The 57,671-nt window shown below is 39.6% G+C and carries 57 protein-coding genes, 1 tRNA gene, 1 pseudogene and 2 other annotated features (1 of these 61 running past the window's edge); of the genes and pseudogenes, 17 read left to right on the forward strand and 42 right to left on the reverse strand.

What is annotated here, in order from left to right:
• Nucleotides 1-118: 118 nt before the first annotated feature.
• The 4 genes from V7654_RS10955 to V7654_RS10970 form a co-directional block, all read right to left on the reverse strand.
• The gene (locus V7654_RS10955; protein WP_335430368.1) at nt 119-775 is read right to left on the reverse strand and encodes a DUF4352 domain-containing protein; all 657 of its coding nucleotides are present in this window, start codon (nt 773-775) and stop codon (nt 119-121) included.
• A gap of 63 nt (nt 776-838) precedes the next feature.
• The gene (locus V7654_RS10960) at nt 839-2,209 is read right to left on the reverse strand and encodes an alkaline phosphatase (protein WP_335430369.1); all 1,371 of its coding nucleotides are present in this window, start codon (nt 2,207-2,209) and stop codon (nt 839-841) included.
• Between the two features lie 176 nt (nt 2,210-2,385).
• Nucleotides 2,386-3,552 carry a D-alanyl-D-alanine carboxypeptidase family protein gene (locus tag V7654_RS10965; protein WP_335430370.1) on the reverse strand — a complete coding sequence of 389 codons (1,167 nt, stop codon included), beginning with the start codon at nt 3,550-3,552 and terminating at the stop codon, nt 2,386-2,388.
• A gap of 321 nt (nt 3,553-3,873) precedes the next feature.
• Complete coding sequence (locus tag V7654_RS10970; protein ID WP_335430371.1) at nt 3,874-5,073, reverse strand: DHH family phosphoesterase; 1,200 nt, start codon at nt 5,071-5,073, stop codon at nt 3,874-3,876.
• Nucleotides 5,074-5,215: 142 nt separating this feature from the next.
• On the opposite strand from V7654_RS10970, the gene V7654_RS10975 reads away from it, so the two are divergent.
• The 4 genes from V7654_RS10975 (at nt 5,216) to V7654_RS10990 (ending at nt 9,899) form a co-directional block, all read left to right on the forward strand.
• A complete protein-coding gene (locus V7654_RS10975) occupies nt 5,216-5,665 on the forward strand; it encodes a cupredoxin domain-containing protein (protein WP_335430372.1) in 450 nt (149 codons plus the stop codon).
• 340 nt (nt 5,666-6,005) lie between these two features.
• Nucleotides 6,006-8,231: a formate C-acetyltransferase gene (gene pflB / locus V7654_RS10980; RefSeq protein ID WP_335430373.1), complete on the forward strand. Its 2,226-nt coding sequence runs from the start codon at nt 6,006-6,008 to the stop codon at nt 8,229-8,231.
• An 82-nt stretch (nt 8,232-8,313) separates the two neighbouring features.
• The gene (gene pflA / locus V7654_RS10985) at nt 8,314-9,057 is read left to right on the forward strand and encodes a pyruvate formate-lyase-activating protein (RefSeq protein WP_335430480.1); all 744 of its coding nucleotides are present in this window, start codon (nt 8,314-8,316) and stop codon (nt 9,055-9,057) included.
• A gap of 110 nt (nt 9,058-9,167) precedes the next feature.
• Complete coding sequence (locus V7654_RS10990; RefSeq protein WP_335430374.1) at nt 9,168-9,899, forward strand: urease accessory protein UreH domain-containing protein; 732 nt, start codon at nt 9,168-9,170, stop codon at nt 9,897-9,899.
• Nucleotides 9,900-9,922: 23 nt separating this feature from the next.
• On the opposite strand, the gene V7654_RS10995 is transcribed toward V7654_RS10990, so the two are convergent.
• Nucleotides 9,923-11,455, reverse strand: a complete 1,533-nt coding sequence (locus tag V7654_RS10995) for a cation:proton antiporter (protein WP_438825287.1) — start codon at nt 11,453-11,455, stop codon at nt 9,923-9,925.
• 202 nt (nt 11,456-11,657) lie between these two features.
• On the opposite strand from V7654_RS10995, the gene V7654_RS11000 reads away from it, so the two are divergent.
• Nucleotides 11,658-12,233 carry a biotin transporter BioY gene (locus V7654_RS11000; protein WP_335430376.1) on the forward strand — a complete coding sequence of 192 codons (576 nt, stop codon included), beginning with the start codon at nt 11,658-11,660 and terminating at the stop codon, nt 12,231-12,233.
• Between the two features lie 36 nt (nt 12,234-12,269).
• Here V7654_RS11000 and V7654_RS11005 read toward each other — a convergent pair whose 3' ends face one another.
• Nucleotides 12,270-12,587: a hypothetical protein gene (locus V7654_RS11005; protein ID WP_335430377.1), complete on the reverse strand. Its 318-nt coding sequence runs from the start codon at nt 12,585-12,587 to the stop codon at nt 12,270-12,272.
• A 185-nt stretch (nt 12,588-12,772) separates the two neighbouring features.
• Between V7654_RS11005 and V7654_RS11010 the strand changes: the two genes are divergently transcribed.
• From V7654_RS11010 to abc-f, 3 genes are all read left to right on the forward strand, one after another.
• Nucleotides 12,773-13,084 carry a hypothetical protein gene (locus V7654_RS11010; RefSeq protein ID WP_335430378.1) on the forward strand — a complete coding sequence of 104 codons (312 nt, stop codon included), beginning with the start codon at nt 12,773-12,775 and terminating at the stop codon, nt 13,082-13,084.
• Nucleotides 13,085-13,110: 26 nt separating this feature from the next.
• Nucleotides 13,111-13,881: a membrane protein insertase YidC gene (gene yidC, locus V7654_RS11015; RefSeq protein WP_335430379.1), complete on the forward strand. Its 771-nt coding sequence runs from the start codon at nt 13,111-13,113 to the stop codon at nt 13,879-13,881.
• A gap of 560 nt (nt 13,882-14,441) precedes the next feature.
• The gene (abc-f, locus tag V7654_RS11020) at nt 14,442-16,172 is read left to right on the forward strand and encodes a ribosomal protection-like ABC-F family protein (RefSeq protein WP_335430380.1); all 1,731 of its coding nucleotides are present in this window, start codon (nt 14,442-14,444) and stop codon (nt 16,170-16,172) included.
• A 187-nt stretch (nt 16,173-16,359) separates the two neighbouring features.
• On the opposite strand, the gene V7654_RS11025 is transcribed toward abc-f, so the two are convergent.
• From V7654_RS11025 to V7654_RS11055, 7 genes are all read right to left on the reverse strand, one after another.
• Nucleotides 16,360-16,944, reverse strand: coding sequence for a GNAT family N-acetyltransferase (locus V7654_RS11025; RefSeq protein WP_335430381.1), 585 nt, complete (start codon nt 16,942-16,944; stop codon nt 16,360-16,362).
• 373 nt (nt 16,945-17,317) lie between these two features.
• Nucleotides 17,318-17,524, reverse strand: a complete 207-nt coding sequence (locus tag V7654_RS11030) for a DUF6501 family protein (protein WP_335430382.1) — start codon at nt 17,522-17,524, stop codon at nt 17,318-17,320.
• A gap of 69 nt (nt 17,525-17,593) precedes the next feature.
• The gene (locus V7654_RS11035) at nt 17,594-17,797 is read right to left on the reverse strand and encodes a hypothetical protein (RefSeq protein ID WP_335430383.1); all 204 of its coding nucleotides are present in this window, start codon (nt 17,795-17,797) and stop codon (nt 17,594-17,596) included.
• 107 nt (nt 17,798-17,904) lie between these two features.
• Entirely contained in the window at nt 17,905-18,600 is a 696-nt protein-coding gene (locus tag V7654_RS11040) for an SOS response-associated peptidase (RefSeq protein ID WP_335430384.1), read from the reverse strand.
• A 180-nt stretch (nt 18,601-18,780) separates the two neighbouring features.
• Nucleotides 18,781-19,050 carry a hypothetical protein gene (locus tag V7654_RS11045; protein ID WP_335430385.1) on the reverse strand — a complete coding sequence of 90 codons (270 nt, stop codon included), beginning with the start codon at nt 19,048-19,050 and terminating at the stop codon, nt 18,781-18,783.
• 207 nt (nt 19,051-19,257) lie between these two features.
• Nucleotides 19,258-20,898: an AMP-binding protein gene (locus V7654_RS11050; RefSeq protein ID WP_335430481.1), complete on the reverse strand. Its 1,641-nt coding sequence runs from the start codon at nt 20,896-20,898 to the stop codon at nt 19,258-19,260.
• Nucleotides 20,899-21,387: 489 nt separating this feature from the next.
• On the reverse strand, nt 21,388-22,521 hold the full coding sequence (locus V7654_RS11055; protein WP_335430386.1) for an MBL fold metallo-hydrolase: 1,134 nt from the start codon (nt 22,519-22,521) through the stop codon (nt 21,388-21,390).
• A gap of 637 nt (nt 22,522-23,158) precedes the next feature.
• Between V7654_RS11055 and sda the strand changes: the two genes are divergently transcribed.
• The gene (gene sda / locus V7654_RS11060) at nt 23,159-23,293 is read left to right on the forward strand and encodes a sporulation histidine kinase inhibitor Sda (RefSeq protein WP_207499553.1); all 135 of its coding nucleotides are present in this window, start codon (nt 23,159-23,161) and stop codon (nt 23,291-23,293) included.
• A 60-nt stretch (nt 23,294-23,353) separates the two neighbouring features.
• On the opposite strand, the gene odhB is transcribed toward sda, so the two are convergent.
• The 5 genes from odhB to V7654_RS11085 form a co-directional block, all read right to left on the reverse strand.
• Nucleotides 23,354-24,664: a 2-oxoglutarate dehydrogenase complex dihydrolipoyllysine-residue succinyltransferase gene (odhB, locus tag V7654_RS11065; protein WP_335430387.1), complete on the reverse strand. Its 1,311-nt coding sequence runs from the start codon at nt 24,662-24,664 to the stop codon at nt 23,354-23,356.
• Entirely contained in the window at nt 24,651-27,506 is a 2,856-nt protein-coding gene (sucA, locus tag V7654_RS11070; RefSeq protein ID WP_335430388.1) for a 2-oxoglutarate dehydrogenase E1 component, read from the reverse strand. Before sucA ends, odhB begins: the two co-directional genes overlap by 14 nt.
• 294 nt (nt 27,507-27,800) lie before the next feature.
• Nucleotides 27,801-28,037 carry a hypothetical protein gene (locus V7654_RS11075; protein ID WP_335430389.1) on the reverse strand — a complete coding sequence of 79 codons (237 nt, stop codon included), beginning with the start codon at nt 28,035-28,037 and terminating at the stop codon, nt 27,801-27,803.
• Between the two features lie 135 nt (nt 28,038-28,172).
• Entirely contained in the window at nt 28,173-29,234 is a 1,062-nt protein-coding gene (gene mnmH, locus V7654_RS11080) for a tRNA 2-selenouridine(34) synthase MnmH (protein ID WP_335430390.1), read from the reverse strand.
• Between the two features lie 145 nt (nt 29,235-29,379).
• Entirely contained in the window at nt 29,380-29,970 is a 591-nt protein-coding gene (locus V7654_RS11085) for a hypothetical protein (RefSeq protein ID WP_335430391.1), read from the reverse strand.
• A gap of 966 nt (nt 29,971-30,936) precedes the next feature.
• Between V7654_RS11085 and V7654_RS11090 the strand changes: the two genes are divergently transcribed.
• A complete protein-coding gene (locus V7654_RS11090; protein ID WP_335430392.1) occupies nt 30,937-31,536 on the forward strand; it encodes a methyltransferase domain-containing protein in 600 nt (199 codons plus the stop codon).
• A 29-nt stretch (nt 31,537-31,565) separates the two neighbouring features.
• Here the strand turns inward: V7654_RS11090 and trpA are convergent, their stop codons facing one another.
• The 9 genes from trpA to V7654_RS11135 all read right to left on the reverse strand — a co-directional run bounded on the left by trpA (nt 31,566) and on the right by V7654_RS11135 (nt 39,439).
• Nucleotides 31,566-32,336, reverse strand: coding sequence for a tryptophan synthase subunit alpha (trpA, locus tag V7654_RS11095; protein ID WP_335430393.1), 771 nt, complete (start codon nt 32,334-32,336; stop codon nt 31,566-31,568).
• Nucleotides 32,329-33,540: a tryptophan synthase subunit beta gene (trpB, locus tag V7654_RS11100; protein WP_335430394.1), complete on the reverse strand. Its 1,212-nt coding sequence runs from the start codon at nt 33,538-33,540 to the stop codon at nt 32,329-32,331. Before trpB ends, trpA begins: the two co-directional genes overlap by 8 nt.
• 3 nt (nt 33,541-33,543) lie before the next feature.
• Nucleotides 33,544-34,158: a phosphoribosylanthranilate isomerase gene (locus V7654_RS11105; protein ID WP_335430395.1), complete on the reverse strand. Its 615-nt coding sequence runs from the start codon at nt 34,156-34,158 to the stop codon at nt 33,544-33,546.
• 1 nt (nt 34,159) lies between these two features.
• A complete protein-coding gene (gene trpC, locus V7654_RS11110) occupies nt 34,160-34,945 on the reverse strand; it encodes an indole-3-glycerol phosphate synthase TrpC (RefSeq protein ID WP_335430396.1) in 786 nt (261 codons plus the stop codon).
• On the reverse strand, nt 34,945-35,970 hold the full coding sequence (trpD, locus tag V7654_RS11115; RefSeq protein WP_335430397.1) for an anthranilate phosphoribosyltransferase: 1,026 nt from the start codon (nt 35,968-35,970) through the stop codon (nt 34,945-34,947). The genes trpC and trpD overlap by 1 nt, the downstream gene beginning before the upstream one ends.
• Nucleotides 35,954-36,556 carry an anthranilate synthase component II gene (locus V7654_RS11120; protein WP_335430398.1) on the reverse strand — a complete coding sequence of 201 codons (603 nt, stop codon included), beginning with the start codon at nt 36,554-36,556 and terminating at the stop codon, nt 35,954-35,956. The genes trpD and V7654_RS11120 overlap by 17 nt, the downstream gene beginning before the upstream one ends.
• Complete coding sequence (gene trpE, locus V7654_RS11125; protein ID WP_335430399.1) at nt 36,540-37,934, reverse strand: anthranilate synthase component I; 1,395 nt, start codon at nt 37,932-37,934, stop codon at nt 36,540-36,542. Before trpE ends, V7654_RS11120 begins: the two co-directional genes overlap by 17 nt.
• A gap of 58 nt (nt 37,935-37,992) precedes the next feature.
• Nucleotides 37,993-38,248, reverse strand: a binding site (T-box leader).
• A 4-nt stretch (nt 38,249-38,252) separates the two neighbouring features.
• Nucleotides 38,253-38,435: a hypothetical protein gene (locus tag V7654_RS11130; protein WP_335430400.1), complete on the reverse strand. Its 183-nt coding sequence runs from the start codon at nt 38,433-38,435 to the stop codon at nt 38,253-38,255.
• 50 nt (nt 38,436-38,485) lie between these two features.
• Nucleotides 38,486-38,736 (reverse strand) — a binding site (T-box leader).
• A 61-nt stretch (nt 38,737-38,797) separates the two neighbouring features.
• Complete coding sequence (locus V7654_RS11135; protein ID WP_335430401.1) at nt 38,798-39,439, reverse strand: MOSC domain-containing protein; 642 nt, start codon at nt 39,437-39,439, stop codon at nt 38,798-38,800.
• A 145-nt stretch (nt 39,440-39,584) separates the two neighbouring features.
• On the opposite strand from V7654_RS11135, the gene V7654_RS11140 reads away from it, so the two are divergent.
• Entirely contained in the window at nt 39,585-40,859 is a 1,275-nt protein-coding gene (locus V7654_RS11140; protein ID WP_335430402.1) for an MFS transporter, read from the forward strand.
• Nucleotides 40,860-41,002: 143 nt separating this feature from the next.
• Here the strand turns inward: V7654_RS11140 and V7654_RS11145 are convergent, their stop codons facing one another.
• The 7 genes from V7654_RS11145 to V7654_RS11170 form a co-directional block, all read right to left on the reverse strand.
• Nucleotides 41,003-41,839 (reverse strand): alpha/beta fold hydrolase, encoded by an 837-nt coding sequence (locus V7654_RS11145; protein WP_335430403.1) that lies wholly within the window; start codon nt 41,837-41,839, stop codon nt 41,003-41,005.
• A gap of 250 nt (nt 41,840-42,089) precedes the next feature.
• Nucleotides 42,090-42,182, reverse strand: coding sequence for a putative holin-like toxin (locus V7654_RS23925; RefSeq protein ID WP_438825285.1), 93 nt, complete (start codon nt 42,180-42,182; stop codon nt 42,090-42,092).
• 167 nt (nt 42,183-42,349) lie between these two features.
• Entirely contained in the window at nt 42,350-43,141 is a 792-nt protein-coding gene (locus V7654_RS11150; RefSeq protein ID WP_335430404.1) for a DUF2935 domain-containing protein, read from the reverse strand.
• Nucleotides 43,142-43,259: 118 nt separating this feature from the next.
• Entirely contained in the window at nt 43,260-45,119 is a 1,860-nt protein-coding gene (locus V7654_RS11155; protein WP_335430405.1) for a PTS fructose transporter subunit IIABC, read from the reverse strand.
• Between the two features lie 15 nt (nt 45,120-45,134).
• Nucleotides 45,135-46,046 (reverse strand): 1-phosphofructokinase, encoded by a 912-nt coding sequence (gene pfkB, locus V7654_RS11160; protein WP_335430406.1) that lies wholly within the window; start codon nt 46,044-46,046, stop codon nt 45,135-45,137.
• Complete coding sequence (locus tag V7654_RS11165; RefSeq protein WP_335430407.1) at nt 46,043-46,795, reverse strand: DeoR/GlpR family DNA-binding transcription regulator; 753 nt, start codon at nt 46,793-46,795, stop codon at nt 46,043-46,045. The genes pfkB and V7654_RS11165 overlap by 4 nt, the downstream gene beginning before the upstream one ends.
• Before the next feature lie 316 nt (nt 46,796-47,111).
• Nucleotides 47,112-47,744 (reverse strand): LysE family transporter, encoded by a 633-nt coding sequence (locus tag V7654_RS11170; RefSeq protein ID WP_335430408.1) that lies wholly within the window; start codon nt 47,742-47,744, stop codon nt 47,112-47,114.
• Between the two features lie 202 nt (nt 47,745-47,946).
• On the opposite strand from V7654_RS11170, the gene V7654_RS11175 reads away from it, so the two are divergent.
• Nucleotides 47,947-48,030: transfer RNA gene (locus tag V7654_RS11175), tRNA-Leu, on the forward strand.
• 94 nt (nt 48,031-48,124) lie between these two features.
• Here the strand turns inward: V7654_RS11175 and V7654_RS11180 are convergent.
• Nucleotides 48,125-48,331: a cold-shock protein gene (locus tag V7654_RS11180; RefSeq protein WP_207499575.1), complete on the reverse strand. Its 207-nt coding sequence runs from the start codon at nt 48,329-48,331 to the stop codon at nt 48,125-48,127.
• A gap of 315 nt (nt 48,332-48,646) precedes the next feature.
• Between V7654_RS11180 and V7654_RS11185 the strand changes: the two genes are divergently transcribed.
• Nucleotides 48,647-49,267: a LysE family transporter gene (locus V7654_RS11185; protein WP_335430409.1), complete on the forward strand. Its 621-nt coding sequence runs from the start codon at nt 48,647-48,649 to the stop codon at nt 49,265-49,267.
• Between the two features lie 124 nt (nt 49,268-49,391).
• Nucleotides 49,392-49,697, forward strand: a complete 306-nt coding sequence (locus tag V7654_RS11190) for a DUF6509 family protein (protein WP_335430410.1) — start codon at nt 49,392-49,394, stop codon at nt 49,695-49,697.
• 34 nt (nt 49,698-49,731) lie between these two features.
• Here the strand turns inward: V7654_RS11190 and V7654_RS11195 are convergent, their stop codons facing one another.
• The 5 genes from V7654_RS11195 to V7654_RS11215 form a co-directional block, all read right to left on the reverse strand.
• Entirely contained in the window at nt 49,732-50,121 is a 390-nt protein-coding gene (locus V7654_RS11195; protein WP_207499578.1) for a hypothetical protein, read from the reverse strand.
• A gap of 135 nt (nt 50,122-50,256) precedes the next feature.
• Nucleotides 50,257-50,784: a metallophosphoesterase family protein gene (locus V7654_RS11200; RefSeq protein WP_335430411.1), complete on the reverse strand. Its 528-nt coding sequence runs from the start codon at nt 50,782-50,784 to the stop codon at nt 50,257-50,259.
• A 30-nt stretch (nt 50,785-50,814) separates the two neighbouring features.
• The gene (locus tag V7654_RS11205) at nt 50,815-51,348 is read right to left on the reverse strand and encodes a hypothetical protein (protein ID WP_335430412.1); all 534 of its coding nucleotides are present in this window, start codon (nt 51,346-51,348) and stop codon (nt 50,815-50,817) included.
• Between the two features lie 186 nt (nt 51,349-51,534).
• A complete protein-coding gene (locus V7654_RS11210; protein ID WP_335430413.1) occupies nt 51,535-52,431 on the reverse strand; it encodes an NAD-dependent epimerase/dehydratase family protein in 897 nt (298 codons plus the stop codon).
• A 108-nt stretch (nt 52,432-52,539) separates the two neighbouring features.
• The gene (locus V7654_RS11215) at nt 52,540-53,385 is read right to left on the reverse strand and encodes a Ku protein (RefSeq protein WP_335430414.1); all 846 of its coding nucleotides are present in this window, start codon (nt 53,383-53,385) and stop codon (nt 52,540-52,542) included.
• Between the two features lie 135 nt (nt 53,386-53,520).
• On the opposite strand from V7654_RS11215, the gene V7654_RS11220 reads away from it, so the two are divergent.
• Nucleotides 53,521-55,353, forward strand: coding sequence for a DNA ligase D (locus V7654_RS11220; RefSeq protein ID WP_335430415.1), 1,833 nt, complete (start codon nt 53,521-53,523; stop codon nt 55,351-55,353).
• Between the two features lie 228 nt (nt 55,354-55,581).
• Here the strand turns inward: V7654_RS11220 and V7654_RS11225 are convergent.
• A pseudogene (locus V7654_RS11225) lies at nt 55,582-55,731 on the reverse strand (YitT family protein); the annotation flags it as partial.
• Between the two features lie 139 nt (nt 55,732-55,870).
• Here V7654_RS11225 and V7654_RS11230 point away from each other — a divergent pair.
• Both V7654_RS11230 and V7654_RS11235 read left to right on the forward strand, forming a co-directional pair.
• Entirely contained in the window at nt 55,871-56,323 is a 453-nt protein-coding gene (locus tag V7654_RS11230) for a MarR family winged helix-turn-helix transcriptional regulator (protein WP_335430416.1), read from the forward strand.
• 25 nt (nt 56,324-56,348) lie between these two features.
• Nucleotides 56,349-56,867 (forward strand): GNAT family N-acetyltransferase, encoded by a 519-nt coding sequence (locus V7654_RS11235; protein ID WP_335430417.1) that lies wholly within the window; start codon nt 56,349-56,351, stop codon nt 56,865-56,867.
• Between the two features lie 119 nt (nt 56,868-56,986).
• Here the strand turns inward: V7654_RS11235 and dapF are convergent, their stop codons facing one another.
• Nucleotides 56,987-57,671, reverse strand: partial view of a diaminopimelate epimerase gene (dapF, locus tag V7654_RS11240; RefSeq protein WP_335430418.1) — the 3' portion only. Its footprint extends 296 nt past the window's final position; only the last 685 of its 981 coding nucleotides appear in the window; its start codon lies off the right edge, out of view; the stop codon is at nt 56,987-56,989.

Raw genomic sequence — 57,671 nt, forward strand, 5'->3', positions numbered from 1 at the left:
GCTAGGCGCTGGAGCTGGATTAAGATAAATACATATACTTATCCACAAGTTTATTATTTTATAAATAATTTCTTAAACAAAAATAAGAGCCATGGGATAACCCATGGCTTTGTTTTACTCAGTTAATAGGAATTGCCAGTCTTACTGGACTTGCTTTTTTCTTTTTGTCATCACCCACTAGGTCACCAGATATAATTTCAACTTCGCTTAGTCCATCCAGTTCATCAACAATAAACCCGACATTCCCTTTTTTCATTTGACCTGCAGCGATTTCCCCATTCAATTCCTCTAGGTAAAAATCATCTTCCCATGTTTTGTGAATGGATCCATTGACTTTCATTAACGCTACGGGAGCGAAATGATAGTTTTCTTTTGAAGTATTTTCAATTTCGATTCCCATCTTTACGAAATCGAATTCTTCTTCATGCGTGTATGGATGAAAAAAATCAATCATGCTGTAGTCAGGAACAAAATGCAGCAACTTAATGTCCTTTATCGTATATTGGATACCGCCTAAAGTTAAATGCTTGTTTACTTCCTTGACTGCTTTTAAAGTAAGTTCACCTTTTCGATCAGTAACTGTGTCCCCTGCCTTTTTTAAAGTACTATCATCTGTTACTTGAGGATTGGGCACATAGATATTATGGGTTTTCGGCTCGTCAACTGCTTTAACAGCCCCAGCAGCTTTAGTTTCTTTAGTGGAGTCCTCATGAGCTGCTGCGGAACAGCCAGATAAAATTGAAAAAGCTAAAAGTAACGTGAGATATTTTTTCATTGAGAAACCCCTTCTCTAAGAAACTTCCCGCCGTGGCCTTGGCCCCGGCGGGAGATTTAATGTTTATTTTCTTTTGCCATTTTCAAGGATATCAAAAATATGCTTAGCATTGTCCGTGTTGTCAATCTGTCCGTAGAAGCGTTCTTTTCCAGGTCCAAAAGCGTATACCGGAACATCTTCACCAGTATGTCCGCCAGTCGTCCATCCTGTGTGGGAACGGCCATCAAAAATCTTTTCAATAGCGTTATCAATTGTTGATACCTTCTTTGTAGCTGCCGCATCTTTTACTGACTGGATTTCTTCAGCAGTCAATTCAAGATCGATATATTTCTTCAAAGTTTCTTCAACCTCAGCACCATTAGCTATTTCATTAGCCATGAAGTCAGGTGTCCGTTTTGCAGCCTTTACCGGCTCACTAAACCAGTTATATTCACCGTCTGCTCCGATTGAATATCCGCCTGTAGAGTGGTCAGCAGTTGCAACAACCAGAGTATGCTTGTCCTTCTTCGCAAATTCGATTGCAGCCTTATAAGCCTTTTCAAAGTCCTCCATCTCGCTCATAGCGCCAACAATATCGTTGTCATGGCCTGCCCAGTCAACCTGGCTGCCTTCCACCATCAGGAAGAACCCGTCTTTGTCCTGGTTTAAACGCTCGATCGCAGAGGTAGTCATATCCGCTAAGGATGGAGTTTTTTCTTCGCGGTCTATCATTTTAGGCATCCCGCCATCAGCAAATAATCCAAGGACTTTTCCATTTTTGTCATTAAGCATTTGCGTTTTGTCTGTAACATAGCTGTAGCCAGCTTTTTTGAATTCACCAGTAAGGTCTCTGTCCTGGCGTACAAAATTGCTTAATCCGCCACCAAGCATTACATCCACTTTATGTTCGCCGTTAATCATTTCATCATAGTAATCATCCGCAATCGAATTCATGTTTTTCCTTGAAATATCATGCGCACCAAAGGAAGCAGGGGTTGCGTGAGTGATTTCAGATGTAGCAACAAGTCCAGTTGCCTTGCCATTTTCCTTTGCTGCTTCTAGAACGGTTTTTACTGGTTTTTGATCATTATCAACAGCGATCGCTGCGTTGTATGTTTTAATCCCAGCAGACATCGCGGTTGCTGCTGCAGCAGAATCAGTTACATTCTGTTCAGGATCTTCAGGATATGTCATCTGGTTTCCAACAAGATACTTATCAAATTCGGTCTTTTCCATTTCAGGTGTTTCAGGGTTGTCCTTTAAATAACGATAAGCTGATGTATATGAATTACCCATGCCGTCACCTATTAAGAAAATCACGTTCTTAATTTCTGCACGATTATCACTTACATCATTTTCCGCCTTTGCATTAAATGTCCCTGCTAAGCTGCCGAACGCTACAGTGGAAAGTACAGCGAACGGGAGAATCTTCTTTTTAAAGTTTTTTTTAATCATTCCAAGACCTCCAGATAAGTTATTTAAGCCACTTCCCTACTATAAAGACAGTCTATTAATCTCTCATTAAATGAATGTAAAAGAAGGTTAATTAATTGTTACATCGCCCTTTACAATCTTGTTTATGGAATATAAGGGAAATAATTTCTGATGAAAATAAAAAAAGCAGGCTATGATTACCTGCTTCGATACCTTCTATTTCTTTTTTGTTTCCGGTTCAATACCAAAACACCGGCAGCAAGCAAAAGCAATATACCACCTACAATAGAATTAAGTGACAATACCCCGCTCTGTTCTGCCTTCTGTGTAGTATTCTTTACTTCTAGTTTTTTCTTTATTATCGGCTTCAGTTCAACGGTTTGGATAACCTTACCTTCTCCTTTTTCGATAGACAATACTCCATCTGAGTCAACAGTTCTCTTGCCCTCGGCAATTGGTTCAGTCAAGAAAGTATCCGCTTTAGAGATGAATCGCAGCTTCCCGCTTGTGAATTCTTCACCCTTTTTGACCTGAGAGGATTTAAAATTAGCGAATCCATAGTCAAACAGGTTAATTGTGTCATCGTATATTTTCCTTTTATATTCTGATTTTAACAGGATTGCAGTTAATTTAAGCTGGCCATTTTCAGCCGTAGTCGCTAATGTTTGCTTGGACTGGTCAACAAATCCCGTCTTTCCTCCGCTAACTCCTGGATAGGCGATTTCTCCTTTTAGCATCCGATGGTGAGACAAAATAGTTGTGTCCCAGGATTCTCCATCCCATTTCATTTGTTTTGTTCCAAAGATTTCACGAAAATCCTTGTTTTTCATCGCATAATTCAAGATCATGCCTAAATCCTTAGCCGTTGTATAATGATTCTCATCGAATAAACCGTGCGGATTAACAAAATGTGTTGCTTTTACACCTACCTCGGATTCAAGAAACTCATTAACATGTTGAGAATACTTTTCCATCGTCCCGTCCAGATGGATTGCGATTGCTAGTGCAGCGTCATTTCCAGAATTGATCAACATACCCTGGATAAGCTTTCTTAAAGTCACTTGCTCACCTGGATTTAAATATACCCTTGTTCCATCTATATTTAATACTTTTTCACTTACTATTACTTGATCATTCAAATTCCCTTTTTCAATTGCATAGATTGCTGTAGCAATCTTAGTGAGGCTTGCAGGATACATTTTCACCTCTTCATTTTTACCGAAGAGTATCGCACCCGACTGTGTGTCCATTAATACAGCAGCCTCCGACGTTAGTTCAGCGAAATCATCTTCAGCCTGTACAGGTTCATTTAAGGTATTAAATCCAAACATGATCAATATAGAAAGTATTATTAATTTCTTCATTCAAACACATCCATTATCCTAGTCTCCGAGTATAATTTTAGCAAATATATAACTAGATTTCTGCAAAGTTATTGAATTTTAATAATAATGGAATATTAAAGCATTATAGTTAAAATTCAGCGGAAAACCAGTGAACTTTGGGGCGAAATTAGTTAAAAAAGGAGTTTTTGAGTTGGTGAATTGCTTTGGCAAAGAAAATGCTGCCGGGCATTTTAAACATTGCGAAAAGGCAATCAATGCCTTAGAGATTCTCTTCTATATCTTCAGACAAGGCCGTTAATGGATCACAAAATATAAGCCCATCAAGAAAATCTTGATGGGCTATTTAGTAATGACGTGTTTAAATACTATTGATTCAAGATAAGGCACATATATCTCATCTCTGGCTAGAGCTGCCCCATAATCTCTTTTCAAATGACGCTCTGCATCGGAAAAACTCTCATACGGCCCTAATTTATCATTGTTACTTAGCGACACAAAATATTCCTTTCCCTCAGCATAAATCAAAAATAAATTCCTTTCTCTATTCTCATAAAGACAGCCATTCTTTGATTCCTTGAGGTTATAAACATTTCTTGCTGCATCCTGTCTGATAGGATCGAGAGGAAAGGCTTCATCTATGTAGCGAGTATATGCTTCACCGCTCATTGAACATCCAGCCGCCTTTGCGTGACCACCACCACCATACTCTCCTGCAACAGCTGAAACATCTACATTGTCATGTATGGTCCTGAAACTGATTTTTTTGCCTCCCAAATTGATAATGGCTATATAATCCAGATGAAGGAATTCTTTCCCTAGTTCATTACCCAATTCAGAATGGTAGGATTCAGCGTGGACAATCCCCCCATATAGTCCATTTGAGTTTATCTGTACAATTTCACGCTTCTTCCTTCTAATATATCGATCAATTTTATCTTCTTCCATTTCCAGCAGTTTTTGCTCAAATTCATCAAATTCAAAATGCTCTCCTGTCTGGAGACGAGGAACAATCCGTTCTTCAAAATCTTCTATCGATATCATAAAAAATAAATCATTTAAGTTTTTCGCCTTGTAATTTTTGAGAATATCCCAGTCCCATGTATCATACTGCCTGACGAGTTCTACAAATTCATCTATTGACTCATTTTTTTGCAAATGCTTCTCATTAACTAGATATTCATATACCAGCGAAGCAGCACTTGTTAGCGTCCCGTTTTGGTCTTCTACTTTAACATCGCCCCAAGTGTAATCATTGAAATGCAAAGCTGTTTTATGGTGGTCAATCAGCTTTGCTTTTCCTCCAGCTAAAACAAATTCATTTATTTTTTCAGCCATCTCACTATTGACTGACAGATCAGTAATAAACAATAAATCCTCTTTCTTCATTCTGTCATTCATTCTTTCAAAATATCGCTCCACCTGAAAGTTTAGACCAGAAACCGAATTATATCGAACCTCCACTCTTTCTCCAAAGGCAAGCCTAAATAGAATCCCGCAGGCAACTCCATCCAGATCGTTATGTGTGAATAAACGGTACATAGCTTCCTCCTTACATTTTCTCTAATTTATGGTTTGTTTACTGGTTTCAAACTATTCCTCTAAAAAAACACATAGAAACCTGAAAAATTTAGACAAGTTCTTTATATGGACGAGCATAAATATTTAAAAAGGAGGTGAAAATATGCATTTCATCGTTGTGAAAAAAAGAGCATTATACTTAGTGGGCGTACTTGCTCTTCTTGCTATAATTGGATCATTTTGGATGAACTTCAAGTCGGATGCCACTCCAGCTATTAGCCAGCAAAAAGAGACAATCCGTGAGATTCACCTGGTAACCGGTGAATTTAAATCATCAACAGAAGATGGAAAAGAAATTGAGGCCTATCGTTGGGACCCAGGAACCATCTTTGTTGAAAAAGGAGAAAAAGTCCGATTAAAAATTTTAGGGGTTAATGGAAAAGAACACCCATTCATTATTGAAGGTACAGATATTAAAGGTATTGTTAAAAAGGGGGAAGAAACAGTCGTTCCTCTGCAATTTGACAAAGAAGGAACCTATAGACTTATTTGCATGATACACACTAAAGCAGAAAACAGCGGTCCGATGATCGCTTACATTGTGGTTGATTAATATATTCCTTTCTAAGAACAGGATTCCATATCCTGTTTTTTCTTTTTCTTTATCTCCCCTTCTCCTCTATTTGACACAAAACATACAAAACAATACATCCATAGTGGCAACGTTTCCTGATAGTATTATTTATCATACATATTCTTATATAACAGAACCCATAAAGTCATAGATAATTATAATACAGTTTACTTGGACAATATTCAAAAAACACATTTTCAATTGATATTCACACATTGTTCATCATTTCACAATATTGTCACACCCAAACTGTTATAGTCATAGTATGATGAAAGTGTGATAACTGTTATATAAATAATTACTTCTGAGGTGACTTAAAATGGAACAGTGGAAAGGTTTTAAAAACGGTACTTGGCTGGAAGAAATCAATGTTCGAGATTTTATCTTAAATAACTACACTGAATATACAGGTAATTCAAGCTTCCTGGTAGGAGCCACTGAGGAAACAAACCTTCTGTGGCAGCAGGTCCTGGAATTAACAAAACAGGAGCGCGAGAATGGCGGAGTTTTGGATATGGACACAGAAGTCGTGTCAACCATCACATCTCATGGCCCAGGATATCTGGACAAAGCAAAAGAAAAGGTTGTTGGCTTCCAGACCGATCAGCCATTTAAACGCTCAATGCAGCCATTCGGAGGCATTCGCATGGCTAAGGCTGCATGTGAAGCATTTGGTTATGAACTGAATAAGGAAGTTGAAAAAATCTTCACAGATTTCCGCAAGACACATAACCAGGGTGTGTTCGATGTTTATACAAAGGAAATGCTCCAGGCACGTAAAGCTGGTATCATCACTGGGCTTCCTGATGCTTATGGACGCGGACGCATCATTGGGGACTACCGCCGTGTTGCGCTGTATGGTGTTGACTTCCTTATGGAGCAAAAGAAGAAAGACCACGGTTTGACAAGCAGCGTCATGACAGAAGACACTATGCGCCTTAGAGAGGAAATTTCAGAACAATACCGTGCATTAAATGAATTGAAAAAGCTTGCTGAAAGCTATGGCTATGATATTTCTAAGCCGGCTTCTAACGCAACAGAAGCTTTCCAATGGGTTTACTTTGCTTATCTAGCTGCAATAAAAGAGCAAAACGGTGCGGCAATGAGCCTAGGACGTGTGGCTACCTTCCTGGATATATTCATCGAGCGCGACCTGCAAAACGGCACATTGACTGAACAAGAAGCACAGGAACTGGTCGACCACTTCGTCATGAAGCTCCGACTTGTAAAATTCGCAAGAACACCTGATTATAATGAATTGTTCAGCGGTGACCCAACCTGGGTAACGGAATCAATCGGCGGCATGGCGCATTGCGGCAAGTCACTTGTTACGAAAAACTCTTTCAGATTCCTTCATACACTAGATAATCTGGGACCTGCTCCTGAACCTAACCTGACTGTTTTATGGTCTCCTGGCCTTCCAGAGAACTTTAAGAAGTATTGTGCGGAAATGTCGATTAAAACCAGCTCAATACAATATGAAAACGATGACCTGATGCGCCCTGAATATGGCGATGACTATGGAATTGCCTGCTGTGTATCAGCAATGGAAATCGGAAAACAGATGCAGTTCTTCGGTGCACGTGCAAACCTAGCAAAAGCACTGCTTTATGCCATCAATGGCGGTGTTGATGAGAAGCTTAAAATCCAAGTGGCACCAGGTTTCAGCCCGATCACAAGCGAAGTTCTCGACTATAATGAAGTCATGTCAAAATTCGATAACGTCATGGAATGGCTCGCAGGCCTCTATATCAACACTTTGAACATCATTCATTACATGCATGACAAATACAGCTATGAAAGAATCGAAATGGCGCTTCATGATACTGAAGTCCTTCGCACAATGGCAACAGGAATTGCCGGTTTAAGCGTCGTAGCCGATTCCTTAAGCGCGATAAAATACGGGAAGGTTAAAGTAATCCGCGATGAAAATGGCATTGCAGTTGACTTCGAAACTGAAGGTGATTTCCCTAAATACGGAAATAATGATGACCGCGTTGACAGTATCGCAGTTGAAATCGTAAAAACCTTTATGAAAAAGCTGCGTAAGCACCCAACTTACCGCAATTCATTGCATACAATGTCAATCCTTACCATTACTTCAAACGTTGTATATGGTAAGAAAACCGGAAATACACCAGACGGAAGACGAGCTGGCGAGCCATTCGCTCCTGGAGCAAATCCAATGCATGGCCGGGATACAAAAGGAACTCTTGCTTCCCTGTCTTCTGTCGCAAAACTACCATACAGCTATGCTATGGATGGAATCTCAAACACCTTCTCCATCGTTCCAAAAGCGCTTGGAAAAGAGGAAGAAAGCCGCACAAGCAATCTCGTATCCATCCTCGATGGCTACGCAATGAAAGATGGCCATCATTTAAATGTTAACGTGTTTAATAGAGAAACTCTAATGAATGCCATGGCACACCCAGAAGAATATCCACAGCTGACCATCCGTGTATCTGGCTATGCAGTAAACTTCATCAAGCTGACACGCGAGCAGCAAATGGATGTAATCAACCGTACTTTCCATGAATCTATGTAATGAATAGCCGTATGAAAGCGGCGGAGAACAAGGAGTTCCCTCCTACTCTGAGGAACTCCTGTTTTACCAGAAAGGAGCAATCATCATGAACGGAAACATTCATTCTATCGAAACATTTGGCACTGTCGACGGACCAGGAATCCGCTACGTTATCTTTACACAGGGGTGCCTGCTGCGCTGCCAATTTTGCCATAACGCAGACACCTGGGAGATCGGCACTGGCAAACAGGTGGCTGTTTCCGAAATCATCGATGATTTAACTACCTATTTACCATTCATTCAATCATCAGGCGGGGGCATAACTGTCAGTGGTGGTGAGCCATTGCTGCAGATTCCGTTTATTACAGAGCTTTTCAAGGAGTGTAAAAAGCTAGGCATCCATACTGCTATTGATTCATCAGGTGGCTGCTTTTCAAGTGCGCCCCTCTTTCAGGAGCAACTGGAGGAGTTAATGAAATATACTGACCTAGTCTTATTGGATTTGAAGCAAATCAACAGGAAAAAGCACATTAAACTTACAGGCATGGCTAATGACCATATTCTTGAATTTGCCCGCTACCTATCAGACCATCATATTCCCATTTGGGTACGGCATGTCCTTGTACCAGGAGTGACAAACGATATCGAAGACCTCACTCAATTGGGAGAGTTTATTGGAACCCTTGAAAATGTTAAAAAGGTAGAAGTTTTGCCGTACCACAAGCTTGGTGTTTACAAGTGGGAGGCTCTAGGGCTGGAATATCCTTTAAAGGACGTTGAACCTCCTGCCGATGCTGAAGTTGAAAATGCATATGAATTATTGACAGCCAAGGTTCGAATAGTTTAATAGGTTATGAAAAACAGCAGACAAAGTTGTCTTGCTGTTTTTTTCTGCACACCTTTTTGATATTTATCAAGTATGATTAAGATATCAGCTGCAGGTGGAGGAGTTTCTCTATGTATCAGTTTTTCAATGATATCAGCCGGTTCTTAAGCCGTCCATTTTTTACACTGGTTAACCAAACAGAACAAATTCCTATTTTGGCGAGTTTCTTGCTGGGACTGGTCGGTGCCCTAGCACCCTGCCAGCTGACAGGAAACCTTGGAGCCATCACATATTATGGGAATCGCAGCCTGCAAACAAGAAGTCAATGGGTTGATATAGGCTACTTCATCCTAGGAAAAATCACCGTTTTCTCTTTGCTTGGAATGGCTTTTTGGTTAATCGGCCAAAGCTTCCAGGAGATTTTGCCTGGTTTTTTTTCATTGTTCAGGAAGCTTATGGGGCCATTATTCGTTCTGATTGGATTTACTCTTATCGGCGTATTGACACTTAATTGGCTAACTAGGTTAACAACGCTCTTGCCAAAATGGAAAGGAAATGGACGAACTGGTTCTTACTTAATGGGAGCAAGCTTCTCAATTGCGTTTTGTCCCACCATGTTTTCGTTATTCTATTTCACCCTTATGCCCATTGTACTTAGCTCGTCATACGGGGCTGCTTTGCCGTCAATTTTTGCGATTGGCACCTCAATTCCTGTCATCATTTTTGCAGGGATCATTTCATTTATAGGTCTTGATGGCTCCTTAATGAAGAAAAGCCGCAAATTTGGCATCCTTATCCAGAAGATTGCAGGGTATTTTTTAATCATTCTCGGAATTTTAGATACTATTACCTATTGGGCATAGCAGAAAAAGGCTGACACCGTGTGTCAGTCTTTTAGTTTATGGGTTAATTTTACTAAAGCCTCAGTGATTTCCTTCCGTTCAGAATCTGCAATTACGGATGAAATTATCTCTTCTTTAGAAAGTTTGTCAATTGCTTCGTGTTCAGCATAATAGGCAAATTTCATTAAGATTTCCATTTGCTTTTCTTTTAATTTAGGGTTTATTTTGAACAGTTCTTCAAGTTCTCCAATCGCTATTTCCATCTTCAATTGGTAATTAGCCAAGAATTCATCTGTCATTGTTTTTGTTAAATAATATTTACCCTTAGCTTTTTTTATCTCATCAATAGCTTTTTCATACCTGTACAGCTTTGTAAGGATTTTTTCATACTCTGAATGATTCTCGTCTTTCATATTGACTCCCAAATATGAAATAAGCGGCTTTATGGAAAGTCCCTGCACGAGAAGGGAAAAAAGGACAACGCTGAAAGCAAGGATTAACAAATTCTCTCTTCCTTGAAAATCTCTAGGAAGACTTAATACTAGTGCTATGGACAATGAACCTTTAAGGCCTCCCCAATTTAGGATGTGTTTCCAATTGGTGCTGAAGCTTTTTACAGAAATCATACTTAGATATACCGCTGCACTTCTGGATATCAGGACGATAATAATTGCTCCTATAATCATTCCCCATTTATCATTTATATCAATCCTTGTAATTTCCAGTCCAATCATTAAAAAGACAATAGAATTGGCTAAAAGTGCTGTAACTTCCCAAAAATTATTAATATTAAGTTTCGTAGTTGGACTCATCCCTATCCTTGCTCCGAAATTGCCAAAAATCAAAGCCCCTACAACTACTGCTATTACACCAGAAGCATGAACACTTTCAGCAATTAAAAAAGATCCATAAAACAAAATGATACTAAAGATGATCTCTAGTGGATAATCATCATAATATTTTGTCAATACTGAGAATCCATATCCCATAGCTCCGCCGATAATCAATCCTAAAGAAATTACCCTGATAAAATCCCAAACGCCTAATCCAAGTCCAGACCAGCCAGCGTCTAAATATGTAATCAGAGAAAAGGCTGAGATTTTAAATAGGACGACAGCTAGGCCGTCATTGAATAGACTTTCCCCTTCGATTACTACTTCGAGCCTCTTCTTTACACCAACACTTTTAAAAATAGACAATACACTAACCGGGTCAGTCGCACTCATTAGCGCTCCAAAAACGAAGGCAGCTGATAATGATAATCCAAGTAAATAGTAAGCAGAAAAACCGATAATGAGAAAGGACAACAAGGTTCCTGCAAAAGCTAAAGCAAGAATAGGCTCCTTATTATCTTTCAAATGAGAAAATGGCAGCTTCAGGGCTGCTTCCCCCAGTAGTGCAGGAAGAAATAAAGTGACTATGACAAAATTAAAAATCTCACCTTCAGTGATAAACAGCTTTAAGGGTTCCAGCATGCTCACGTTCAATAACCCGATTATTGCCCCAACAATTACTAATGCAATTGGATAGGGTTGCTTCACCTTTTTGGCAATGGCCGTTGTACCCGCTGCAATCATAACCAAAAACAGACCAGTTTTAAATATTTCATGCAGATTTAAATCTACCAAATAATACACCCCCTTTTTTTATTATTCTTGTATAGATTCTCCCCTAACCAAAAGATAATAATTAATTTCTATTGACAAAAAAATCTGTGAATATTAAAGTCAATATGTAAACTAAAATACATAAAGGTTAACAAAAGGGGAGAACAAACGAATGAACAAACAACAGCTGAAACTAAGAATGATGATCATTACCGCTTTATTCGCCGCCATTATCGGTGTTTTGGCTCAAATGACGATTCCGCTTCCGCTTGTGCCGATCACTGGTCAAACATTGGCAATCGGTCTAGCCGCTACTATACTAGGATCTCGTTATGGCACTATCTCAGTTCTGCTTTATCTATTTATCGGTGCAGTCGGTGTACCCGTTTTTGCCGAATTCTCTGGCGGTTTTTCAAAGCTTGTAGGACCAACCGGGGGATATTTAGTTGGTTTTGTCCCAGCGGCCTTCATCATTGGCTGGGTGCTTGAAAAGACTTCTTTTACTTTTATGAATGCCATGATCGGAAATACAATCGGTATGCTGATCACTCTTATTTTTGGAACAGTCTGGTTGAAGATCGCACTGGAAATGTCATGGACTGCGGCATTCACAAGCGGCTTTGCACCTTTTATCATTGTGGGAGTTATTAAAGCAGCATTGGCTTCCTGGATTGGAATCATTGTCCGCAACAGGCTTGAAACAGCAAAACTTCTTGTTCCACATTCAAATCTCTCAAAATCAGCTTAAGGAAAAGCCATGGATCATATCCATGGCTGTTCTTTTTTAGGCAATATTCATATTTTCCTTATATCCAGGCTCGCAATAAATACATACAGGTTCATCATAATCAGTTGAATTAACGTCTTCCCCATTATATTCTATTCCACATAACGAGCATTCAACCATCTCATCGCCGGCATTCTCTGCCGCTTCAGTAATGGAATCATTCACCTTCAATTCCCCGATCCATATCCCGCTGATATTTGACATTTCAGTTTCTATATATAATTTAGCTGCTTCCTCTGTTTCCCATACTCCATGATCCCACAGCATCTCCTCAGCACTTCCTGAATTGATCATTAATCCATATACGGTTTTCATTTTTTTGCTACCCCTTTCAATAGGCGCATTATTTGAAGGATTGTCCTATATAATTAGCCCATTTTCCAGTATTTGAAACCACACTCCCTTTAACAATCTTTGGAAATGAAACCTTTTAGATCATTATTACGTATAGGATAAAAGTTCAAATTGATTACTGCATTGGAATGAAATATACTTATACAATGAGCTGGGAAATCGGAGGTGAAGGCATGCTGCTTGAGGTGTACACCCAGTCCATAGATGCGACTGGATTATATAGTGTTTATTTGGCCCTGCTGTTGAGCATGTCAATTTCCGCCTTCTGGATTGTTAGTGATACCTATTTCAGTGAATCCTATGTAGTCAATATTAAATTCAAACCATCAGTTTCTGAAACAGCTTTTAAAAATCAAGCTGAACTAGGATTGAGAATCCAGCTGCTGAGACTTAAACGAATAAAAATAAAAATAGATCCTGGTGATGAAGATCATTCATTTTTCTCTCTTATTTACTGACAAAGATCAATATCAGGAGGAGAAAAATGAAAAAACTTTACACAATGATTTTATTACTATTTACCCCAATGTTTTTAGCAGGATGCCAGTCAATGACCAATGATGGCTCTTTCTTTCAGTCAACATTTGTCAACCCATTCGGATGGCTGATTCACGTTTTTGCCGGCCTTACTGGTGGGAGTTTTGGATTGGCGATTATTTTCATTACCTTAATGATAAGGTTAATCTTAATGCCACTTATGCTGAAGCAATATAAAAACCAGCAGAATATGAAAGAAAAAATGGAAGTCCTTAAACCAGAGATGGATCAGATTCAGAAAAAGATAAAAAGTACAAAGGATTCCGCTGAGCAAAAGAAATTACAGCAGGAAATGATGGGGTTGTACCAGAAGCATGGTGTTAATCCTCTATCTGTTGGCTGCCTGCCAATGCTGATACAAATGCCTATATTAATGGGACTTTACTATGCAATAAAAAGTTCTTCTGAAATTGCAAGCCATTCATTCCTATGGTTCAACCTTGGACATTCAGATATATGGATTACTGTTGCAGCGGGATTGATATACTATTTGCAATTCAAAGTCTCTCAATCGAATATGACAATGGAGCAGCAAAAGCAAATGAAGTTCATGGGGCTGATTTCACCAATTATGATCGTCATGTTCTCTTTGAACGCCCCATCTGCCCTTCCACTTTATTGGACAGTTGGCGGGATATTACTCATTGCACAAAATTTGCTGGCAAGGAAGATGTACGGCGGACAAAAAAGCCTAATCAAAGTTGAACAACAAATATAATCGTATCTACAAAAGCCAGGGACATGGTTTCCCTGGCTTTTTCATTTTGCTGGCAAGTTTTAACCTAACTTTTGATTTCCCAAATCACCAATATTTTTCTTCACTTACACTCATGCAAAGGCTTCGCACCCTGAAATAAGACATTAAGCGGTATATCCGAGCTGTTTACCTTGAACTATTGGAGACTCATATTTTCAAGGTAGCCTTCCAGAAGAATTTTATAGTTGACATTTATTTTTACAGGAAGCTATACTTTGAGATAATGATATTGAAAGGAATGGTAAAGAGCCGATGAAGTACTAATCTTATTTTCTGCCCGATTTTTCGAATATGAAAAACGTGTTGCCCGGAAATAGGATTAGTCTGCCCATTTTACCATTCCATATCGGTTTATATGCCAGCTTAAGCATGCTGTTATATACAGTATCATGCTTTATTTTGTGTATAGTAAATCTTATGCGAATGTTTTGCAGACCTCCAGGGTAACTATAGGGAGGTTTTTTTGATGGATAAAATACTCACCTTTAATTAACAAGGCAAAAAAGAAAGGTGGAGTTTTTATGACATTGTTGAAAATAAGAGGTATTCAGAAGAGCTTTAATGACAGAACGATCATCAAAAACGCAGAATTTGAAATCAAGGAAGGCAGCCGGATTGGACTTGTCGGAAACAATGGCTCTGGCAAAACAACGTTAGCTCATATTATTAATGGAAATTACTTGCCAGATGCCGGGTTTATTGAAACCTTCGGCAGAACGATAAACATTGGATATCTTAAACAATCAACAGAATATACAGTCAATGAGTTTGATGAAGCCCTCTCAAATTCAGAGTCTAACCTATTTATGCACTCGAGCCATCTGGGACTTAACAAACTCTTGGAATGGGATGAAACTCAGCTGGCGAATTTGAGTGGGGGTGAAAAATTAAAGCTCTCACTCGCACGAGTATGGGCGGATAGACCAGAATTGCTTATACTTGATGAACCAACAAACCACTTGGATCTGCATGGCACTGAATGGCTAATTAAGGAATTGGCTGCGTTTAAAGGATCAGTCATCATTATATCTCACGATCGGTATTTCCTTGACCGGACAATTAATGAGGTCATTGAAATTGAAGATGGAGTAACCAAATGGTTTAATGGTAACTATTCTGCTTACCACGCGGAAAAACAAAGGCTTTATGAGGTTCAGCTTCACCAATACGTAACACAGCAAAAATATAAAGAGCAAATTCAACAGCAGATTGCCAATTTGAAAAATTGGTCAGAAAAAGCCCATAAGGATTCTACCAAGCAAGGCAGCAGTTCAGAAAGAAGACAAATCGGCTTTAAGGAGTACCATCGTGTTAAAGCAAAAAAAATGGATATTCAGATTAAATCCAAGATGAAACGATTGAATCAAGAGCTTGCAAAAAACGAAGTTCAACAGCCAAAACAAGCAGCTAGGGTTAACTTTCAATTCCAAGAAAGCAAGAAACGCGGAAAAAGGATATTAGAAGCATCAGGACTGGAGAAATGGTTTGGAAATCGTTGCTTATTTAAAGAGAGTCATTTTTATATGAACTATAGGGAAAGAATGGCGATTATCGGTGTAAACGGAAGCGGAAAAACTACACTTATAAAAATGCTCCTTGGTGAAGCGGAAGCAACCTCGGGTAATATTTGGTTAAGCGAATCGGTAGGGATTGGATACCTGACCCAGGATGTTTCGGACCTCCCTTCTGCAAAAACAGTGTTAGAATACACCGGATTAACTGACCGCAATGAACTTAGCAAGGCCAGGACCATTTTTGCTAACATTGGCTTGACCGAGGAAAAGCTTACTGTCCCAATCGGCAGTTTAAGCCTCGGAGAACGAACTCGAATAAAACTGGTCTTGATGCTCATGAATGATATTGATCTACTGATCCTTGATGAACCGACAAATCATCTTGATTTAGCCAGCAGGGAAAGTTTGGAGAAGACTTTGATGGAATTTCCGGGCTCGATGCTAATTGTTTCGCACGATGTTTATTTCCTAAATAAAATCAGCGAAAAGCTCCTCATAATCGATGGTGAGAAGATTATCAGAAAAGAAACAGGCTTAAAGGAATACAACCAGCCTGCCCCTTCTTTTTCCAGTGATATAGAAAGAGAAGAACAGCTGATGGTCCTTCAAAACGATATTACAGCAATTATTGGCAGGCTTTCTTTTATGAGTAAGGATGATCCTGAGTATAAAGAGCTAGACCAAAAACTCTCCTTATTGATGATGAAGAGAAAAACGTATACACAGAAAGAAGGGTAACCCAATATACAACGCCCTTTACACAAGAGCTCTTCTGCAGCATAAAGTTTTAGCTTAACGAAATATAGGGATATGAATGATAACAAGAGTGCTTTATTTTTCAAGAGTGCAGCAAGGATCAATTTTTTTCGGCACATCGGCAATTTACCGATGTGCCTTTTGGTGCTTATTCCGTTCTTTATCCTGGCTAAATTCTCTTCATCATATCCTGTAATAAAGATTTCACCATTGGCCACTCCTCTTTAATGATACTAAAAACAACAGTGTCTCTTACATAACCACCAGAAATTATCCGATGTTTACGAAGCACGCCTTCCTTTTTCGCGCCAAGACGGGCAATTGCAGTTTGGGAACGAAAATTCCTTGAATCCGTGTTAAATTGGACACGATTCCTATCCATCTCCTCGAAAGCGTATTGAAGCATCAGGAATTTTGTTTCCGTATTCACCCTAGTCCTCCAATAATCTGGATGATACCAGGTCCAACCGATTTCCAGGCTTTTATGAGATTCTGACAGATCTAGATAACGCGAGCTTCCAATGATCTTGCCGCTTTCATTATCTAAAACCACGAAAGGGATCTGCGTACCTTTTTCTCTTTCCCCAGTTGCTGCTTCGATTGTAAGCTTCATATCTTCCCTGCTCTTAATTTTCGAAGATGTATATTCCCATATTTCCTGAGCATTAGCAGCATTCCATAAATCATCCAACTGCTCCATTTCCATTGGCACCAATGTAACTGTTGGACCCTCAAGGCTGATATGCTTTTTCATTTTCCTTCACTCCTCAAATAAATCTATATTACTTAATCATATCACTGACGGATTATGACGGGAACTTTATTCTATAAATGTGGTGTTTCCGCATGATTATTGATTTTCGTAAAAAGGCTTCTTCACGCAACTTAATTATTTTCGGCTCTTTTAAAAGTCAGAAGTTGGACTTTTTCATAATTTTTCCGGTAGAAAGCGAGCATCCTTTTGTTCCAGTGAACAATACTCTAAAAGCAACAATTGTTACGAAAACAGCCTAATTTTTTTGAAGACTAGCTTTACGAAAAATTCATTATAAGGGATGCAAGAGCAACAATGTTTTACGAAAAAACTAAAAAAGGACTGCCGCATTAATATTGCAGCAGTCCTCCTATTATTTGATTTCTTCAAAATACTCTTTGTAGTAACCGCCGACTTTACCAGAGTTATCTACAATGAAATAAAATTCTTCTGTTTCATTTTTAACATCATACACTTTACCAGTTGTGAGCTTGTTATTAACAATGTATTTTTTTGCATCTGTATGAACGCATTTTAGTTTTTTGTTCGTTTCGCGTTCGTGCCAGTTCTGGTGAATCATTTGCTGCCACTTCCTTTACTTTGTCTAATACCCTCTAGTATAAAGAATAGGCAATCTATTTAGCAATAGTTAGCTTGCATTAGCTTCTTCACCCGCGAGTTGGAACCCGCGTATTTCTGATCGATCAAATGTAAGAGTTTCACCCGTGATCACATTTTTCAAAGTTATATAACAAACATCACAAATGATATCTTTGCGAATATACTGTAAAAATGAAAAGCGCTCGTTTTTATAAATCAGCTCATAAAATCCTTTTGTGGTAAATCCATTCATGTTAATCTCCTCTTTCCAGGATGTTTTCATCTTGGTGTTGGCTGTGTCTTTATATACCACCAATAATACTCGTATTAAACATCCCGGTAAAAAAAGGATTAAAAATATTAGAGGCTGTTGGTCGGCAATATCAAATCTTCACCTTCATTTTTTGCTGAATTTATCGCCGCTGATACTTCATAACAATCCATCAATTCTGCCTGATAAGGGACAAGCAATTTCTTTAGTTCATCCGTCTTGTCCATGGAGCGGTCAAGCCACATTTCCATCTTGTCTTCAGGAAGGATCACTGGCATTCTGTCATGTACGCTTCTCGTTACATCATTTGGTGTAGTAGTGATGATCGTGCAGGAAGTAATCTTTTTTCCGTTTTTACTCCAGTTTTCCCAAAGCCCAGCCAAGGCAAATGCCTTTTTGTCTTTCATCCCAAACCGGAAAGGCTGTTTCTGGTTTCCTTCTTTTTTCCACTCGTAAAAACCATCGGTTAGAATTAGACAGCGCCTTTTTTTTAGGGCATTTTTGAAGCTTGCCTTTTCATCAACTGTTTCAGCGCGAGCGTTAATCATCTTATAGCCGATTTTTTCATCATCAGCCCAAAACGGAATAAAGCCCCATCTCATTTTCACTCCTTCCCTGCGTTCTCCATTATGGAAAACGGTCAAAATATCCTGTCCGGGGGCAATGTTATATCGAGGGTCGAGATCCCCATAATATTCAAAGTTAAACTGTTCTTGCAACGAATCAATGGATTCAAACAATGAAAACCTTCCACACATAATCGTTCCCTCCATCATTACCTTCATTTTTTTATTATAATTCCCTTCCATATGAGGAAGTAACATCCCTTCTAATTCGAAAAAAAAACTCTAACTTTTTTGTATGAGTACAGAATCATGCGTATGAATTTATATTCCCAAGCAATATCCGACTGTTAAATAGAGCAAAAAAATAAGCCAGTGATCCTTGTAGAACCACCGGCTTAATTATATATTTGTCGTATCCATTTTCTTTTTCGGCTTCATTCTCAAGGCTAAATTTATTGCAACCAGTATAGGAATAAGCGAAGCAATCGTGAAGCCAAGTGCATAGGCTGGGATGCTTTCAATTAGGACCCTCTCGCTGATGCTCATACCAATGAAGCTTATCCCGATACCGTCACCATCTACGTGATTGATGACAGTCCAAAGTTCAATCCCTTTTTCCAAGAATAATATACTTAAGATTGACAGTAAGAACACTATCAGCCATTTCATTCGAGCATACCCCCCTAGTCGTGCATCGTACTTTAAAATGCCAGTGTATACACTATATTATAGGGAGTAATATTGATAAATAATATATCAGCAGTACAGTTGTAACAAAACGTTCAAATTGATATATTTTATTTCGTAATTTCATAAGAAAAATTTCCAAATCAAATAGACAGCATTTCTGCTGCCTGTATCAATACTTAAAGAATTTTATACCTTCTTAAGCTCCTCGACCACTTCCATAGCCTGCTCCCTAAGCTTGAACTTTTGTATTTTCCCAGAAGCTGTCATCGGATAGCTTTGGGTGAACTCTAAATATCTTGGAATCTTATGCTTTGAAATTTTTCCTGTGCAGTATTCTTTAATTTCAGAGGCGCTTGCCGATTCGCCTTCTTTTAAAATAATCCAGGCCATGACTTCCTCACCATATACGCTATCCGGAATGCCTACAACCTGCACATCCAGGACCTTAGGGTGTGTGTAAAGGAATTCTTCAATTTCTCGAGGATAAATATTTTCTCCTCCCCTAATGATCATGTCCTTCAATCTTCCCGTGATCCTACAGTAGCCGTTTTCATCCATGACAGCTAAATCTCCGGTATGAAGCCATCCTTCTTCATCGATCGCCTCTCTAGTAGCATCAGGATTCTTATAATATCCCTCCATAACAAGATATCCGCGTGTGCAAAGCTCTCCCTGGACTCCCCGTGGCACTTCTTCAGTTGTGCCTGGCTTAACAATCTTTGCTTCAACATGTGGCAAAGCCTTGCCGACTGTCTCCACTCTCAATTCGAGAGGATCGTTTGTTCTTGTCTGGGTTATGACTGGAGACGATTCGGTTTGTCCATAAGCAATTGTTATTTCTGTTGCTCCCATTTTTTCATTAACTGCTTTCATTACTTCTATAGGGCAATTAGATCCTGCCATTATACCTGTTCTTAACGATGACAGATTGTATTTATTAAAGTCATTGTCATTTAATTCTGCGATGAACATGGTCGGTACGCCATGCAATGCTGTACATTTTTCTTTTTCTACTGTTTCAAGAACGACTTTTGGATTGAATTCCTGAACTGGTACCATTGTTGCTCCTACTGTGGCACAGGCAAGTGTTCCCATCACACAGCCAAAGCAATGGAAAAATGGCACTGGAATGCAGAGTCGGTCTTGATCTGTCAGTTTCATAGCTAATGCTACATTATAAGCGTTATTGACAATATTACGGTGAGTCAGCATTACACCTTTAGGAAAACCAGTTGTCCCGGAAGTGTATTGCATATTAATTACGTCGCTTTGTTTAAGCGTTCCCATCCTTCTGTCGAGCTCATCTTCTGAAACGCCATCCGCCATGTCCAGGATATCCTGCCAGCTGAAAGTTCCTGGAAAACGTTTATCTCCCATCACAATAACATTTTTCAGGAATGGAAGTCTGCTGCTATCAAGCATGCCTGGCTCACTTGTTCTAAGCTCTGGAACAATTTCATACAACATATCAATATATGAAGCATCTTTAAATTGTTCCATTAAAATGATTGTAGTAGAATCGGATTGCTTTAAAAGGTACTCAAGCTCAGCAGTCCGATAATTGGTGTTTACAGTTACAAGAACTGCGCCCATTTTCCCAGTGGCAAACTGGGTTACTACCCATTCTGGTGTATTAGAGGACCAAACTGATACATTTTCTCCCTTTTGCACACCTAACTTCATCAGTCCTCTTGCCGCTTTCCTGCATAGACTGTTGAATTCTTCATAACTCATCCTAAGGTTTCGGTCAGCATAAACAACAGCTTCATGATCAGGATAGGTTTTGGCCTGAACCTCTAATAATTCACCCACAGTGTATGGCAGCAAACTTTCCATCGTTCAACCTCCTAATTAAGTTAATTATGTAAACGTTTACCATAAACTATAACATACATGTTTGAATATTCGATATTTTTAAAATATATTCCTTCCACTTTCCTAAAATCCATAAAAAAAAGCAGGGATTTTTCCTGCTTCGAATCAATTATCATGCCTTTGACCCCTAAAAAATAGTCGGATCGTTGTTGGGCGCTGAGGACTTTTTGAACTTCATTAAAATAATTTTGAAATCAAGTAAATGACTCCTGCCAGGAGCCATACGTACGTAGCTGGTCATATTGGAGGAAAGCCGGAAAACTTGCCTGGTTCCTCTTCACCTGTACGCTTTGGTCCGATGCCTCAGGACCCGCCTGCACATTGTTTATTTTTAGACTCTTCTTCCATCACTTTCACCTCACTAATTTTTAAGGTCTACACCACCATTTATGAAGATAGATTTAAAAAGAGGAAAGCATTGCTCTCCTCTTATCTTAACTCTTAGTGTGTGTGGTGAACTGCGCAGCGATTTGGCCCGATTTCCAGTTCCATCGCTTCATCTGCAGTAACTTCTTTAACCCCGCGGTTGATTGCGACAATATCTTCAAAGTTTGGAGGTGTATCACTCGATGCCGATTGTGCAACATGGTCGACAAATTCTTCAATTGTTTTGCCTTCCATCATTTCATTTTGATTTCGTATCAACCCTAATTGACTTCCAATAAAACAATCAGCATTGACTTCACCATCGAAGTCAGCGTAATGTCCCGGCAATACGATCACATCATCAGCAATTTGAGAAACCTTGCTATATACAGTTTCGTATAGGTCTTCTGCCCATTCTGCTGCCTTACCGCCTAAATCAGGGCGGCCGAGACCGTTTACGAAAATAGTATCTCCTGAGAAAAGAAGCTTATTATTTACAAAAAACGAAACACTACCAGGGGTATGTCCAGGAGTCTTTAATGCCAATACTTCAAGAGAGATGTGATCAAATTCAATTTTATCATGTTGCTCTAAAGCTTCAAAGTCAAATACTGCGCCTTCACTCTTCATAAGGTAATATTTTGCCCCTGTCAATTCAGCTAGCTGCTTTCCGCCAGATAAGTGATCGGCGTGCAAATGTGAATCAACAATGTGTGTAATTTTTACGTTTTCTCTTTCAGCAACTGCAGTATAACGTTCTGTGAATCTTGAAGGATCAACAACGAGTGCTTCATTTTCGGATAAAACCATATATGATAAGCAGCCCTTGCCAACACGGATGAATTGCAATACCTTGATTTGTTCATCCTTAAAAACTTCGACAGGATATAAATATTCACTCCATGATTTCATTCCACCTGAAAGATAGGAAACGTCGAATGCTGCTTCAGAAAGCATTTCAGCCACCATTACGGATGAGCCTTCCTTTGCGCAAATGACAACTATATCCTTATCCTTTGGAAGCTGGTTAACGACTTCTTCCACACCATCAATCAATTCGAAATATGGAATATTTAAATACTGAATGTTTTCTCCTTCAACCTTCCAGTCTTCAAAATCCTTTTCATTTCGCACATCAAATATAAAGAATTCTTTCTGGTTAACAACCCACTCATTTAATTTTCCAGCTGTAATTGCTTGCATACCCATTGATATTCCTCCCAGAATAGCTTTTATTTTATTTTTTGCAACAGGTATTCATCCCCCGATAAAATACCATTATGGGTATATAATAAATCGTTGATAGTTAAAATGCAAGCTTTTTTTATTAATAATGTGGCTATGATGGATTATATATTTAGGATTTTTTTATAGGCTATGTTAAAGGTATATGTTGATTTTTAGCACCTGTGATTGAAGCGGAGGGCACTCGATTCCTCTGAAAATGCTAACGTATTTCCATCGTGCGTGGGCAGATTCGAGGAAGCTTTTCATAGTCCTGCGGAATCAGCGGCCAAGGTGAGACCAAGGTGAAATGATCCAGTGGATCATTTGCACCCCGCAGGAGCAAAGCGACGAGGAGGCTCACCTGACGCCCAAAGAAGAATTCGGTCTTTGAAAAAGCCGGCAGTAGGGCTTTTTCATAATTCTTCCCACGGAAAGCGAGTGCCTGGAGCGGAAATTAACAGTCTAATTTTATAGAGCCTTTTTTACAAAAATTCACATGAAAAATTTACTAAAAAAAATCTTAATAATGGGTTTTCAAATCCTTAATAAACCTTTACAATAAATGAAACTATATATATAGTTTGAAAATTCAATCCATTCTCACCGAGGAGGAATGCAAATGAAAATTATGAGCAATGAACAATTGGTGGTCTCGTATCGTGATGCATTAAAGTCGGAAAGTGATAAAGAATGGGCAAAGATTTTAAAAGTAGAAATTTCCAAAAGAGGTCTGAAACCGTTTAAGAACCGTTGATTGAAACTTGAAGCCAATAGAAAAAAATCACTGCCGTGTGTCCACGGCAGTGATTTTTTATTATCCTTGCAAAAGCAATGATTCTGGATCTTCCATCAAATCTTTTATTCGTTTTAAAAATGTTACCGCTTCTTTACCGTCAACGATTCTGTGGTCATATGACAATGCAATATACATCATTGGCCTGTTTTCCATTCTTTCTTTATCAATCGCTACAGGGCGCAGCTGGATCGTATGCATGCCAAGGATTCCAACCTGAGGTCCATTAATGATTGGTGTTGAAAGCAGAGAACCGAAAACGCCTCCATTCGTGATTGTAAATGTTCCTCCCTGGAGATCTTTTAAAGAGAGTTTGTTTGTCCGCGCTTTTTCAGCTAATTCGTTTATATCTCTCTCGATTTCAGCAAAATTCTTTCTGTCAGCGTCCCTGATTACTGGAACAACTAAACCTTCATCCGCAGCGACAGCAACACCGATATCATAAAACTTTTTCAGGACAATTTCGTCTCCCTGAATCTCAGCATTTAAATATGGTGTTTTCTTGAGGGCAGCCACGACTGCCTTTGTGAAGAATGACATAAAACCTAAGCGCACATCATTTTCTTCATAAAAACGGTCCTTCCATTTCTTCCGTAATTCCATGACAGCAGTCATGTCCACCTCATTGAAAGTAGTCAGCATCGCAGCAGTTTGCTGAACCTCAACCAGTCTATTTGCAATTGTCTGGCGCCTTCTTGACATTTTAATTCTTTGCACAGATTTACCATCTTCGGAATTCCCTGTTACTGATGGTTTTACATTTTCCGCCTTCTTTATTTCGGGTTTCTGTTCAACAGTTTGTCCTGCTTTATAGGAATCCACATCCTGTTTCCTGACTCTTCCAAGTGGATCTTTAGGATGAACCTGACTTAAATCAATTCCTTTTTCCCTTGCTAGCTTTCTTGCAGCCGGTGAAGCAATGATTCTTTCACTAACTCCGTCAGCTGCTTCTCTTTCATGGCTATCTGCAGCTTTGTCACTTTGTGCACCTTCAGATGTACCTTCGCTTCTGACAGCAGATTCATCCGGAGATTCTGCTTGCTTTCCTGTTTCAGCCTTTTCGCTATCATTCAGCTGCTGCTCACTAGCCATGCTGCCTGGTTCACTCACAACTGCGATTGTCTCCCCAACCTTAACCGTGTCCCCTTCTTCAGCCAGGAGATCAGTCAAAACGCCATCATAATCTGAGATGATTTCTACATTAACCTTATCTGTTTCTAATTCAACAACATATTCACCTTTTTGGACTTGATCACCCTTCTTTTTCAGCCACTGGGCAATCGTTCCCTCGGAAATTGATTCTGCTAATTCAGGAACTTTAATGTCTGCCATTTTCAATTCCTCCTCCATTCGTCCTTGTCAATGCATCGTTCACAATTCTTGCCTGCTCTAGCTTATGAATATTTGGATCCCCTTCAGCAGGACTGGAACGTCTTCTGCGCCCTAAATAAGAAACATCTATTCCCTTTGGAGCTGCCTCGTTAATCCTTGGTTCAACAAATGTCCAAGCTCCCATATTTTTTGGTTCTTCTTGGACCCAGATAATCTCTTCAAGATTTGGGTAGAGTTTAAGTTTTTCTCTTAGCGAATCCAGTGGGAAAGGATATATTTCTTCTATTCTTAATACATGCAGCCAATTATGATTTGCTGAATCAATTTTCTCAGCAATATCAATGCTTACTTTGCCAGTGCACAATACGACTCTCGTGATCTGGTTAGGATTTCCTCCAAGCCCCGGCTGTTCATAAATGGACATAAAGCTGCCTTCACTTAATTGCTCTGGAGAAGCTGCAACTAATGGGTTTCTGAGCAAACTCTTTGGAGTCATCAAGACAAGCGGACGAACTGCTTCTTGCCTTAAAATAGCAGCCTGCCTCCTCAGAATATGAAAATACTGTGCTGCAGAAGAAAGGTTTGCAACAGTCCAGTTATTCTCCGCTGCAAGCGTTAAAAAGCGTTCTACTCTGCCGCTTGAGTGTTCAGGACCCTGCCCTTCATATCCATGTGGCAGCAGCATAACAAGCCCTGACTTTTGTCCCCATTTGGCCCTGCCAGCTGCTACAAATTGATCAAATAGTACCTGAGCCGCATTCGCAAAATCACCATATTGTGCTTCCCATAGGACAAGCGTTTCAGGAGCAAAGACATTATAGCCATACTCAAAACCGACAACCGCTGCTTCTGATAAAGGACTATTGTGAATCGAAAAGGATGCCTTTGCTTCAGGTAGATTATGGAGCGGTGAAAATTGCTCTCCGGTTTCACTATCATGTAAAACTAGATTTCTATGGGCGAACGTTCCTCGTTCAGAATCCTGGCCTGTCAGCCTTACCGGTGTTCCATCTTCTAAAATAGAAGCATATGCTAAAGTTTCTGCAAGGCCCCAATCAATTTTTCCTTTTTCAGAAAAAGCATCTTTTCGACGCTGTAAAATTTTCTCCAGCTTGTTAAAGACATTAAATCCTTGCGGCCATTTCAGCAGTTCATCATTTATTTTTCTTAACGAATCCAATGGCACGCTTGTATCAATCTGCGGAATTCCCATTTCAATCACTTCAGGAATATCAGGCTCAGCATGGACTTCCTTCTCTTTTTTCGGAACTTTTTCATATGCTTCAGACAGCTTAGCTGAGATACTTTTCTCAATATCTGAGTATCTCTGTTCTGTCAAAACACCTTCCTGTAAAAGTTTATTACCATAAAGTGTTTTAACTGTGTGGTGATTGTTAACAAGCTTATACATAGCAGGGTTTGTCGTCATCGGCTCATCCATTTCGTTGTGTCCGAAACGGCGATAACCAATCAAATCGATTAAAAAGTCCTTACCGAACGTTGCTCGATATTCAAAGGCTAGGCGTGCTGCCATTAAACATGCTTCTGGATCGTCAGCGTTTACATGGATGATTGGAATTTCGTATCCTTTTGCAAGATCACTAGCATAACGTGTAGATCGGGAGTCCATAGATTCTGTTGTAAAACCAATCGTATTATTGGCAATTACATGTATGGTTCCTCCTGTTTTGTAACCATTCAAGCGGCTTAAATTTAACGTTTCGGCGACAATTCCTTGTCCTGGAAACGCTGCATCACCATGGATAAGGATTGCAAGTGCTTTTACAGGATCATATTTTGCATAACCTCGTAGTCTCCGGTCATCTTGGGCAGCTCTCGTAAATCCTTCAACTACTGCACCTGCAAATTCAAGGTGGCTTGGATTATTAGCCAGAGTCAGCCTTGCATTTGCAATACTTTCTGATTTTATTTTACGGTCAAGTCCGAGATGGTATTTAACATCACCAGTCCAGCCAAAATTGATTCCAATCGAACCCTCTGATGGGACTAGCTCCTTATTCGGGGCATGCTGAAACTCTGCAAAGATCATCTCATATGGCTTTCCTAATACATGAGCAAGAACATTAAGCCTGCCACGGTGTGCCATTCCGATGTTGATGGTTTCCACCCCATTGTTAACTGCATCAGCTACTACTTCGTCAAGCAATGGCACCATTGCATCCAAGCCTTCAATCGAAAATCTCTTCTGTCCTACAAATGTACGGTGCAGGTACTTTTCAAAGTTCTCCACTTCTGTTAAACGCTCAAACAGGCCGATTTTTCTGTTGTTTTCAAGCTTTGGTATTAATTGTCCCGATTCAACCTTCTGCCTTAACCAATCTTTTTCAGCCATTTCATTAACATGATTGAATTCATAGGCGATTGTGTTTGAATATACTTTTCTTAAGTGATTGAATGCTTCTTTTCCATCTTTAATAGCTGAGGGTGCATTTGGACTTATAAGACCTACAGGAATTTTCAGCAAATCAGATTCTGTTATACCCCATTTTTCCAGATCATTTAGCTTTGTATCGCCAGTATTAAAATGCAAAGGATAAATCTTTGCATATAAATGTCCGTATGATCGGATATAATCAGCATATCTTAGGGCACTTGCAATTTTCTCGGGTGAAATCGCTTCATTACCTGACGTGATAGATATAGATGATTTTGATGAATGAGCGGACGCTCGGTTAACATGCTGCTCAAAGTATTCTCTTATTTCCGATTCTACCGATGTGGGATCTTCCAGGAACATTTCATATAGTTCCTCAACATATCCCTGGTTAGGACCATAAAATCCTGGCCATTCTGATCCATTGCCGGCAATTGGCTTCGTCAAAATAAAACCCCCTTACCAAATCTAAAGTCTTTTTTTATGCGCTTTCCATACGAAAACAGCGTTTAATTATCTGTTACCCTGAGAAATCAAAAAATAACGGTAAATTCCAAGAATCATATTATTATTCAGATTATAAAACGGTTACATTGTTATTTTAACATGATACTTTTATTTAACCAAAGGTTTTGACTATAATAATAGTGGAAACTTCCCCTTTAATTTTTATTATAGTAAAAAAGTTTCATGAGGGGTATTTTGACAAATAAAAAAACCGGTTAAACCGGTTTTAGTATTTTAAAGGCTCATTAAAGTCACATACATGTTTTTAGGGGCAAATAAATTGTTTCGTTTTTCAATTTGGTTTGCTTCAATCATATCGCTTGAATCCACAGGCAATTCCGTATGACCGCACGTAATGCACTTTTGAAATCTTGTTCCAGCATTGAAAATATTAACACCGTCATTTATAGTGAATCCAACATTCTCTTCATGAAGTGAAAAACGGTGATAGCAATTCTTTGATTCGCTCATACTTCATCCTCCTGTTTCGTTATTCTCTCCCTTAAATATATATTTAATATTCCGAATTTTAAGTGATGAAAGACATTAATAAAGGGAAAGCATCATTAAATGCTCTCCCTTTTACATAACCTTTTTTTGACGATTCTAAACCGCTCTCGAATCAGAAAATCTTATTTGCAAGGTCTTTTCCAGATCTGCTATTGCAGCTGGATCGTCCCCATCAAGTTCTATAAATGGACCATTGTACTCCTGCAGCGCATGTTCATATCTCGGGTCATAATAGTGTACAAGGAGAATTTCGATTAATTCCCTATATTCCCGATTATTTAACGCATATTCAAGTGAGGCAGCAATATCCTGTTTCTTAATTCTTTTAAGAAGCTTTGATACTTTTTCATTTACTTCGTTCTCAAACCATTCCATTTCCTTGAATGGCAACACGTACTCATTAAAAATTCGTTCAACTCTTTTTTGGATTGAACTCTTGATTAGGAAGTGGATTCCATTTACCTTTTTTTCCACAAGTTCATCAGGCTGGGCGGCACGGCCGATTCTTTTGCTTTCTGCCTCAATTATGAAATATCCTGAGCCTTTTATATCATTTAGCCGATCGAACAGAAGCGCATCGAAGGTCTTTTGATTATGGCCCTCTCCCATGCCAATCATCCCAAAAATTGAACCACGGTGATTAGCCATTTTTTCCAAATCAACTACTGGAAAGCCTTTTTTCTGTAGAGCGTGTAAAATTTCCGTTTTTCCCGTTCCAGTCATGCCATGCAATACAACTGCTTTTTCCGGGAGCAGTTTAGGGGTTTGTTCTAAAATATATTCCCTGTAGGCTTTGTATCCGCCCTCAAGACGGACTGAGGGAATCCCTGCGTATTCCAAGAATGAGGCAACAGACCGGCTTCTCATTCCGCCTCTCCAGCAATGAATCACTGGTTCAGCGCCTGTTTTCTTTAGATCCTTTATATCACTTAGCAATTGGGGCAATTTCGGTGAAACGATTTCCATTGCTCGCCACTTTGCAGCTTCTTCACCTGATTGCTTATAGATCGTTCCTATTTCTTTTCTTTCTTCATTAGAAAACAATGGAATATTGACCGACCCAGGAATGGCTGATTCATGGTGTTCAATCGGCGCCCTGACATCTACTGGGATATATTGATTCGAGTTTATTAATTCTTGTACTGATATGTCCTTCATTTTTCCGCTTGACCTCCATGGTCGAAAAGTGAAAACCGCCATCTTATTATTTTATCTAAAAAAGGCCAGATTTTCACTCTTAATAACTTGTATTCTCTTTATCCTACCATATTTGATGCAGAATTAAAAAAAAGACCACATAGCATCAAGCATGCGGTCCACACGGGAACTCCTTGCCAATCAAAGTGCTGATGGCACGGCAGAAGTCTTTCCATTCCTTTGGGAAAGAATCAACTCCGCCACTTTCATACTTATTTCCCCTAGTTTCAAGTTTTACAGACCAGGTTGTTCCGTCAACAATAATCCCCTCTGCCTGGTAATCGTCCTGCCATTCCCAGCAATTAAATGAGTATAGCTGCTTCTTGAAGTACTCCACACTTCCTGGCTGGGGAGCATTAAAAGAACCTTGGGACAGAAAATCCAAATGCCATTCAAAATAGGTGAAACTATTCCTTTTAAAATCGACTTTTATTCTCCGCTCGGGACCCGGATATCCATGCAGCAAGACAGTCAGCATTACAGGCTCTCGTTCAGGCCTTATTGATACGATGCCATCCTTCAGCGAAAATATCTCTTTATTTTTACTTATCAGCGATTTTATATATGCCTGCTCAACAACTTGCTCGTCTTTGCGCAAGTAACTTGTTGCCTGTTCACTCATTTCCTTACAAATAACTGGAATTGTTGCAGTCCCTTTCTTTACTAAAATATCGAGAATCGCTTCATATATTTTCATCACGTTCATCTTCCTTTTTGAACAAAGTACTAAGAACTAAATATTTTGTCATTTCATCTCTCAAATATGCCTCTTTTTTATTTCCGATTTCCTTTAAATAAAGTATATACAGCAATCACACTTTTTTACTGTAACAAATCTTACTGTTCAATAAAATATTCCTTCCTGCTTTAACAAAAAAACCAGCTGTTATTCTCTTGAGCTTCATCAGAACAACTCAATACAGGTTTTCCCTCTTGAATTGTTCTCATAAGCTTCACCATAACGCACTGCGCGTAGGATAGTTTATAAGACCACTTCTCGAAAACCGAACTTCATAGTGGGAATAAAACAGACAACCTTAACAGAGTTTTTGACAAAAAAAGACCAAGGTTTGCGGAAAACGACAGCACTTGTTTTATCTTGTCTTATCCTGCGCTTTCCCGAGAAATAATTTTTAAAAATAACTGAATATTACTACAAAAAAATTTTTTTTAGATTCATTACAAGGAAGAAAGTGTATCGGCAACAAAAGGTTTTAAAATTAGTAAAAAAGGAATAAATGTTAAAGGCTATTTTTCAGATTAAGCCCTTCCTTCATATTCTGCAACAGCTTGCTATGTTAACCATTACTTTGGATTTCCCCTCCAGGCACTGTAGAACCGTTTTTTTAAAATTTGGCTGTGTTAACATCATTGTTGATTTTTTAAGCTCTGTTGATTGTAGTGGAAGGCGCGTAGACTCCTCCGAAAATGCTAACGCATTTCCATCGTGCGTGGGTCCATTCGAGGAAGCTATTCAGTGTCCTGCGGGCTCAGCTGGACAGGTGAGACCCCGCAGGAGCTTGCGACGAGGAGGCTCACCGCCAGCCCCGCGGAAAGCGAAGCGCCTGGAACGGAAATCAACAGCTAAGTTTAACACAGCCTTAAATTTAAACTAACCTAGCACGGAAAAAGGCATGATACTAAACATACAGGAGTGTACACAATGATCGATTCAATGGCGAAGCAATTTGAAAAACCTAAAGGCTTACTTGGCAAGCTTGCTGGAACAATCATGTACTTTGAGAACCGTAAAATAAATAGATGGAGTATTCAGAAGCTGCAGATTCAAAAAAGAGACCGTATTCTTGAGATAGGTTACGGTCCAGGATACGGAATCAAAACAATGCTAAAAGAATTCCCTTTAATTGAGGTAGATGGCATTGACCTATCAGAAAAAATGCTAGAGGAAGCATCAAAAAGAAACCAGAAATGGATCCAAACTGGAAAGTTAAAACTTGCAACGGGTGATGTAGTCAATTTCCAGCCGGGACATCATTACACCAAAGTACTCTCTGTTAATAACTATCCATTATGGGATCAGCCTCTTCAATCTTTAAAGCACATTCATACATTAATTGACAGAGGGGGAAAAATCGTCCTCACGGTCCAACCTAGAGAAGAAGGTTCAACAGATAACACCACTAGACAGCTTGGTGAGAAAATCAAGCAGGACTTGCTTCAATCCGGTTTCAAGAATCCTGTAGTTTCGTATAAAAAAGTTATGCCTGTCCTCACAGTATGTGTTACAGCAGAAAAGGAATAGCCGCTGTCCTCGGATAGCGGCTATCGTTTTTATATATTCACTATTTCAGCAGAATGGATTAAATTTTGAATTTCTTCATATTTCCCTTGTTCAAAAAGATCAATCACTTTACTGCCAACGATTACCCCATCGCAATGCTTGCACACTTCTTGTATCTGTTCTTTATTAGATACTCCGAATCCCGCCAGAACAGGAACAGAACTTAGGCTTTTAACTGTTTTTAGGAATCCAGCAAGATCATTGCTGAATTCATTCCTTGTACCGGTAGTTCCTGTCACTGTAACAGCATATATAAATCCTGCAGACTTTCCAGCAATTTCCCTTATTCTTTCTACTGGTGTAGTCAAGGTCACCAATCTAATAAGGGTGAGATTTTCTTTCTCCAGATAGGGCACAATCAATCCTTCCTCTTCAATCGGCAGATCAGGAATAATACAGCCGGCGACGCCTGATATTTCAGCATCTTTGGCAAATTGTTCATAGCCATAAGCGATGAGCGGATTTAAATAGGTCATCAGGATGAGCGGAACAGTTACTTCATCGTTAAATTCTTTAAGAGCACCCAGGACTTTCTTTAATGTCGTTCCTTCCTTCAATGCACGGATGCCTGCTCTTTGGATGATCGGCCCATCCGCAACAGGGTCAGAAAACGGAATGCCTACTTCAATTGCATCAGCTCCGCTATCCTGTAAAAACAACAATTTCTCCCTTAGGCTTTTCAGGCCGCCATCGCCCGCCATAATATAAGGTACAAATATTTTTTTCCCTTTATTAGTAAGCGCTGTTTGAATTTTATTCATTACTCACTCCCCCTGTTCGATCTTTAATAGTATGAACGTCTTTATCACCGCGGCCTGACAAACAAACAACCAGGCTCTCTTTTTCACTCATATCACCCGCGAGCTTTACAGCGTATGCCACGGCATGCGCACTTTCAAGGGCAGGAATGATTCCTTCAAGTCTAGATAATAGTTTGAATGCCATAAGAGCTTCTTCATCTGTGACCGCCTCGTACTTGACTCTGTTTATGTCATGCAAATAGCTATGTTCCGGCCCTATTCCTGGATAATCCAAACCAGCCGATATAGAGTGAGCTTCTTGTATTTGCCCATCTTCATCCTGCAAGAGATACATCATTGCACCATGCAGTACACCAGGATTACCTTTTGCAAGCGAGGCAGCATGTTTGTCAGTGTTTAGTCCCAACCCAGCTGCCTCCACGCCAAAGATCTTGACCTTTTCATCTTTTATAAAAGGATAAAACATTCCTATTGAGTTACTGCCACCGCCAATACATGCTACCAGCGCATCCGGCAGCTTTCCTTCTCGCTCAAAAAACTGCTGTCGTGTTTCCCTTCCAATTACACTCTGAAAATCACGAACCATCATCGGGAATGGATGCGGACCCATCACAGAACCTAGGATGTAATGGGTGTCCCGGACGTTTGACACCCAATAGCGCAGCGCTTCATTCACAGCATCCTTCAAAGTTCCGCTGCCTGCGTCCACGCTCACAACTTTGGCCCCAAGCAGCTCCATCCTAAAAACGTTTAGCTGCTGACGCTTAATATCCTCTTTCCCCATGAAAATCACACATTCAAGATTCATCAATGCACAGACTGTCGCAGTAGCTACCCCATGTTGTCCAGCTCCTGTTTCAGCGACAATTTTTCTCTTGCCCATTCTTACAGCTAATAATGCCTGACCAACGGTGTTATTAATCTTATGGGCTCCTGTATGGTTCAGGTCTTCCCTTTTTAGATAGATTTTTGCCCCTCCAGCATGTTTGGTGAGGTTTTCAGCAAAAAATAGCGGAGTCTCCCTTCCGACATAATCTCTCATTAGCTGATCCAATTCGACACGAAAACTCTCATCTTCTTTCGCCCGATTGTATTCTTCTTCTAGTTCTAACACCGCCTGCATCAGCGTCTCAGGAACAAATCTTCCTCCATATTTTCCAAAATGGCCTTTTTCATCTGGCATTCTATACGTGCTTGTCTCCATACCTTATTCCTCCTCTGTTTGTTTTGCTTTATATATAAAATTTCGTATTTTTGATAAATCTTTTTGTCCATCCGTTTCCACACCACTGCTTACATCGACCATAAAAGGCTGGATTTTATTAATAGCCACTTGAACATTTTCAGCATCAAGGCCTCCTGCAAGGATTAAATTTTGCCGGGACGCTCCTATCCCTTCGGCCAGATCCCATTCGAAGCTCATCCCATTTCCTCCATGAAATTTTTCGGGCGGGCTGTCCAGCAGCACAAACTCTGCCTTTAATGTTTTAATACTTGTTAATTCCTCGCCTGATGAAACTGAAATAGACCTAATAATCGGGAAATCGATATTTTCATAAGCCTCCATTTTCTCTTCACCGTGAAGCTGAATATGTGTCAGACCTGCTGTCTTTGCTATTTGCACGATTGTTTCAGCTTCCTCATTCACAAATACTCCTACTTTCCAGACAGCTGCCGGAAGCTCTTTAATTATTTCCTTTGCTTCCAAAGGAGTGATTTTTCTTTTACTTTTGGCGAAAACGAACCCTATAGCATCCGCTCCATGTTCTACAGCATATTTAGCTGGTTCTAGACTTTTTATGCCGCAGATCTTCACCTTCATATCAATAGCCTCCAATAGGAACCTTAAATTCAATAAATGTCCGCTCAATATCGAGTGATTTCATGAATGTCTCGCCTACCAATACTCCGTTCGCACCCGCTAATGCAGCTGTTTGAACATCTTCCCTTGTTTTCATGCCACTCTCACTGATTAGCAATGCACCCGACTTCTTAACAAGTGGTCCCAATTTCACTGTTGCTTCAAGGTTAACTTGAAAGGTTTTCAAATCACGATTGTTTATACCAATCAGGGGTGCATTAATTTCTTTCGCTTTTTCAAGGTCTTTTTCATCATGAATTTCAACAAGACACTCCAAACCTAGAGATGATGCATACCCATGGAGCAGAGCCAATTCTTCTTTACTGAGAACTGCTGCTATCAGCAGTATCACATCTGCACCAGAAAACCTGGCTAGATCAATTTGGAACTTGTCGATGATAAAATCCTTGCACAGTATCGGAATGTCTACTGTTTCACGTACTTTTTCAAGATCAGAAAACGTTCCTTTAAAGCCGATTTCATCCGTTAAAACGGAAATTGCCGAGGCACCAGCTTCCTCATAAAGCCTTGCTTGCAATGCCGGCTTTAGCTGAAGATTAATGTCTCCTTTCGAAGGAGAGGCTCTTTTGAACTCAGAAATGATGGATACGTTATCGCTGAATCTTAATCTGTCTATTAACGATCGTGTTTTAAAGCAAGGTTCTTTCAAATCTAACTTGGTTGTTTTAAGAACTTCTATTTCAAATCTTCTTCGCTTGATAATGCTTTCAAGAATTGTGCCAACCATTATCCCACCGCCTTTCTTGTTCTGGTACTTAACGCTTTTAAATTCTCCAGCTTTGACAGCGCTCTCCCCGAGTCAATACTTTCTGCCGCAATGGCAATTCCCTCTGATAGAGAATCAGCCTTGCCTGCTGTAAAAATCCCAATTCCAGCATTCAAAAGCACTGTATCTCTCTGAGGGCCTTTTCTGCCTTTTAAAATCCTTATTAAAATTTCAGCATTATCCCTGGCATCTCCGCCGAGGATATGGGTGTTGTCATAAACTGGCATATCCAATTCCTCGGGATGTAGCTTCAGCCTTTTGATTTCCCCATCAGCTAATATGACGAGTTCGTTTTCTCCTGCCAGCGAAGCTTCATCCATTTGACCTGCTCCATTAATAACAACAGCTCTCTTCCTGCCAAGATTGGCAAGGACTTGAGCAAATTGATCAAGCAAATCTCTCCTATAAATTCCAAGCATCTGATAATCAAGGTCAACGGGATTGGTGAGCGGTCCAATGAGATTGAAAATTGTTGGGATTTTCAATTCTCTTCTCACCTTCATAATTTGCTTTAGTTTTGGATGGACATGGGGAGCGAAAAGAAACGCTATACCGTTTGCTTCTAAAATTTCTTCAGTTAGCTCTGCTTCTAATTCAAGACGGATTCCGAGCTCTTCTAGTACATCAGCGCTGCCAGTTTTACTTGAAACACTCCTATTTCCATGTTTAGCAACTGTTATTCCTGCACCGGCAATCACAAACGCTGAGGTTGTGCTGATATTGAAGCTTTTCGATCCATCCCCTCCAGTCCCGCAGTTATCTATGACACCTGAATATTTCTTAGTAAAATTTATCGAATGTTTCCTGATTACTTTAACAAGCCCCGAAATCTCATCTGCAGTTTCCCCTTTTGCCTTCAACCCAGTTAGAAAAGCGGCAATTTCACTATCACTAATGTCTTGAGTAAAAAACTCCTGAACCGCAGCTTCCATTTCATTTTCTGCTAGTGATTTTTTTTCAAGTAACTTTTCAAGATAAAATTTCATACGCCTTTTTCCCCTTTCTGATTTCATCCAGGAAATTCTTCAAAATTTGTTTACCGCTGTTTGTTCCAATAGATTCAGGGTGGAATTGCAGACCAAACAGCGGGAACCGTTTATGCTTGATTGCCATAATTTCGTGATCATCCATTGATTCTGCCAGAACGTCAAGACACTCAGGCAACGTTTTACGTTCGATTACCAGCGAGTGATATCTCATTACCTCGATATGCTGATGCAAGGATTTAAACAGCATCGAATCATTATGTTTCATTTTTGATAATTTGCCGTGCATGATTTTATTCGCCCTGATAACTGACCCTCCAAATGCATATCCAATTGCCTGATGGCCGAGACAAATACCAAGAATGGGGATTTCCCGAGCAAATCTTCTTATCACTTCCACACATATCCCGGCTTGTTCTGGCCTCCCAGGACCTGGGGATAGAACAATAGCATCCGGAGCCATTTGCTCGATTTGGGTAAGTGATATTTTGTCATTCCTTACAGTTGTTACTTCAGAGCCGAGTTCACTTAAATATTGATAAAGATTAAAGGTAAATGAGTCATAGTTATCAATTAGCAGAATCATATGCTGCCTCCAATAGAGCTTTTAATTTGTGATTCGTTTCCTCATATTCCTTCTGTGGGTCAGAGTCATAAACAATTCCAGCTCCAGCCTGAAAATATCCCTTGCCATCCTTTACAACCATTGTCCTGATTGCCAGTGCAAAGTCCATGCTTCCACAGGCAGAAAAATATCCTATCGCTCCTGAATAGACTCCTCTTTTCTCACTTTCCAGCCTGTTGATCATTTGCATAGCACGTATTTTTGGAGCGCCAGAAACAGTTCCAGCAGGAAGACAGGAAGCAAGTGCTTCAACCGGGTGGATTGAGTCAAGCAATTTACCTCGCACTTCTGAAACAAGATGCATCACAAACTGAAACCTCTCGACTTCCATAAATTTTTTGATTTCTATGCTGCCTATTTCGCATACCCTCCCCAAATCATTCCTGGCAAGGTCTACAAGCATCTTGTGTTCCGCCAGCTCTTTCTCATCACTCCGCAATTCAGACTCTAAAGTTTCATCTTCATCGACCGAAGTCCCTCTTGGTCTCGTGCCAGCAATTGGATTGGTTAAAATTGTGCCAGAATGATACTTCACCAAGCTTTCAGGAGAAGACCCCGCCACTGCGTAATCATTAAAGTCTAGAAAATACATATATGGCGATGGATTGTTAACCCGTAATTTCCGGTAAAAGGTAAAAGGGTTCCCTTCTGCTTTTGCAGTAAGCCTACGTGATAATACAACCTGAAATATTTCACCTGCTTCAATCAGTTCCTTAGCCATGGCAACCGATTCTGTAAATTCTTCCCTCGACTTTGAAAATTTGAAATCAGTGACGGAAAAATATCCGTCCGATGATGTTTTTGCTGGTGTATGAATCTCCTCTCTTCGCTTTTTAAGCCTTTTAACGAGATCTTCTGTTGATTGATTGGGGATGGGAATACCAATTAGATATAATTTTTGTTTTAAATGGTCGCATACGATAATGTGGTCAAAGATCATAAGATGTGCATCAGGCATCCCAACGGTATCTTCTGGCAATGGCCCAATGTCCTCAAAATTCCTTATGAAATCATAGCCGATAAATCCAACACCGCCTCCAATGAAGGGTATATCCAGTGCGTTCTCAATTTCAGGTACATATCGCTGTAGAGCTTCTGCAAAACTACCTGTTATTAGGACAGTGCTTTCCTCGTTTTTGACAATTGTCTCCCCGTTAGCGTTTATAAGCTCGTAAACGGGGTCACTGCCTATGAATGAAAACCTCCCGAATTCTTCATGTTTATGTGAGCTCTCTAACAGGAACTTTTTCTTTCCTGATATCCTTTGGTACAGGGAAATTGGCGTCATTGTATCTCCTTCAAGCTCTTCTACCAACAACTCTCGCGTTTGAACATTCATTGAAATCCTCCTTTAGAAAATAAAAAAGTCCCCTATACATGCACAAATATTGTGCTGTATAGAGGACGATTACGATTGGACCGCGGTGCCACCTCATATTGGAGCAGAAAAAGCTCCCTCTCTTCAGGTACAGGAAAATCAAATGGATTTTCGGTATACCCTATCCTTTTAACGGCGGAATCCCGGGCAGCCCTACTGCATTTCAAGCTGCCTCTCGCAAGGCCATTCGGCAGGGATTTTCGCGCCGGTTCTCACCATACCCAGCTCTCTGTACCGAAAATCATCTGCTTACTCTTCTTGCTCATCGAGTTAATATTATTAAGTTTTATAAAAACTTATAGAAAGCTTTTTCCACATTAGTTTTTTCTTGAAATACTTCTTTGTTGCACTTTTATTCTTAAGAGAGCCTACTTTTTGCTCGTATAATACTTCTAAAAGCATTTTTTTCTTACGACAATATTGTGCTCCTGCACCTTCTAAAGCGAAAAACTCTAAAAGCATCGATTAGAAAGAAAAAGAGCCAAAACAAAAAGGGTCCCCCGCCTTATATAAATAAGGACGAGAGACCCGTGGTGCCACCTTGTTTAGCCGAAATCCGGCTCACTTAACAGCATCGAGCATGAAAGAATGCTTAATGCCTGCCTTTTGTAACGATAAGGTCATTTCGCCAAAGCCTACTGCCCGAAGGGGTTCGGTTTGGAAGCTCGGAAGTCCATTCGCTGTAACAGCCACGCTGATTCTCACCATCCATCAGCTCTCTGAAGTACCCGTTTCAGTTACTACTCTTCGTCAACGCTATACGTTATATTGTTTTATATAATAAAACGATAAATTATAAATGTCAAATGAAATAATTAAATTTTTTAATTTTTCTGCCTTAACAGCCGCTGAAGATTTTGTTTCCATACCTCTGCCAGCTCATTGACTTCAAGTAGTTTTTCAATTTCTTGATAGTCGTTTTTTTGATGAAAAAATAATTCATTTGCTCGTAAAATGGAGAAGCTATTTTGCTTTCTCTCCAGCAGGGTGATTTCTGAATCGGAATAAACCATCCCTTCTTCAAGCACCCTAAAGAGATAACCTGTATAACAAGTTTCGACTACCCTTTTCAATAGCTGATTGGTATCGTTGTTTTTCGGAATTTTCGAGCACGGGATTCTCCCTTGAGAAATCTGCACAATCGCGTTACCCAGACGATAAATATCACCAATAAACACTTCCGCTTCTTTCATTCCTGGAGCTGAAATATTTTCGCCAAAAGAGGGAGCATTAAAGTCCTTGCCAAATTCATGTGACCACTGAGTATAATGCTCTACAGGGTAAAAACAAACCGCTCTGTCTGGTCCCCCATGAAATTCAGTAGCTGCAACTCCATCCCCTTGAAGTGCCTCGAAAGAAAGGAAAGCTTCAGACACGCCCTTTTTTGCGATTGCTGACTGTTCCTGTCTACCATTCCAGTTCCTTACTTCTGGCAAACCAACATTCAAAAATAAAACCTTCGCCATTTTCCTACATCTCCCTCTTGATCTTTCCCTTCATTTTATCGTTTTCCACCCTACTTTACTATTAGGATTACCATAAAAAAACATCTGTTTTTCCTCGCTCAAAAGCTCACACTAAAAATAGTTTGAAAAAAGGCAGGTTTCGGACATGAATTATATTGAAAACTTGTTTCCTAAATCTGAAGGAATCCAGGGCAAGAAAGAAAAGGACTCCAAAAAGGATAATGTTAATAACCAAAAGTGGGCCATCATTTCAATCGCATCAATACCATTAGTCATGACACTTGGAAATTCAATGCTGATACCCGTACTGCCAGTAATGGAACGTAAAATGGGGATATCCGCCTTTCAGTCGTCTTTAATCATAACTGTATACTCCATTGTAGCAATCTTTCTAATTCCAATTGCGGGCTACCTGTCGGATCATATTGGCAGAAAAAAAGTAATCATTCCGAGTCTTATCATTACTGGAATTGGCGGTCTAATATCCGGATGGGCTGCATGGAAAATGAATGACGGCTATTGGATCGTTCTTATTGGCAGAGGGCTGCAGGGTGTTGGTGCGGCAGGGGCATTTCCGATTGTTTTGCCACTGGTAGGAGACATGTTTAAAAATGATGATGAAGTAAGTGGCGTGCTAGGTGAAATAGAAACAGCCAATACACTTGGGAAGGTCCTAAGCCCAGTCTTAGGCTCCTTTCTGGCTGGGTTTATCTGGTTCCTCCCGTTCTTCTCCATACCAGTTTTTTGTGCGATTTCCATTCTCATGATGATTTTTATGGTTTCGAGCCCTAAAAAGAAAGAAAAACCTTTGCCTTTTAAAGACTTTTTAAAGAAAGTCAAACTAATATTTACCGAAAATGGCCGTTGGCTTTACGCCATCTTTTTTATTGGCGTTATTGTTATGTTTGTACTTTTCGGGGTATTATTTTACCTTTCGGACATTTTGGAAAATAAGTATGGAATCAAGGATCTGCGAAAAGGTTTGCTACTGGCACTGCCCTTAGGTGCCCTTTGCCTGTCCTCCTTTATTACAGGGAAGAAAATCAAAAAAAATATGGTCTTGATGAAATGGATCACATTCAGCAGTTTAGTGATATTAGGAATTGCCATTGCCCTATTAAGCTTTTCTAAAGAGCTTTGGTTCATCATTACAATGTTTCTGGTTGCAGGAATTGGGATCGGTGCAAGCCTCCCTCCATTAGATGCGCTCATAACGGAAAGTATCGAGAAAGAGGAGAGAGGAACAATCACATCTATTTACAGTTCAATGAGATTTGTTGGAGTTGCAGCTGGTCCTCCTGTAATTGCCTTACTAATGAAAAATTCAAGTAAAATCATCTTCATTTTATTAACAACGTTGAGTATCGCAGCTGCATTAGCAACGTTCATCGCAATTAAGCCTGATAATAAGGGAACTTAAAGAAAACGCATTGGAGCCAGCCAATGCGTTTTATCTTTGATTAAGAAATTATAATATTTTCAGGTATGGATAACTCAAGCCGGATTTGCTTAATCCAGCTCCAGCGCCTAGCCCCTCGAGTCGCTTCGGTCCGCCCAATGAAGTCAAAGAACGACTTCACTGGTCGGCCCTCCAGCGCTTGTCGGGGCTGACCAAGGCGCTTGCGCTTTTTGTTCTTGCAAATTGAGGTTATCCAAAAAATTAGATACTTCGTTGTTAAATTCATGCCATTTTTTCACCGGAACCTGATGTGAAACTTTCTGGATAAAGGCAGTCTTAAATTCGTGCAATTCCCTCTCATAAGTCCGGAAATGCTGGTTTATAAAATCCCTTGAACCGTATATCAGCAGCAAAGGAACAGATAAATCCTTCAACCGGCCTAAGCACGAGTAGGTCAGAGATTCATTATAAAAATGAAACCACGTGCTGCGGTCGGCTTTCAGCATATGAACGATCAATTCTTGGCGAAACTCTTTTTCATGAGTGTGTGCTGTAGCGATCACCTTTGCCAGGGTTTTTGGTGAATGTTTCACTAAGTACATGCCCATTAAATGTTCATACTTTAAAGATGGTGATTCTACTTCTGCAAATCCACCAGAAAGGATTACCGCAGCAGTTCTGTCAGGATATGTCAATGCAAATTCTTGGGCGATGCTTCCTCCAGAGGAATAGCCGCAAAGAACGACTTTTTCAATTCCTAAAAAATCAATAAGCAGAAGGACTTCGTCTGCGTATTTTTTTATACTCACTGAACTTGAAATTGCAGTCGAATCTCCATGTCCGCTCAAGTCAGGTATAATCACTCGGTATTTATCGCTCAATGGCATTTGGAAACGAAATACTTTCCTCCCCATTCCAGGCGGATGCAGAAAAATAATTGGGGTGCCGTTCCCCGCATCTTGATAGAATACATCGCCATAAGCTATTTGACATATGGGCAACCAAACTCAACTCCTTTTGCATTCATCCTCTTACGTAAAGGCATGTTTAGTATTGCCAATTCACAAAACGACTCATGCAAAGAAACGTTCTTGCCGTGACATTGCCTTTTCGGTATGGTATCCTTTTATTAATAAGTGATTAAAAAAACTGCCAGTGTTGGCCCACCGGCAGTCTTGCAATAGCCTTTCCCATGGAGGATCGGCCATAGTAATAGCTGGACCTCTCCCTCAGTATAAGATCAAGGGAGGTCTATTTTTTTTGGCTAAAAGTTAATATTGCGAGGACAAGACTGGCAAAGGAGAACATAGCCATAAAGGTCTCGAACACCGTCAAAGGCGTCACCCCCTTTCAGCGGGGCTAGCCGACCACCCTTGAGATCCGACTATTGCCTTTTAAGTATAACATATCCTTGTCCAAAACAAGAACATCTGTTCTATTTTTAGAAAAATTAGGGCTAAGATACTAGATGAAAATGTCATATTATCTAGTATCTCCCCTAGTTATTCGGCTTATAGCCTTGGATTTCCAGGATTACATTCAGGCTGCTGCATGGAGGCTGCTTCCGCTATTTTTGATAAGTAATAGCATTCCTCCCGGAACATGTGGTCAGCCATCAACGGAGCAAAGCTGCCTAAAGCCTGCTCGGTCAGTTCCAGCTCTTTTAGCTCATCCAAAAATTTCATGAATAACTGAATTTCCAATGAAACGTCTGCATTCATTTTTTGAAGGGCAGGAAATGCTGTTAAATTCGTGCGCAGATAGCCAGTCATTTCAACTGCCTTCAAATAAAAATCTTCAAAATGCTTCATGTATTTTTCACTTCTTGTCTTTAATCGCTTTTCCACCTGATCAAGATTGCTTTGGATAGCTCCTGCATGGCCAGCAGCGTCTAGGAGCCAAACGGTATGATGGTGGAGTTCATGAAAAATTGGCGGTACCTGACCCTTTTTTAAGTATTCAAGTACTCTGATATATTCTTCAACCTCATTTACCATATGGTTCACAAAAGTTGGCCCAAAATGTATTTTCACCTTGCCTGTGAGCATTTTAGCGATTAACTCCAGCTTGAATTGCCGGATTTTCTTCGCCTCTTCGTCTGCCCTCATACTCAAATGAACCAGATCAGTTGTTTCAATTCTCCCTAAAAGACGGTCAAAAGTATTAATAAAATAGCTCGCCGTCTCAATCTCTTCTTTTTCAACTGGAGCCAGTGCTTCATGCAAAAATCTTGCGTGATCCCCCAGCACCTGGAGCCAGAATCGATGCTCAAATCTAGCAGCTTCCATAAAGCCTTGAACCATTCTACCTTCCCCCTTCTCAGTCGTCTCATAAAATCATATCTGCAGGATTGCGGAAATATTCTATGAAAAAGACCCTGACAAGGAAAAAGCCGGCAGATTATTTCTGCCGACTAGCTTTCTAATTATTGACTGGTTTCTTTAAGATACCCAACAGTACAGCTGTTATTGCGGCACCAATCAGGATTGCTGCAAGATATAATAACCATGCACCATCAACAAGCGGCACTACGAACAATCCGCCATGGGGTGCTCTTAAACCGATGTTGAACATCATGGAAAGTCCGCCAGCAACTGCCGAGCCGGCCATTACAGAAGGGATGACCCTTAATGGATCTGCTGCTGCAAAAGGAATGGCACCCTCAGTTATAAAGGAAAGTCCCATGATGTAGCAAGCTTTCCCTGCATCTTGGTCTTGTTTTGAAAATTTATTTTTAAAGAATGTGGTAGCAAGAGCGATACCAAGCGGAGGAACCATACCTGCTGCCATAATCGCTGCCATCGGCTCATATACTCCGTTAGCAAGCAGGCCAGTGCCGAATACATATGCTGCTTTATTAATTGGTCCGCCCATGTCAAATGACATCATTAATCCAAGCACGATTCCAAGCAATACGGCATTCCCAGTCCCAAGTCCAGAAAGCCAATCAGTGATTCCCTGGTTCAGGGCACCAACTGGTTTGTTTACGAGGAAAACCATTAGGAAGCCCGTCAAAGCAATACCAAACAAAGGATATAATAAAATGGTCTTTATACCTTCAAGTGAGTTTGGTAAACCGGCAAATAACTTTTTCAAGCCTAAAACAAGGTAACCTGCAAGGAAACCGGCAATCAATCCGCCAAGGAAGCCCGCACCACCAGAAGCTGCAAGCAAACCGCCTACCATACCAGGAGCAAAACCTGGTCTGTCCGCAATGCTAAGGGCAATAAATCCTGCAAGTACTGGTACAAGCAGACCAAAGGCCCCGCTTCCGCCACCAATGTCCATGAGAGCTTTTGCAATTGGATTATATGATGGGTCTTCAGGATTGAACGCGTTATAGCCAAACATAAACGAAATTGCGATTAAGATCCCGCCGCCGACAACAAATGGAAGCATATTAGATACACCATTCATTAAATGTTTATACACACCGCCACGGCTTTCTTTCTTTTCAGGGCTCTTATTTCCGGATGCCTGATATAATGGGGCATCTTTTTTAACAGCCTTCTCAATCAAATCCTTCGGTCTCCTGATTCCGTCAGCAACAGGGACCTCAATCAACGGTTTACCTGCAAAGCGATCCATTTCAACCTTTGTATCAGCCGCAATAATGACTGCCTCAGCATTTTCAATATCAGAAGGAGTAAGGACATTTTTCGCGCCACCGGATCCGTTTGTCTCAACCTTGATGTCCACTCCCATTTCAGCTGCTTTTGCCTTAAGGGAGTCTGCAGCCATATACGTATGGGCAATGCCAGTAGGACATGCTGTTACGGCAACAATGAATTTTTTATTCGTACGTTCGACTTTTTCTTCAGACTCATCCTTGTCATAGCTATTGATGATTTCTAATACCTCATCCTCATTTTTAGCACTCTGCAATTTTTCACGGGCGTCTGCTTTCATCAAAATCGTAGACAGACGTGCAAGTGCTTCAAGGTGGGTATTGTTTGCCCCCTCAGGAGCAGCGATCATGAAGAAAAGATGGGCTGGCTGGCCGTCCAAAGACTCGTAATCAATTCCAGATTGAGATCGGCCGAAAACAATCGCAGCGTCCTTTACCACGGAAGTCTTTGCGTGTGGAATTGCAATTCCATCACCTACACCTGTGGTACTTTGTTCTTCGCGTTTTAAAATTGCGTCCTTAAATATTGTTCGGTCAGTAATTTTTCCAGCCTGCTCGAGAACACTTACAAGCTCATCAACCGCATCAAGTTTTTTATTGGCTTTCATTGTTAAAAGAATCGTCTCTTTAGTAAGCAATTCTGTGATTCTCATATCTCTTCCCCCTCACTAGCATTCTTGTATATTTACTTCTGACAAAAGCTTTTCTACTTTTTCATCCGTACATAATCCAATGGAAAAGGCAGTGGCACTTCCTGAGGCAACGCTATAGCGGAATGCTTCTTTTCGATCCTTCGTTTTCATGTAACGGGAAAGGAACCCTGCTACCATGGAATCCCCTGCACCAACAGAGCTTTTCACTTCACCCTTCGGCACAGATGCGATATAAGCTGTGGCTTCGTTAATATATACAGCTCCTTTTTCAGCCAGAGATACAATGACATTTTTAGCTCCAGCTTCAATCAGCTTTTTCCCATAGAAAATTGCCTCTTCTGTCGATGAAACCTCCGTGTTGAAAAACTGGCCTAATTCATGATGATTCGGCTTGATCAAGAATGGGCGATATTCGAGCACTGTTTTTAGCAAATCGCCTTCTGCATCTACGATGACCTCAGCACCTGTATCCTTGCAAATCTGGACAATTTCCTCGTAGATTGTCCCTGGCATGCTCGATGGAATGCTTCCAGCCAGCACCAGGAAATCTCCATTTCCTATCTGCTTGATCTGCTCCTTCAATAAACCTAATGAAAGAGATGATATCTCAGGACCGCGGGCGTTGATTTCTGTTTCTGTATCTGCTTTCAGTTTAATATTAATTCGTGTATCCCCGTCGACTTTGATGAATCCTGTGTAAATGCCTTCCCTATTAAGGAACTCCTCGACATATTTTCCAGTAAAGCCTCCCAAAAAGCCAATAGCCTTGCTTTCCATCTCCATTGAGCGTAGAACTCGGGATACATTGATTCCTTTCCCGCCGGGGAATTTCGCTTCATTCTTGCTTCTGTTCAATCCACCGAGTACGATTTCATCTGCTTCGACAATGTAATCTACAGAAGGATTAAGCGTTAATGTGTAAATCATGGTGTCACAACCTTTATTGAAGTTTTACTAGAATATTGACCTTTTATATCATCATCCAGTGTGTTTGTAATGATGATGGCTTCATGTAAATCTGCTATTTTTGCAAAAGCGACTTCCGAGAACTTCGTATCATCCGCAAGCACAAAAACCTCACGTGACAATGAAATGGCTTTTTGTTTGATCATTGCCTCTTCCTGGTCAGGAGTTGTATAGCCAGAATGCGGGTGAACCCCATTTACGCCAAGAAAGCATTTATCGAATCGATATTGCTCGAGGCTGGCTAACGCGCCTCTTCCGATGATGGCATTTGTCTTTGGCTTGGCATAGCCGCCAATGACATAGGTTTCAATATTCCTTTCAAGAAGGTGTGGCAAATGCATGAGCCCATTCGTAACGACTACTATGTCTTTTGTTGGAAGGAAATTGAGCATCTCCAGAATGGTCGAGCCTGCATCAAGATAAATGCTGTCTCCTTCTTCGACAAAACTGGCAGCATATTGAGCGATTTGCTTTTTCTCCTGAAGGTTTTTGGCTGATTTTTCTACCATGCTTGGTTCTTGAAGCTTGCCTCTCAGCCTGGCTGCCCCGCCATGAACCCTTTTTAAGAATTTGGCTTCTTCAAGGACTGTTAAGTCGCGTCGAATAGTAGACTCTGAAGCTTCAGTCAAATCGACTAATTCCTGTATTTTAACGATTGGTTTTTCTTTAATTATTTGTAAAATGAGCTGGTGGCGCTCAGGTGTCAACATGAGCCTAACCTCCTATGTGCTTCGTATTTTCATAATAATGTAATCGATTTCAAAAATCAATCATTTTCTATCAAAAACAATCATAATTAATTAAATTTGTCATTCAAGTGAATGTTTTTGATTGTTTTCAGAAAACTAAAAAAACCTCTTCAATAAGAGGATAAATTTTATTTACCTTTGTTTTTTAAAGTTAGCATTCTATTGTTAAGTTTATTACAATCTTAAATATTCCCTAACCCTTTTAAAGAAAGAAATCTTAAACCATAAAAAAACGTTCCCTGAAACCCGGAAACGTTTAAGACATGATTATATTTTATTATCTAAGTACTGCCATAATCCCCTGAAAACCAAAATACATTCCGAACCCCAGCAGCGATAGACCAGAAAAAATAGAAATAGCCCTCAGGCAGCTGAAATTTAGGAATCTCCTGAAGCCGGTCGTGATGGCTGCTACAAATATATCCCATAATGCTAGACCGAGGAAAATCATGCTGCTGTATATCAGCAGATCCGCCCTGCCATATTGACTTGCAGTTTTAGCAAGAATGGAACCATAAATCCCCAGCCAGAACAAAATCGATAGAGGACTGCTGATGGACATTAAAAATCCAGTAAAGAAGCACTTGAACAATGATTCCTTTCCTCTGCTGAAAGCAATCTCGATATTATTCGCCTTAACAATGCTTTCAATTCCCGAGTACATTAGTACAAAACCACCAAACAGCCAAAGGAATATTTGAATGACAGGTATGTCCAGGAAGTTAATAAGTCCAAGATAAATCAATAGCATAAAAATAGCATCCGCTAACATTGATCCACTCCCAACAATCCAGGCATGCCAGAAGCCATTTTTAATACCCTTGTCCAATCTTGCTGAATTAACCGGGCCAATCGGAGCTGCTAATGTTAAACCTAAAAAAATATAGCTAACTAATAGACTGACATTCAAAATCTCGTCCCCCAGCATCCAGAAACTTTGTAAATTTTATGTCAGGAGTTAGGATATTATAACAGCTCGTCCTTTTTTATGTCTGATTTCGTAAAAAATCACATTCATAAAAGTATATTTTCGTGTTATGCGATATATATTTTTAGAAAAAGCGCAATTAAATTAATGTCTAATATGCTTTAATTCGTGTAGATATAATTACGCGGGTGTGGCAGAATCGGCAGACACGCTAGATTCAAGTTCTAGTGGTAGCAACACCGTGGAGGTTCAAGTCCTCTCATCCGCATAAATAAAAGTGCCTATACTTTTAGGCACTTTTATTTATGAAAAAATAGAAACAGCCCGCGGATCATCCGTGAGCTGTTATCCAAATGCTATTTTTAGCCAATCAAATTTTGGCTATGGTTGTTTACTACTTCTAATACTTTAGTTGTCTGCTCCATATCACTTTTGCAAATTGGGCAAGCGGGGACATTGCTGCTCTTAAAATTGTCGCGAACCCAGCAATTGCAATCATCAGAAGTACATACCCATATTTTCGTTTCAGCCGTTACGATCTCTTCAGGTGGTTTTCTGCCAAATGCCATTTCCTCACGCTCCTATATAAGTAATCGACGATCCATTGATAAAAAAATTCATTTATTATAAAAANNTTTTTATAATAAATGAATTATGCGAAAGTTGATATCTATTTCATTTTACCACACTTTCTTATTTTTACCAAAGATGAACCCTCAGGCGTTGCCCTTAAACAACAGTTACTATTATATGCTTAACAACAAAATTTTATTTGCGTTCGTTCAAATTTTTAACCTATTTTGAAAATAAGTTGTACACCTTCATATTCCCGAATAGAAATAGTACAAGCAAATTGTACGCTTTGGCTAATGGAGGTAGTTAAATTGAACGTATTTTTAGGGTACATATTCCTTGGATTATCGCTGGCAGCTCCTATTGGTCCTGTGAATGCTGCTCAAATGGACAAGGGAATAAAAAGCGGATTTTTTCAGGCTTGGCTCCTGGGCCTTGGCGCATTATCAGCTGATATTGTCTATATGCTTACTGTATATCTTGGAGTGGTAAGATTTCTTGAGACATCATACATGCAGTCTTTTCTGTGGCTGTTTGGTTTTTTTGTCCTGATGTACACTGGAATAGAGACAATCATGAATTCTGGTAAGATTGTTATGGAAAACAGAGGCAGCGGATCAGGGTTCAAATCATTCTCCACAGGGTTCTTAATGTCCATATCCAATCCTCTTACGATTCTTTTTTGGCTTGGAATATACGGCTCAGTGCTTGCGAAGACAGCATCCACCTACGGAACTGGGGAACTGATTATTAATAGCTTTGGCATCATCACAGGACTCATCATATGGGATATTGTCATGGCAGCCATTTCAAGCAGCTTTCGGAAGCTGCTTACTAATCAGCTGCTTATCTTCATTTCCTTCATTTCAGGGTTTTCACTAATTGGCTTTGGCTTGTTTTTCGGTTATCAGGCATTGAAGCTATTCTTATAGGAAACAACAACAGAGTGCTGTTCGAATAGGCTTGCATTCTTTTACTTTTTGTCTAAATTTCTTGATTGTTAAGGATATTTTCGATATATAATAGAAAAGACAAAATTAAAAGGATGATTTGTTCATGGAAATTACAGGACATACTGTGGAATTGCTTGAAGATCCATTCGGTCTTCTTCAAGGACACAGATATGAGTTTTTTTTAGATATCATCGTAGACGAGGAAGATGAACTATATACAGAGAAAGGTATACTGTTAAAAGTAATTTTTCTCGTGGATGGTGGCGAAGGCCGAATTCTTCAAAATTATTTCATTGAAGAGGAAACAGAAAAAGTACTTGATTTTGACCTGGAAGATGAAGAGATTGAAGCAGTGAAAGCATATTGCATGCAAAACCTCGATGCTGAAGTAGATAACGAATCAAATTAAAAAAGAGCAGTAAATGCTCTTTTTTAATTTGCTATTATACCTGTACTGTTTTTCCCTCTTCGACAATATGAAAAAGGAGGTGTGCCAAATGGTGTACAGGCCCGTATTCCTCTTCGCTCAATTCCTCATTGAACTCCAAGTCATTCAGGTACAGAGCTGAAAATTCATAGAAGTCCTTCAATTCGAAGCCATAACAGTTGGATGGCTCTTCACTTTCTTCCTCATACTGAAGCACCAGGTAAGATTCTTTCCCCGCTTTATCTTCTGCATCAAAGAATACAAAAAAACCGATATTTGTATCCAAATCAAATAAATGGCGCGTTCCACCTTCTGTAGCTGTTTCATATTCTTCACCACTTAACTTCTGGACAACCATTGTTTCTACTTGATCTTCTGCGTGAAATTTTACGTTAAATGTTTTCATGATTACTGCAACTCCTCTTATCTGCTTTGAGTATCTGGCAAAAATATGTACTGCCTCTAAAAATTACAGACTGAATTGCCAAACGGCCGTTTTAGACGAAAACATCTGTACTGCAAGATGAATTCTTACAATTCTTTAACTCTTGTCATCAAAGTAAATATGCTCTGCCTCTATTTTCCCTCCGATTGTCAGGATACCATACGAAAAATCCTTCTGTCTTCTTTTATCCGTCGGAGAACCTGGGTTGAACAGCAGGATACCGTTTGATTCCTTTCGTACAGGAATATGTGAATGTCCATAGACAATACAATCTACTTCATCCATCATAAAAGCGTCCACTGCCCTTCTTTCTGTTGTTTTGCCAGTGCCGTGTCCATGAACAATCCCGATTTTAAAATCACCAGCAATGAGAATTTCTTTTTTATTCAATAGAGTTCCTAATTCAGGGCTATCCACGTTCCCTGTTACACCGATTACTTGCGCATATTGTTTAAGCTCATGAAAAAATTCCACGGTCTGCCAATCACCGGCATGGATGATGTAATCTGCGGTTTCCAAATCCTTCATCATTATGCGCGGAAGATTCTTTGCTTTTTTTGGCATATGAGTGTCAGACAATACCACGATTTTCATTGCTGCCTGTTCACTCCATTTCTTACCCATTTGTTGTTATGTTACCCTGCATGGATGTGATTAACCATTCTCAGATCTTTTATATTCAGTCACATCAAAGTAATCATTTGTCTTTTTGTAACCATTAACTTCAATGTCAAGGTCATGGAAGTAACGATGAAGCTTCAGCAATGCCTTTTTATCTCGTTCTCCGCCTTCAATCGTTTTTGCATATTTTGATATCGCCTCAAAATCCGCTTGCAAATCGCCATTATCTGTTTGAATACTCTTTAAAATGGAATTGATTTCAGCTGCGGTCTCCCTTTGGGCCTCCCATTTCACCGAATCAATTCCACCCCAGCCAAGTGACTGGTTGTATTTTTGGTGGAACTTTGAAATAAAAATCCCTACACTCTTAAAATCCTTTTTTACTGAATCTTGTTGGAAAACTGCAATGTCCTCATTCGCATCATTACTGGCAGCCACTGCTTTGCGGATTTCCCTGACATCCTCATTATTTTTTGTTTCCCAGCTGGAATAGCCTACATATAATCCAAAAGCCAAAAGGAATAACGCTGCTGGTAAAATCAGTTTCCATTTACTCTTCTTTTCCATGCCGATGCCTGCCCCCCTGTTAAGTAATTACTTTCATTCAAGGAAAACAAAATTACCTAGTTCTTATATAATTTGACAGTTGGATGGAAATACCTTTTTCATTTTTTCATTTTACTTCCATGCTGATTTCTTCTAAAATTCTTGGAAACACCAAACCAGGTACATGCACTGCACCTGGTTTATTTTTCATACCCCTTTATTTTCTTCAATATAATATCTTATTAATTCCTCAAGCAATTGATCGAGCGGGCTAAATACATATCCAAGTCGGCTTGCCATCGAAGTATCGATCGACCAGGATCCTGGCAATGAATATGGAGATGGATTTTCTGCGGCAATGGCGGTTTCAATCATTGCTTCTTTTTCTGCAAGCTGAGCAATTTTATCAATAAGCTCACGCAGGCTTATGTCACCTGCAGATCCAGGATTGATTGATCCATTATAATCGGAAGCACCTATTTTCATTAAAAATTCAGCGGCTTCATCTGCATGAATGAAACTATATCGTAAATCAGGATTCTGAATTCCGATTGCCTGGCCTGATAGAATTTTATCGACATGGAATTTTAAACGTTCTGAATAATCATCATCTGATACTACGATAGGAAACCTGACTGAAACAACATCAAAATAACCAAGCTGATGGAACACAGCTTCCGAGGAGCGCTTAGCTTCCTTGTAGCCTTCGTATCCTGGGTATTCCCTGCGTGTTCTATAGTTTATTTCATATGTATTGGCATCAAAGTTCTCTTCTTTATGCAGCGTTCCAAATTCATACACAGCTTGGGTTGATGTAAAAATATAGCGCTTCGTTTTCCCCTTAAGCACTTCGGCCGTATCCCTGGCCTCAATGGGCGAAAAGCATGATTGGTCGTATACAACATCCCATTCTTTGTTTAGGAATGCAGCTGCCATTGTATCCTTTTTTTCGCGATCTATTACAAGTCGTTCAACTTGATTGCCAAAGGGATCATCCTTTGTCCCTCTCGTAGCTATTGTTACTTGGTCGCCCTCTTCAATCAGTTTTTGAACGAGCTTTTTGCCAAAATACTGAGTGCCACCTAATACAAGAACTTTTCTCATTTGATATTCCCCCTTTATCTCTGTATTTTATTCTGCACCCGAAACAATTTTTCCTTTTTATTCGCATAAAAACCGGCCAAGCTTTATGCTGGCCGGCGGTTGAATTATTTAAGCTTGCTTTTTTTCCTTTGCTTTTGGTTTTGCGGCGGCTTTTTTTTTCTTTACTGGCTCTTTTTTCTCTGGCTTTGTCCGGTCAATTGATGCCTGGAGTGCAGCCATGAGGTCAGTTACATTGGAAACAGGTTCTTTTTCAGTTGGTGTTACTAGTTCTTTTCCGGTGCGTTTTGCTTCTATTAGCTCAAGCAAGGCAGTGCGGTAATCATCATGATATTTATCGGGGTCAAACTCTGTTGTGAGCTGGTCAATCAGCATGATTGCCGTTTGGAGTTCCTTCTCCGTGACCTTATTCTCTTCAGGAACATTTGGCACGTCTACGGTCTTTCTCACCTCGTCCGGAAAATGAATTGTTTCCATCACGAGCGTGTTATCATACACCCTGATTACCGCCAGTTGTTCTTTGGCACGAATCATGATTTTTGCGATTCCGACTTTTTGCGATTCTTCAAGCGCCTTTCTTAATAGGGAATAGGCCTTTCCTCCACTTTCGCTAGGCGACATGAAGTAGCTCCTTTGATAGTAGATTGGATCAATCTCAGACATTTTTACAAAATCGATGATTTCGACTGCTTTTTCTTCATTTTCTTTTTTTAATGCTTCCAAATCTTCATCATCAAGGACGACAAATTTGCCTTTTGTATATTCATAAGCTTTCACGATATCTTCATTTTTCACTTCCTTGTCACAAACAGGGCAGACCTTCTCATATTTTATTGGAGAGTTGCACTCCTTATGAAGCGTCCTCAGTTTAACATCTTTATCTTCAGTTGCCGCATGGAGCTTAATGGGGATATTGACAAGGCCAAAGCTGATGCTTCCTTTCCAGATTGTATGCATATACGTCTCCATCCTTATCGTTTTATTACTAATTTGCTTTAGAATCGGTTAATCATTCGTTAAAACTTTTCCCAGCGGACTAGTTTGTGGATAAACAGGAACAATATAAATATGACTGGTGAAAGGATGGAAATGATGCCGAAACCAATGCTCCCTACACTGGCATTTGATATCCCCAGAGGGGATGAGTGGCGTTATGAAATAAAATTTGATGGGTTCAGGGCTGTTTTATCATGGGATAATGAGATTGCGCTGACTAGCCGGAATGGAAAGCCGCTCCTCCCAATTTTCCCTGAAATTAAGGAATTCTTACTTTCCCTTGAGGAAGGGTTCAAACCGTATCTCCCTCTAGAATTGGACGCTGAGTTGGTATATCTGGAGAATGAATATAAAGCAAATTTTGGTGTCATTCAAGTTAGAGGAAGAATGAGGTCAGAGGAACGTATTGGTCTTATTGCCAAAAAGAATCCTTGCAGATTGATGGTATTTGATCTCCTTACACTTAAAGGCACAAGCCTAATAAATGAATCATATAAAGAACGGCGAACCATGCTCGAAACTTTATTCAAAGACTTACTGCTTCCAAGGGCACCTGATACTGTAAGCCAACATTTAATTCAATTAATCCCAAGCGAGACTGACCTTGATAGCTTATGGGAAAAAATAGTGTTATTTGATGGTGAAGGGATTGTTGCTAAGCGAACGAATAGCAAATGGGTGGAAGGAAAACGGACTGAAGCCTGGATCAAAGCGAAAAATTGGAAATATGTATCGTGCTTTGTCACAGCTTATGAAAAATCAAATGGATATTTTTATATTTCTGTCTACAAGGATAATGAAATATTTTCAATCGGCCTTGTCATTTTCGGCTTTAAGCCTGAAGAGAAAACTGCGCTTCAACAAATTATCAAACAAAATAAAAGTGATGAAGACAGTCAATATATTTATGTTAAACCGGGGATTTGCCTTGACGTGAAGTATTTGGAAATCTATGAAGACCAGCTTCGCGAGCCGCATTTCCACCAATTCCGATTCGATCTTTCCCCTGATACCTGTACATATGAGAAATTTATTTTTCAGCAAAAGAACCTGCCACCTGATATTGAAATCACCCATCCTGACAAACCGTTATGGGAGGAACCTTCTGTCCGGAAAGTAGATTATATTCATTATCTTAGGGAAATTTCTTCCTATATGCTTCCTTTTTTAAAGGGCAGGTTGTTAACCGTCATTCGTTATCCGCATGGCATGTTCGGCGAAGCCTTTTACCAAAAAAATGTACCTGATTATGCTCCTGCTTTTGTGGAAACAGCAATGTCAGAGGGAATCGAATATATCGTGTGCAACAACATGAAGACTCTGCTTTGGCTCGGAAACCAGATTGCTATTGAATTTCATATTCCCTTTCAAACGATCTCGAGCAAAGGGCCTGATGAAATCGTCTTTGATCTCGACCCTCCATCAAGGGAGTATTTTCATTTAGCAATAAGAGCAGCTTTATATATTAAAGAAGTCTTAGATGAATTAAAGCTCATCAGTTTTATTAAAACATCTGGAAATAAAGGGCTTCAGGTGTACGTTCCGCTTCCTGCCAACACTTTTAGCTATGACGATACCAGGTTATTTACTTCTTTTATCGCGCAATATCTAGTTTCAAAGGATCCGGATTCATTTACGATTGAACGCTTGAAAAAGAACAGAGGCAACAGGCTGTATGTAGACTATGTCCAGCATGCTGAGGGCAAAACAATCGTCAGCCCCTATTCAGCAAGGGGCAAATCTCATGCCGGTGTGGCGACTCCTCTATTCTGGGATGAGGTCACCGAAGAATTAAGAATTGAACATTTCCATTTAGGGACAATCATAAAAAGAGTCCAGAAGCAAGGCTGCCCATTCCGCGACTATTTCACTGTAAAAGATGAACAAAATTTTGAACCCGTCCTTCAGATATTAAAGGCGAAAAAATAAGATACAGGTGCATGGAAGGTCGAAAAACCTCCTGGAAGTTGAAATAACGGGTCCTGTTTTCGAGTACAAAAACTAAATTAGCACACCGATTAGCAGTCCAATTATCAACTGAATTGGACTGCTTCTTTTTATTGATATCGGGATTTTTATGCAAAATAAAGATTAATTAGTGTACCTATTCTCACCCCTTTTGAAGGGATACAGAAGGTATTGACAATATGCGAATTAACAACCTATCAATAGTAAAGATATTAACTATTTCCCAACTTCCCACAGTAAGCCCAACATTTATGGACGTTCCTACCAAAAGCGCATTTAAAGGTGAAGTTCATAGGTCTGATTGTATGTGAAAGAAATACCAAGGGTTAATATTATAATTCCTTATACATAAAAAACATATTTCACTTTACTCGATCTCTTTATCATTTTTTGTTGCAAATGCAACAAAGTTGGTTTAAATTTAACGTATGCCATTTTTATTGCATTTGCAACAAAAATATGCACTAAGGAGTTAATTATGAAGGAAGTTCTTCGAGAAATTGGAATGATAGCACGGGCGTTAGATTCTATAAGTAATATAGAATTTAAAGAATATGAACTAACAAAAGGGCAGTATTTGTATCTTGTGCGAATATGTGAAAACCCAGGAATCATTCAAGAAAAGTTAGCTGAGATGATAAAAGTAGATAGAACAACAGCAGCTCGTGCTATAAAAAAACTTCAAGTTAATGGCTTTATTGAAAAGAAAGAAGATAAACATAACAAAAAAATTAAAAAACTCTTTCCAACAGTGAAAGGGAAAAATGTTTATCCTTTTATTAAAAGAGAAAATGATTATTCCAATATCATTGCATTAGAGGGATTTTCCGAAAGAGAAGTAGAAACCATTTTCAATCTTGTTCAAAGAGTAAGAAAAAATATAGAAAAAGACTGGGAATTTGTAAAAAAGGGAAACAAGAGAAATTATTGATTATATAAAGGAGCGACATATTTAAATGACTATAAATATAAAAAAGTGTACCCTTGAAGATTCACGCAAACTTCAAGAAATTAGTTATGAAACATTTAGTGAGACATTTGAGGATCAGAATTCACCCGAAAATATGAATGCCTATTTGGAAAGGGCATTTAACTTAAAACAATTAGAAAAAGAATTATCCAATATTTCTTCGCAATTCTTTTTTGTATATTTTAATAATGACGTCGCTGGATATTTAAAGGTCAATACCAATGATGCTCAGTCTGCAGAAATGGGTGATGAATCACTTGAAATTGAGAGGATTTATATAAAGAACAAATTTCAAAAATATGGACTTGGTAAATTTCTGCTAAATAAAGCTGTGAAATTTGGGGTGGAACGTAATAAAAAGAAAATCTGGCTAGGCGTATGGGAAAAAAATGAAAATGCTATAGCTTTTTATACGAAAATGGGGTTTGTTCAAACTGGAGCCCACTCTTTTTATATGGGTGATGAAGAACAACTGGACATTATAATGACCAAAACACTCATATAACTAAACTGAGCTGTCACATTTGCGCAGCTTCTTTTTTTTCGTATTATTCCAAACTGATATCGATCAAGTCAATAAAAATCCTGGGGGCAAATTGCCACCCAGGAATCAGACTCGTAATTTTAAAACTGGTTCAAATATTTTTTCGCATGTTCCTGCAGCAAACTGTATTGTGCATCTTCATTGAAATCTTCCTGCTCCAATACCTCCGCTACAATACCTTCCTCATTAAAATCGATTTCTAGCTGCGCTGAGTACAAAAAGGTTGCGTTACCGATCAAATCGATCGTGTAGACACCATTATTATTGTGGACAGAACATTGAACCATCCCGCCATTGTTATAAACATTAATTGGCTGCTCAAATTCATTTTCATTTAAAAGGCAAGTAACTAGAGTTGAGGCAGACATGGCTGTTCCGCAGGCATTTGTGAAGCCTACTCCACGTTCGAAAGTATTGACGTATATACTCCCTTTTTCAAGCAGTCTGATAAAGCTTACATTTACTCCATCTGGAAATAATTCATTCGGATTGTTTACCTTTTGGCTTATTTCTTCCTGCAAATCAGACTCTAATTGCTCTTTGCTGACAATAGCTGTCAGGTGCGGATTTGGCACAGCTAGAGCTGTAAATGTCAACTCTTCTGATAACTGCGATATTTTTTCCTGAATAAGTGTTTCTTGATCGAGTTTGAGCGGCAAATCCTCCAATTTAAAAGACACTGGAGATATCTCCACCTGATAGGTTGGGATATCGATAAAAATTTCCTCATGCTTTTTCACTTTAAGATTGGCTTTCAATGTTTCT

Origin of the sequence: Bacillus sp. JJ1609 (genome assembly GCF_036967045.1) — a bacterium.
GTDB lineage: Bacteria > Bacillota > Bacilli > Bacillales > Cytobacillaceae > Mesobacillus.

What these genes read in the sequence shown, in the direction of transcription:
- V7654_RS10955 (WP_335430368.1), bottom strand. Translation starts at nt 775, where the DNA reads ATGAAAAAATATCTCACGTTACTTTTAGCTTTTTCAATTTTATCTGGC.
- V7654_RS10960 (WP_335430369.1), bottom strand. Translation starts at nt 2,209, where the DNA reads ATGATTAAAAAAAACTTTAAAAAGAAGATTCTCCCGTTCGCTGTACTT.
- V7654_RS10965 (WP_335430370.1), bottom strand. Translation starts at nt 3,552, where the DNA reads ATGAAGAAATTAATAATACTTTCTATATTGATCATGTTTGGATTTAAT.
- V7654_RS10970 (WP_335430371.1), bottom strand. Translation starts at nt 5,073, where the DNA reads ATGTACCGTTTATTCACACATAACGATCTGGATGGAGTTGCCTGCGGG.
- V7654_RS10975 (WP_335430372.1), top strand. Translation starts at nt 5,216, where the DNA reads ATGCATTTCATCGTTGTGAAAAAAAGAGCATTATACTTAGTGGGCGTA.
- pflB (WP_335430373.1), top strand. Translation starts at nt 6,006, where the DNA reads ATGGAACAGTGGAAAGGTTTTAAAAACGGTACTTGGCTGGAAGAAATC.
- V7654_RS10990 (WP_335430374.1), top strand. Translation starts at nt 9,168, where the DNA reads ATGTATCAGTTTTTCAATGATATCAGCCGGTTCTTAAGCCGTCCATTT.
- V7654_RS10995 (WP_438825287.1), bottom strand. Translation starts at nt 11,455, where the DNA reads ATGATTGCAGCGGGTACAACGGCCATTGCCAAAAAGGTGAAGCAACCC.
- V7654_RS11000 (WP_335430376.1), top strand. Translation starts at nt 11,658, where the DNA reads ATGAACAAACAACAGCTGAAACTAAGAATGATGATCATTACCGCTTTA.
- V7654_RS11005 (WP_335430377.1), bottom strand. Translation starts at nt 12,587, where the DNA reads ATGAAAACCGTATATGGATTAATGATCAATTCAGGAAGTGCTGAGGAG.
- V7654_RS11010 (WP_335430378.1), top strand. Translation starts at nt 12,773, where the DNA reads ATGAGCTGGGAAATCGGAGGTGAAGGCATGCTGCTTGAGGTGTACACC.
- yidC (WP_335430379.1), top strand. Translation starts at nt 13,111, where the DNA reads ATGAAAAAACTTTACACAATGATTTTATTACTATTTACCCCAATGTTT.
- abc-f (WP_335430380.1), top strand. Translation starts at nt 14,442, where the DNA reads ATGACATTGTTGAAAATAAGAGGTATTCAGAAGAGCTTTAATGACAGA.
- V7654_RS11025 (WP_335430381.1), bottom strand. Translation starts at nt 16,944, where the DNA reads ATGAAAAAGCATATCAGCCTTGAGGGTCCAACAGTTACATTGGTGCCA.
- V7654_RS11030 (WP_335430382.1), bottom strand. Translation starts at nt 17,524, where the DNA reads ATGATTCACCAGAACTGGCACGAACGCGAAACGAACAAAAAACTAAAA.
- V7654_RS11035 (WP_335430383.1), bottom strand. Translation starts at nt 17,797, where the DNA reads ATGAATGGATTTACCACAAAAGGATTTTATGAGCTGATTTATAAAAAC.
- V7654_RS11040 (WP_335430384.1), bottom strand. Translation starts at nt 18,600, where the DNA reads ATGAAGGTAATGATGGAGGGAACGATTATGTGTGGAAGGTTTTCATTG.
- V7654_RS11045 (WP_335430385.1), bottom strand. Translation starts at nt 19,050, where the DNA reads ATGAAATGGCTGATAGTGTTCTTACTGTCAATCTTAAGTATATTATTC.
- V7654_RS11055 (WP_335430386.1), bottom strand. Translation starts at nt 22,521, where the DNA reads ATGGGTATGCAAGCAATTACAGCTGGAAAATTAAATGAGTGGGTTGTT.
- sda (WP_207499553.1), top strand. Translation starts at nt 23,159, where the DNA reads ATGAAAATTATGAGCAATGAACAATTGGTGGTCTCGTATCGTGATGCA.
- odhB (WP_335430387.1), bottom strand. Translation starts at nt 24,664, where the DNA reads ATGGCAGACATTAAAGTTCCTGAATTAGCAGAATCAATTTCCGAGGGA.
- V7654_RS11075 (WP_335430389.1), bottom strand. Translation starts at nt 28,037, where the DNA reads ATGAGCGAATCAAAGAATTGCTATCACCGTTTTTCACTTCATGAAGAG.
- mnmH (WP_335430390.1), bottom strand. Translation starts at nt 29,234, where the DNA reads ATGAAGGACATATCAGTACAAGAATTAATAAACTCGAATCAATATATC.
- V7654_RS11085 (WP_335430391.1), bottom strand. Translation starts at nt 29,970, where the DNA reads ATGAAAATATATGAAGCGATTCTCGATATTTTAGTAAAGAAAGGGACT.
- V7654_RS11090 (WP_335430392.1), top strand. Translation starts at nt 30,937, where the DNA reads ATGATCGATTCAATGGCGAAGCAATTTGAAAAACCTAAAGGCTTACTT.
- trpA (WP_335430393.1), bottom strand. Translation starts at nt 32,336, where the DNA reads ATGAATAAAATTCAAACAGCGCTTACTAATAAAGGGAAAAAAATATTT.
- trpB (WP_335430394.1), bottom strand. Translation starts at nt 33,540, where the DNA reads ATGGAGACAAGCACGTATAGAATGCCAGATGAAAAAGGCCATTTTGGA.
- V7654_RS11105 (WP_335430395.1), bottom strand. Translation starts at nt 34,158, where the DNA reads ATGAAGGTGAAGATCTGCGGCATAAAAAGTCTAGAACCAGCTAAATAT.
- trpC (WP_335430396.1), bottom strand. Translation starts at nt 34,945, where the DNA reads ATGGTTGGCACAATTCTTGAAAGCATTATCAAGCGAAGAAGATTTGAA.
- trpD (WP_335430397.1), bottom strand. Translation starts at nt 35,970, where the DNA reads ATGAAATTTTATCTTGAAAAGTTACTTGAAAAAAAATCACTAGCAGAA.
- V7654_RS11120 (WP_335430398.1), bottom strand. Translation starts at nt 36,556, where the DNA reads ATGATTCTGCTAATTGATAACTATGACTCATTTACCTTTAATCTTTAT.
- trpE (WP_335430399.1), bottom strand. Translation starts at nt 37,934, where the DNA reads ATGAATGTTCAAACGCGAGAGTTGTTGGTAGAAGAGCTTGAAGGAGAT.
- V7654_RS11130 (WP_335430400.1), bottom strand. Translation starts at nt 38,435, where the DNA reads ATGCTTTTAGAGTTTTTCGCTTTAGAAGGTGCAGGAGCACAATATTGT.
- V7654_RS11135 (WP_335430401.1), bottom strand. Translation starts at nt 39,439, where the DNA reads ATGGCGAAGGTTTTATTTTTGAATGTTGGTTTGCCAGAAGTAAGGAAC.
- V7654_RS11140 (WP_335430402.1), top strand. Translation starts at nt 39,585, where the DNA reads ATGAATTATATTGAAAACTTGTTTCCTAAATCTGAAGGAATCCAGGGC.
- V7654_RS11150 (WP_335430404.1), bottom strand. Translation starts at nt 43,141, where the DNA reads ATGGTTCAAGGCTTTATGGAAGCTGCTAGATTTGAGCATCGATTCTGG.
- V7654_RS11155 (WP_335430405.1), bottom strand. Translation starts at nt 45,119, where the DNA reads ATGAGAATCACAGAATTGCTTACTAAAGAGACGATTCTTTTAACAATG.
- pfkB (WP_335430406.1), bottom strand. Translation starts at nt 46,046, where the DNA reads ATGATTTACACATTAACGCTTAATCCTTCTGTAGATTACATTGTCGAA.
- V7654_RS11165 (WP_335430407.1), bottom strand. Translation starts at nt 46,795, where the DNA reads ATGTTGACACCTGAGCGCCACCAGCTCATTTTACAAATAATTAAAGAA.
- V7654_RS11180 (WP_207499575.1), bottom strand. Translation starts at nt 48,331, where the DNA reads ATGGCATTTGGCAGAAAACCACCTGAAGAGATCGTAACGGCTGAAACG.
- V7654_RS11190 (WP_335430410.1), top strand. Translation starts at nt 49,392, where the DNA reads ATGGAAATTACAGGACATACTGTGGAATTGCTTGAAGATCCATTCGGT.
- V7654_RS11195 (WP_207499578.1), bottom strand. Translation starts at nt 50,121, where the DNA reads ATGAAAACATTTAACGTAAAATTTCACGCAGAAGATCAAGTAGAAACA.
- V7654_RS11200 (WP_335430411.1), bottom strand. Translation starts at nt 50,784, where the DNA reads ATGGGTAAGAAATGGAGTGAACAGGCAGCAATGAAAATCGTGGTATTG.
- V7654_RS11205 (WP_335430412.1), bottom strand. Translation starts at nt 51,348, where the DNA reads ATGGAAAAGAAGAGTAAATGGAAACTGATTTTACCAGCAGCGTTATTC.
- V7654_RS11210 (WP_335430413.1), bottom strand. Translation starts at nt 52,431, where the DNA reads ATGAGAAAAGTTCTTGTATTAGGTGGCACTCAGTATTTTGGCAAAAAG.
- V7654_RS11215 (WP_335430414.1), bottom strand. Translation starts at nt 53,385, where the DNA reads ATGCATACAATCTGGAAAGGAAGCATCAGCTTTGGCCTTGTCAATATC.
- V7654_RS11220 (WP_335430415.1), top strand. Translation starts at nt 53,521, where the DNA reads ATGCCGAAACCAATGCTCCCTACACTGGCATTTGATATCCCCAGAGGG.
- V7654_RS11230 (WP_335430416.1), top strand. Translation starts at nt 55,871, where the DNA reads ATGAAGGAAGTTCTTCGAGAAATTGGAATGATAGCACGGGCGTTAGAT.
- V7654_RS11235 (WP_335430417.1), top strand. Translation starts at nt 56,349, where the DNA reads ATGACTATAAATATAAAAAAGTGTACCCTTGAAGATTCACGCAAACTT.